At 56.8% G+C, this 56,536-nt stretch carries 66 protein-coding genes and 1 tRNA gene (1 of these 67 only partly in view); 59 read left to right on the forward strand and 8 right to left on the reverse strand.

Annotated features, from left to right (window positions below):
- Positions 1-550, reverse strand: a 550-nt coding sequence (locus DW088_RS16295; protein WP_243029857.1) for a sulfide/dihydroorotate dehydrogenase-like FAD/NAD-binding protein, incomplete at its 3' end; no start/stop codon positions are given.
- A gap of 160 nt (positions 551-710) precedes the next feature.
- Positions 711-953 carry an SH3 domain-containing protein gene (locus DW088_RS09170; RefSeq protein ID WP_118360472.1) on the reverse strand — a complete coding sequence of 81 codons (243 nt, stop codon included), beginning with the start codon at positions 951-953 and terminating at the stop codon, positions 711-713.
- 394 nt (positions 954-1,347) lie between these two features.
- On the opposite strand from DW088_RS09170, the gene DW088_RS09175 reads away from it, so the two are divergent.
- The 19 genes from DW088_RS09175 to DW088_RS09265 all read left to right on the forward strand — a co-directional run bounded on the left by DW088_RS09175 (position 1,348) and on the right by DW088_RS09265 (position 26,612).
- Positions 1,348-2,151, forward strand: a complete 804-nt coding sequence (locus tag DW088_RS09175) for a basic amino acid ABC transporter substrate-binding protein (protein ID WP_118360473.1) — start codon at positions 1,348-1,350, stop codon at positions 2,149-2,151.
- Between the two features lie 84 nt (positions 2,152-2,235).
- A complete protein-coding gene (locus tag DW088_RS09180; RefSeq protein WP_442861183.1) occupies positions 2,236-3,018 on the forward strand; it encodes an amino acid ABC transporter permease in 783 nt (260 codons plus the stop codon).
- Positions 3,005-3,727, forward strand: a complete 723-nt coding sequence (locus DW088_RS09185) for an amino acid ABC transporter ATP-binding protein (RefSeq protein ID WP_118360474.1) — start codon at positions 3,005-3,007, stop codon at positions 3,725-3,727. Before DW088_RS09180 ends, DW088_RS09185 begins: the two co-directional genes overlap by 14 nt.
- Before the next feature lie 633 nt (positions 3,728-4,360).
- Positions 4,361-8,101, forward strand: coding sequence for a DNA-directed RNA polymerase subunit beta (rpoB, locus tag DW088_RS09190; RefSeq protein WP_118360475.1), 3,741 nt, complete (start codon positions 4,361-4,363; stop codon positions 8,099-8,101).
- A gap of 53 nt (positions 8,102-8,154) precedes the next feature.
- Positions 8,155-11,688, forward strand: a complete 3,534-nt coding sequence (gene rpoC, locus DW088_RS09195) for a DNA-directed RNA polymerase subunit beta' (protein ID WP_118360476.1) — start codon at positions 8,155-8,157, stop codon at positions 11,686-11,688.
- Between the two features lie 586 nt (positions 11,689-12,274).
- Positions 12,275-12,517, forward strand: coding sequence for a ribosomal L7Ae/L30e/S12e/Gadd45 family protein (locus DW088_RS09200; RefSeq protein WP_110436537.1), 243 nt, complete (start codon positions 12,275-12,277; stop codon positions 12,515-12,517).
- A 66-nt stretch (positions 12,518-12,583) separates the two neighbouring features.
- A complete protein-coding gene (gene rpsL, locus DW088_RS09205) occupies positions 12,584-13,003 on the forward strand; it encodes a 30S ribosomal protein S12 (RefSeq protein ID WP_110436538.1) in 420 nt (139 codons plus the stop codon).
- Between the two features lie 319 nt (positions 13,004-13,322).
- On the forward strand, positions 13,323-13,793 hold the full coding sequence (gene rpsG, locus DW088_RS09210) for a 30S ribosomal protein S7 (protein WP_181967828.1): 471 nt from the start codon (positions 13,323-13,325) through the stop codon (positions 13,791-13,793).
- Between the two features lie 39 nt (positions 13,794-13,832).
- On the forward strand, positions 13,833-15,938 hold the full coding sequence (fusA, locus tag DW088_RS09215; RefSeq protein WP_118360477.1) for an elongation factor G: 2,106 nt from the start codon (positions 13,833-13,835) through the stop codon (positions 15,936-15,938).
- A 91-nt stretch (positions 15,939-16,029) separates the two neighbouring features.
- A complete protein-coding gene (tuf, locus tag DW088_RS09220) occupies positions 16,030-17,232 on the forward strand; it encodes an elongation factor Tu (RefSeq protein ID WP_118360478.1) in 1,203 nt (400 codons plus the stop codon).
- A gap of 115 nt (positions 17,233-17,347) precedes the next feature.
- On the forward strand, positions 17,348-17,566 hold the full coding sequence (locus tag DW088_RS09225) for a hypothetical protein (RefSeq protein ID WP_118360479.1): 219 nt from the start codon (positions 17,348-17,350) through the stop codon (positions 17,564-17,566).
- Between the two features lie 465 nt (positions 17,567-18,031).
- Positions 18,032-18,331, forward strand: coding sequence for a hypothetical protein (locus tag DW088_RS09230; RefSeq protein ID WP_116705137.1), 300 nt, complete (start codon positions 18,032-18,034; stop codon positions 18,329-18,331).
- Between the two features lie 20 nt (positions 18,332-18,351).
- Positions 18,352-20,583, forward strand: a complete 2,232-nt coding sequence (gene recD2 / locus DW088_RS09235; protein WP_243029859.1) for an SF1B family DNA helicase RecD2 — start codon at positions 18,352-18,354, stop codon at positions 20,581-20,583.
- A 14-nt stretch (positions 20,584-20,597) separates the two neighbouring features.
- Positions 20,598-21,515, forward strand: a complete 918-nt coding sequence (locus DW088_RS09240) for a type II secretion system protein (RefSeq protein ID WP_118360481.1) — start codon at positions 20,598-20,600, stop codon at positions 21,513-21,515.
- Positions 21,516-21,668: 153 nt separating this feature from the next.
- Positions 21,669-22,700, forward strand: coding sequence for a rod shape-determining protein (locus DW088_RS09245; protein ID WP_118360532.1), 1,032 nt, complete (start codon positions 21,669-21,671; stop codon positions 22,698-22,700).
- Between the two features lie 25 nt (positions 22,701-22,725).
- Positions 22,726-23,685, forward strand: coding sequence for an SHOCT domain-containing protein (locus DW088_RS09250; protein WP_118360482.1), 960 nt, complete (start codon positions 22,726-22,728; stop codon positions 23,683-23,685).
- Between the two features lie 7 nt (positions 23,686-23,692).
- Complete coding sequence (tadA, locus tag DW088_RS09255) at positions 23,693-24,193, forward strand: tRNA adenosine(34) deaminase TadA (RefSeq protein ID WP_118360483.1); 501 nt, start codon at positions 23,693-23,695, stop codon at positions 24,191-24,193.
- A 92-nt stretch (positions 24,194-24,285) separates the two neighbouring features.
- On the forward strand, positions 24,286-25,653 hold the full coding sequence (locus tag DW088_RS09260) for a sodium-dependent transporter (RefSeq protein WP_118360484.1): 1,368 nt from the start codon (positions 24,286-24,288) through the stop codon (positions 25,651-25,653).
- Between the two features lie 407 nt (positions 25,654-26,060).
- Positions 26,061-26,612 carry a hypothetical protein gene (locus DW088_RS09265; protein WP_118360485.1) on the forward strand — a complete coding sequence of 184 codons (552 nt, stop codon included), beginning with the start codon at positions 26,061-26,063 and terminating at the stop codon, positions 26,610-26,612.
- Positions 26,613-26,675: 63 nt separating this feature from the next.
- Here the strand turns inward: DW088_RS09265 and DW088_RS09270 are convergent, their stop codons facing one another.
- Both DW088_RS09270 and DW088_RS09275 read right to left on the reverse strand, forming a co-directional pair.
- Positions 26,676-28,034, reverse strand: a complete 1,359-nt coding sequence (locus tag DW088_RS09270) for a C40 family peptidase (protein ID WP_118360486.1) — start codon at positions 28,032-28,034, stop codon at positions 26,676-26,678.
- Between the two features lie 71 nt (positions 28,035-28,105).
- A complete protein-coding gene (locus tag DW088_RS09275; RefSeq protein ID WP_117492581.1) occupies positions 28,106-28,402 on the reverse strand; it encodes a hypothetical protein in 297 nt (98 codons plus the stop codon).
- Between the two features lie 486 nt (positions 28,403-28,888).
- Between DW088_RS09275 and mtaB the strand changes: the two genes are divergently transcribed.
- The 4 genes from mtaB to DW088_RS09290 all read left to right on the forward strand — a co-directional run bounded on the left by mtaB (position 28,889) and on the right by DW088_RS09290 (position 32,348).
- A complete protein-coding gene (mtaB, locus tag DW088_RS09280) occupies positions 28,889-30,166 on the forward strand; it encodes a tRNA (N(6)-L-threonylcarbamoyladenosine(37)-C(2))-methylthiotransferase MtaB (protein WP_118360487.1) in 1,278 nt (425 codons plus the stop codon).
- Between the two features lie 83 nt (positions 30,167-30,249).
- The gene (locus tag DW088_RS16070; protein ID WP_199667396.1) at positions 30,250-30,420 is read left to right on the forward strand and encodes a hypothetical protein; all 171 of its coding nucleotides are present in this window, start codon (positions 30,250-30,252) and stop codon (positions 30,418-30,420) included.
- 1,243 nt (positions 30,421-31,663) lie between these two features.
- Positions 31,664-32,230: an elongation factor P gene (gene efp / locus DW088_RS09285; protein ID WP_110437112.1), complete on the forward strand. Its 567-nt coding sequence runs from the start codon at positions 31,664-31,666 to the stop codon at positions 32,228-32,230.
- Positions 32,231-32,272: 42 nt separating this feature from the next.
- Positions 32,273-32,348, forward strand: a tRNA-Val gene (locus DW088_RS09290).
- A 166-nt stretch (positions 32,349-32,514) separates the two neighbouring features.
- On the opposite strand, the gene DW088_RS09295 is transcribed toward DW088_RS09290, so the two are convergent.
- The 4 genes from DW088_RS09295 to DW088_RS09310 form a co-directional block, all read right to left on the reverse strand.
- Positions 32,515-33,591 (reverse strand): tyrosine-type recombinase/integrase, encoded by a 1,077-nt coding sequence (locus DW088_RS09295; protein ID WP_158574650.1) that lies wholly within the window; start codon positions 33,589-33,591, stop codon positions 32,515-32,517.
- Between the two features lie 84 nt (positions 33,592-33,675).
- Positions 33,676-34,662, reverse strand: a complete 987-nt coding sequence (locus DW088_RS16075) for a DUF4236 domain-containing protein (protein WP_199720426.1) — start codon at positions 34,660-34,662, stop codon at positions 33,676-33,678.
- 47 nt (positions 34,663-34,709) lie between these two features.
- Positions 34,710-35,132, reverse strand: a complete 423-nt coding sequence (locus DW088_RS09305) for an ImmA/IrrE family metallo-endopeptidase (protein ID WP_118360489.1) — start codon at positions 35,130-35,132, stop codon at positions 34,710-34,712.
- 4 nt (positions 35,133-35,136) lie between these two features.
- The gene (locus DW088_RS09310) at positions 35,137-35,463 is read right to left on the reverse strand and encodes a helix-turn-helix domain-containing protein (RefSeq protein ID WP_158574651.1); all 327 of its coding nucleotides are present in this window, start codon (positions 35,461-35,463) and stop codon (positions 35,137-35,139) included.
- Between the two features lie 146 nt (positions 35,464-35,609).
- Here DW088_RS09310 and DW088_RS09315 point away from each other — a divergent pair, with 146 nt between their 5' ends.
- The 36 genes from DW088_RS09315 to DW088_RS09490 form a co-directional block, all read left to right on the forward strand.
- Positions 35,610-35,807: a helix-turn-helix transcriptional regulator gene (locus tag DW088_RS09315; RefSeq protein ID WP_158574652.1), complete on the forward strand. Its 198-nt coding sequence runs from the start codon at positions 35,610-35,612 to the stop codon at positions 35,805-35,807.
- The gene (locus DW088_RS09320) at positions 35,808-36,023 is read left to right on the forward strand and encodes a helix-turn-helix domain-containing protein (protein WP_118360492.1); all 216 of its coding nucleotides are present in this window, start codon (positions 35,808-35,810) and stop codon (positions 36,021-36,023) included.
- A 34-nt stretch (positions 36,024-36,057) separates the two neighbouring features.
- Positions 36,058-36,519 carry a helix-turn-helix domain-containing protein gene (locus DW088_RS09325; RefSeq protein ID WP_158574653.1) on the forward strand — a complete coding sequence of 154 codons (462 nt, stop codon included), beginning with the start codon at positions 36,058-36,060 and terminating at the stop codon, positions 36,517-36,519.
- The gene (locus DW088_RS09330) at positions 36,516-36,809 is read left to right on the forward strand and encodes a hypothetical protein (RefSeq protein WP_118360494.1); all 294 of its coding nucleotides are present in this window, start codon (positions 36,516-36,518) and stop codon (positions 36,807-36,809) included. The genes DW088_RS09325 and DW088_RS09330 overlap by 4 nt, the downstream gene beginning before the upstream one ends.
- Positions 36,802-37,011, forward strand: coding sequence for a hypothetical protein (locus tag DW088_RS09335; RefSeq protein WP_118360495.1), 210 nt, complete (start codon positions 36,802-36,804; stop codon positions 37,009-37,011). Before DW088_RS09330 ends, DW088_RS09335 begins: the two co-directional genes overlap by 8 nt.
- Entirely contained in the window at positions 37,008-37,769 is a 762-nt protein-coding gene (locus tag DW088_RS09340) for a hypothetical protein (RefSeq protein WP_117490877.1), read from the forward strand. The genes DW088_RS09335 and DW088_RS09340 overlap by 4 nt, the downstream gene beginning before the upstream one ends.
- Entirely contained in the window at positions 37,763-39,052 is a 1,290-nt protein-coding gene (locus DW088_RS09345) for a replicative DNA helicase (RefSeq protein WP_118360496.1), read from the forward strand. The genes DW088_RS09340 and DW088_RS09345 overlap by 7 nt, the downstream gene beginning before the upstream one ends.
- Before the next feature lie 125 nt (positions 39,053-39,177).
- Positions 39,178-39,411, forward strand: coding sequence for a hypothetical protein (locus DW088_RS09350; protein WP_117490881.1), 234 nt, complete (start codon positions 39,178-39,180; stop codon positions 39,409-39,411).
- Positions 39,401-39,775 carry a hypothetical protein gene (locus DW088_RS09355; RefSeq protein WP_118360497.1) on the forward strand — a complete coding sequence of 125 codons (375 nt, stop codon included), beginning with the start codon at positions 39,401-39,403 and terminating at the stop codon, positions 39,773-39,775. The genes DW088_RS09350 and DW088_RS09355 overlap by 11 nt, the downstream gene beginning before the upstream one ends.
- Positions 39,776-39,800: 25 nt before the next feature.
- On the forward strand, positions 39,801-40,565 hold the full coding sequence (locus DW088_RS09360; protein WP_118360498.1) for a ParA family protein: 765 nt from the start codon (positions 39,801-39,803) through the stop codon (positions 40,563-40,565).
- Position 40,566: 1 nt separating this feature from the next.
- The gene (locus DW088_RS09365; RefSeq protein WP_118360499.1) at positions 40,567-41,922 is read left to right on the forward strand and encodes a ParB/RepB/Spo0J family partition protein; all 1,356 of its coding nucleotides are present in this window, start codon (positions 40,567-40,569) and stop codon (positions 41,920-41,922) included.
- The gene (locus tag DW088_RS09370) at positions 41,922-42,185 is read left to right on the forward strand and encodes a hypothetical protein (protein WP_118360500.1); all 264 of its coding nucleotides are present in this window, start codon (positions 41,922-41,924) and stop codon (positions 42,183-42,185) included. Before DW088_RS09365 ends, DW088_RS09370 begins: the two co-directional genes overlap by 1 nt.
- A 717-nt stretch (positions 42,186-42,902) precedes the next feature.
- The gene (locus DW088_RS09385) at positions 42,903-43,733 is read left to right on the forward strand and encodes a rolling circle replication-associated protein (RefSeq protein ID WP_147356560.1); all 831 of its coding nucleotides are present in this window, start codon (positions 42,903-42,905) and stop codon (positions 43,731-43,733) included.
- Positions 43,734-43,743: 10 nt separating this feature from the next.
- Positions 43,744-43,911: a cysteine-rich KTR domain-containing protein gene (locus tag DW088_RS09390; RefSeq protein ID WP_117491015.1), complete on the forward strand. Its 168-nt coding sequence runs from the start codon at positions 43,744-43,746 to the stop codon at positions 43,909-43,911.
- A 64-nt stretch (positions 43,912-43,975) separates the two neighbouring features.
- Positions 43,976-44,179: a hypothetical protein gene (locus DW088_RS09395; protein WP_117490897.1), complete on the forward strand. Its 204-nt coding sequence runs from the start codon at positions 43,976-43,978 to the stop codon at positions 44,177-44,179.
- On the forward strand, positions 44,169-44,543 hold the full coding sequence (locus tag DW088_RS09400) for an HNH endonuclease (RefSeq protein WP_117490899.1): 375 nt from the start codon (positions 44,169-44,171) through the stop codon (positions 44,541-44,543). The genes DW088_RS09395 and DW088_RS09400 overlap by 11 nt, the downstream gene beginning before the upstream one ends.
- Positions 44,544-44,721: 178 nt before the next feature.
- Complete coding sequence (locus DW088_RS09405; RefSeq protein WP_118360504.1) at positions 44,722-45,348, forward strand: ParB/Srx family N-terminal domain-containing protein; 627 nt, start codon at positions 44,722-44,724, stop codon at positions 45,346-45,348.
- A 17-nt stretch (positions 45,349-45,365) separates the two neighbouring features.
- Positions 45,366-45,998: a DNA-methyltransferase gene (locus DW088_RS09410; RefSeq protein WP_199720427.1), complete on the forward strand. Its 633-nt coding sequence runs from the start codon at positions 45,366-45,368 to the stop codon at positions 45,996-45,998.
- 11 nt (positions 45,999-46,009) lie between these two features.
- Complete coding sequence (locus DW088_RS09415; protein WP_118360505.1) at positions 46,010-46,528, forward strand: phage terminase small subunit P27 family; 519 nt, start codon at positions 46,010-46,012, stop codon at positions 46,526-46,528.
- A gap of 241 nt (positions 46,529-46,769) precedes the next feature.
- Entirely contained in the window at positions 46,770-46,925 is a 156-nt protein-coding gene (locus tag DW088_RS15880) for a hypothetical protein (protein WP_158574654.1), read from the forward strand.
- 132 nt (positions 46,926-47,057) lie between these two features.
- A complete protein-coding gene (locus DW088_RS16300; RefSeq protein ID WP_243029861.1) occupies positions 47,058-47,582 on the forward strand; it encodes a DUF6378 domain-containing protein in 525 nt (174 codons plus the stop codon).
- Positions 47,575-47,907: a hypothetical protein gene (locus tag DW088_RS09425; protein ID WP_118360506.1), complete on the forward strand. Its 333-nt coding sequence runs from the start codon at positions 47,575-47,577 to the stop codon at positions 47,905-47,907. The genes DW088_RS16300 and DW088_RS09425 overlap by 8 nt, the downstream gene beginning before the upstream one ends.
- 234 nt (positions 47,908-48,141) lie before the next feature.
- On the forward strand, positions 48,142-48,405 hold the full coding sequence (locus tag DW088_RS09430) for a hypothetical protein (RefSeq protein WP_117490909.1): 264 nt from the start codon (positions 48,142-48,144) through the stop codon (positions 48,403-48,405).
- Positions 48,405-48,557, forward strand: a complete 153-nt coding sequence (locus tag DW088_RS15885) for a hypothetical protein (RefSeq protein ID WP_158574655.1) — start codon at positions 48,405-48,407, stop codon at positions 48,555-48,557. Before DW088_RS09430 ends, DW088_RS15885 begins: the two co-directional genes overlap by 1 nt.
- A 12-nt stretch (positions 48,558-48,569) precedes the next feature.
- Complete coding sequence (locus DW088_RS09435) at positions 48,570-49,838, forward strand: phage portal protein (RefSeq protein ID WP_118360507.1); 1,269 nt, start codon at positions 48,570-48,572, stop codon at positions 49,836-49,838.
- Positions 49,838-50,938 (forward strand): phage tail sheath C-terminal domain-containing protein, encoded by a 1,101-nt coding sequence (locus DW088_RS09440; RefSeq protein WP_117490913.1) that lies wholly within the window; start codon positions 49,838-49,840, stop codon positions 50,936-50,938. Before DW088_RS09435 ends, DW088_RS09440 begins: the two co-directional genes overlap by 1 nt.
- 38 nt (positions 50,939-50,976) lie before the next feature.
- Positions 50,977-52,176: a phage major capsid protein gene (locus DW088_RS09445; protein WP_118360508.1), complete on the forward strand. Its 1,200-nt coding sequence runs from the start codon at positions 50,977-50,979 to the stop codon at positions 52,174-52,176.
- A 60-nt stretch (positions 52,177-52,236) separates the two neighbouring features.
- On the forward strand, positions 52,237-52,665 hold the full coding sequence (locus DW088_RS09450) for a phage tail tube protein (RefSeq protein ID WP_118360509.1): 429 nt from the start codon (positions 52,237-52,239) through the stop codon (positions 52,663-52,665).
- Between the two features lie 11 nt (positions 52,666-52,676).
- A complete protein-coding gene (locus DW088_RS09455) occupies positions 52,677-53,417 on the forward strand; it encodes a Clp protease ClpP (RefSeq protein ID WP_118360510.1) in 741 nt (246 codons plus the stop codon).
- Positions 53,414-53,728, forward strand: a complete 315-nt coding sequence (locus tag DW088_RS09460; RefSeq protein WP_118360511.1) for a head-tail connector protein — start codon at positions 53,414-53,416, stop codon at positions 53,726-53,728. The genes DW088_RS09455 and DW088_RS09460 overlap by 4 nt, the downstream gene beginning before the upstream one ends.
- Positions 53,709-54,065: a head-tail adaptor protein gene (locus DW088_RS09465; protein WP_117490923.1), complete on the forward strand. Its 357-nt coding sequence runs from the start codon at positions 53,709-53,711 to the stop codon at positions 54,063-54,065. Before DW088_RS09460 ends, DW088_RS09465 begins: the two co-directional genes overlap by 20 nt.
- Entirely contained in the window at positions 54,055-54,501 is a 447-nt protein-coding gene (locus tag DW088_RS09470) for an HK97 gp10 family phage protein (RefSeq protein WP_118360512.1), read from the forward strand. The genes DW088_RS09465 and DW088_RS09470 overlap by 11 nt, the downstream gene beginning before the upstream one ends.
- On the forward strand, positions 54,498-54,926 hold the full coding sequence (locus tag DW088_RS09475; protein ID WP_118360513.1) for a hypothetical protein: 429 nt from the start codon (positions 54,498-54,500) through the stop codon (positions 54,924-54,926). Before DW088_RS09470 ends, DW088_RS09475 begins: the two co-directional genes overlap by 4 nt.
- Positions 54,919-55,302 (forward strand): hypothetical protein, encoded by a 384-nt coding sequence (locus tag DW088_RS09480; protein WP_118360514.1) that lies wholly within the window; start codon positions 54,919-54,921, stop codon positions 55,300-55,302. The genes DW088_RS09475 and DW088_RS09480 overlap by 8 nt, the downstream gene beginning before the upstream one ends.
- 14 nt (positions 55,303-55,316) lie before the next feature.
- On the forward strand, positions 55,317-55,502 hold the full coding sequence (locus DW088_RS09485) for a hypothetical protein (protein WP_118360515.1): 186 nt from the start codon (positions 55,317-55,319) through the stop codon (positions 55,500-55,502).
- Positions 55,495-56,536 carry the 5' portion of a hypothetical protein gene (locus tag DW088_RS09490; protein WP_118360516.1) on the forward strand. It continues 905 nt past the right edge of the window, so only the first 1,042 of its 1,947 coding nucleotides appear in the window; its start codon is at positions 55,495-55,497; the stop codon falls past the right edge of the window. Before DW088_RS09485 ends, DW088_RS09490 begins: the two co-directional genes overlap by 8 nt.

The raw sequence follows: 56,536 nt of genomic DNA on the forward strand, positions 1-56,536 counted from the left end.
CGGCATCGTACTGGTTGCCCGCGTCGATCAGCTCCTTGAGCACCTGCGTAACCAGAGCCTTGCGGCCGTTCGAGCCGTCGTCGGTCACGATGTGCAGGTTGGTGCAGGCGTTCTTCATCTCGTCCTCGAGAATGATGATGTCCTTGCTGCGGAAACCGGCGATCAGGTCAACCTCAGCGCCCATTTCATGCAGCTTCTTGGCCTGCGGATATGCGATCGCACAGCCCAGACCGCCGCCGACAACAGCGACCTTCTTGAGACCCTCGAGCTCGCTCTCCTTGCCGAGCGGACCGACAAAATCATGCAGGCAGTCGCCCTCGTTCAGCGCGCCGAGCGCCATCGTCGTTGCGCCGACCTCCTGGAAAATGATCGTGACGGAACCCTTTTCGCGGTCAAAATCTGCGATCGTGAGCGGAATACGCTCGCCTTCTGCGCTGACACGCAGGATGATGAACTGACCCGGCTCTGCCTTGCGGGCAACGTGCGGTGCCTCGATCACCATCAGCTTGGTGTTTGCGTTCAGCGTTTGCTTTTTCAAAATCTGATACACTCTTTTTCGTACCTCCTTGCGATTGTCGCATCGAACATTTTACATTATACTGTATCACTTTAAGCAACGCAAGTGAAAATGAAAAATCAGCAGTAAAAATGGGCAGAATCGATGAAAACACACCTTGTTTGTCAAAAAATTAACTGGTTTGACGAAAGCTTCACAAAGCCGGACGGCAGTAAAACAGCACAATGTCGCTTTTCGAAACCCAGCCGCAGGCCGTGCGCGTGCGTACATGACACCAGCCGTTCTGTTCGCACAGGATGAGCAGGCGCGCACCGCTTGCCGCACTGCCGACAATCGGCGCGGAGCGAACCGGATCGGAGTGCAGCAGGAGAAGCGCGCCGCGCGGCTCGGCGCAGGCCGTGCGAAACGCAGGCGATACATATATAACAGGGGACATAGGGCACCTCCTTGTGGTTAATGCAGACTATGCTGCGAAAATGCAGAGCGTTAATTGGCAATTAAGGCAACACCGCACAATTAAGACTGCGGTGCTTTGCGGAAATTTTGTGTCCTGACTTTGTTGAAGTTTCACGGTAATACATCAAGTATTACCGCAAAACTGTGCCTCGTCAGTACGCAAAATTTACTCGCAAATCACTCTTGTTCAATTATGCGGTATTGCCTTAACGAATTACCGATTGCTTGTGTCATGATTGCTGAAAAAATAAATGCTTTTCCATAGTTTTTTCGCTGAAATTTAGGTTGCATTATTATAGAACGCGCTGTATAATAATCAATATTAGAAAGAGATGCCCGTTTTGCACGGGTCAAATCGGAAGGAGTTAACACAAATGAAGAAGTTTTCCATTGCTATGCTGAGCATGGTACTGGCAGGTTCTATGCTGCTGACCGGCTGCGGCGGCTCCAAGACCGCTGATTCCAGCAGCGACGCACAGGATTCCACCACCTCTGCGGACGGCGGCACGCTGCGCATGGGTACTAACGCTACTTTCCCGCCGTACGAGTTCGTTGGCGACGACGGTAACGTACAGGGCATCGATGTGGACATTGCTGCTGCTATCGCTGACAAGCTGGGCATGAAGCTCGAGGTCACCGATATGGAGTTCGATTCCCTGATTCCGGCGCTGCAGAGCGACACCGTCGACGTGGCGCTGGCTGGCATGACCGTTACCCCGGATCGTCAGGAGAACGTAGATTTCTCGGATTCCTACGCAAAGGGCGTTCAGGTCATCATCGTTAAGGACGGTTCCGATATCGCTTCTCCGGAGGATCTGGAGGGCAAGAACATCGGCGTTCAGACCGGCACCACCGGCGACATCTACTGCACCGGTGACTACGGTCAGGAGCATGTAAAGCAGTTCAACAACGGTCCGCTCGCAGTTGCTGCACTGGTAAATGATCAGATCGACTGCGTTGTTATCGACCAGGAGCCGGCTAAGAACTATGTTGCTGCAAACAGCGGCCTCAAGATCCTCGACACCGCTTACGCTGACGAGGATTACGCGATCGCTATCAAGAAGGGCAACACCGAGCTGCTCGACAAGGTAAACGGCGCTCTGAAGGAGCTCGAGGGTGACGGCACCCTGCAGTCCATCGTCGACAAGTATATCAGCGCTGACTCCGCAGCACAGTAAATCAACAAACGCGTACAAAGGAAGAGGGACGGTTCAGCGCCGCCCCTCTTTTGCAGTAAAATGAAAAGAAAGAGGGGATGACCTGTGAACGGTATTACAATGGACCAGTGGCTGAAAATTGTACCGGATTCGGTTGTCAATCTGCCGGAGGGTCTGCGGAACCTGCTGTTCCAGCTGTACCAGACCTTTATCGCAGCGGACCGCTGGAAATGGTTCCTGAACGGTCTGAAAATCACATTTGCGGTCACGATCGGTGCACTGATCCTCGGTGTTATCATCGGTCTGCTGATCGCTATAGTCCGTACGGCGCATGATTCCCGCCGCATGGGCAAAAGCAACATCATTCTGAGCATTCTCAACGCAATCTGCAAGCTGTATCTGACCGTCATCCGCGGTACGCCTATGATGGTTCAGCTGCTGATCATGGGCTTTGTTATCATGGTGCCTAAGGATGATACAGCGCGTCTGGTGTGCGGTATCGTTACACTGGGCATCAACTCGGGCGCATATGTTGCCGAGATCGTGCGCGGCGGTCTGATGTCGGTCAATCCGGGTCAGATGGAGGCCGGCCGTTCGCTCGGCCTGAACTACGCACAGACCATGCGCCTGATCGTTATTCCGCAGGCAATCAAGAACATTCTTCCGGCACTCGGCAATGAGATGATCACCCTGCTGAAGGATACCTCGCTCGTGTCGGTCATCGCGCTGCGCGACGTGACCAAGCAGGCACAGAATATTGTGTCCAATACCTATCAGGCCTATGTGCCGTATGTCAGCCTTGCGATCATCTATCTGGTGCTCGTTATCATCCTGACCAAGCTGCTCGGCATTTTTGAGAGGAGGCTGCGCGAAAGTGATCGACGTTAAAAACCTGCACAAATCCTTTGGCAACCATGAGGTGCTCAAGGGTGTCAACGAGCATATCGAGAAGGGCGAGAAGGTCGTAGTCATCGGCCCGTCCGGCTCGGGCAAGTCCACCTTTCTGCGCTGTCTGAACCTGCTTGAGGAGCCGACCGGCGGCGAAATTATCTTCGAGGGACAGAACATCACCGCCAAGGACACGGATATCAATCTGGTGCGCCGCCGTATGGGCATGGTGTTCCAGCAGTTCAACCTGTTCCCGCACCTGACCGTGCGCGAGAATATCAAGCTGGCACCGGTCAAGCTCAAGGTCATGACCGATGAAGAGGCGGACAAGCGTGCGCTCGAGCTGCTTGCGCGTGTCGGTCTGCCGGACAAGGCAGACAGCTATCCGGCGCAGCTTTCCGGCGGTCAGCAGCAGCGTATCGCCATCGCGCGTGCGCTGGCAATGAATCCGGACGTGATGCTGTTCGACGAGCCGACCTCGGCGCTTGACCCGGAAATGGTCGGCGAGGTTCTGGAAATCATGAAGGAGCTGGCTGATGACGGCATGACCATGGTTGTTGTTACCCACGAGATGGGCTTTGCCCGCGAGGTTGCAACGCGCGTGCTGTTCATGGACGGCGGCAATATCGTAGAGCAGAATGGGCCGAATGAGTTCTTCGCAAATCCGCAGCATCCGAGACTGAAGGATTTTCTGTCGAAAGTCCTCTAAGGGGGACGCTGTCCCCCTTAGATACCGGGACAGTTCCCGAGGAAACTGTCCCGGATATCCCCCTCTCGTCCGCACGGCGGACGAGGCTCGGGACACGCGTCCCGAGGCAGTGGTATAAAAGTCAGGTACACGCCCTGACTTTTATGGGGAATTTTATGCGGTCTGCTGCGGCAGACCTGTCCCTGCCTGTTTCGGCGTTGCCGAAAGGCGTCAGGGAATGCGAAAAGGCACGCCTTTGGCGTGCCTTTTCTGTTCGGTTTGATGGACGGCTTTGTTCGGAGCACTCCCGCAGGGCGGGCTGCCCTCCGCCCGCCGTATAACGACGGAAAACGGGGAAACGGGGGGATGCTGCTGCGGTTTGGCGCTCTGGTGGGGGATTTTTTGCGAGAACAACAAAGGGAGAGGACAAAACCTCTCCCTTTTTGTGCAATTATTGTTCGCCATATGCTTGACGGATCTGTTCAAAGCATGGTATAATGGTTTGCTGCTGAAAGTTGCAGGCTTTTCTCTATGCCTGTCATTATGTTAGCACTGTCTGATGAAAAAAGCAAGACGAAAGAATGAAGTTTTTACAACGCCGCCGGGCGTATCAACCAACACCAACAGCCGAAAGAAACGGAGTGATCAAAGCACATGAAGGTGAAAGACGTACAGCACGGCAAAACCACACGAAAGAGCTTTGCACGAATCGAAGAGATTCTCGAAATGCCGAATCTCATCGAGGTGCAGAAGAAGTCTTACGAATGGTTCCTGGATCAGGGCCTGCGTGAGGTTTTTGACGATACCGCGTCCATCACGGACTACACCGGAAATCTGGAGCTTTCCTTCCTCGATTTTTCGATGGACGAGGAGCCGAAGTACAGCATTGAGGAGTGCAAGGCACGAGATGCAACGTATGCAACTCCGCTGAAGGTCCGCATGCGTCTGCGCAACAAGGAGACCGGCGAGATCAAGGAGCAGGAGATCTTCATGGGTGACTTCCCGAAGATGACCCACGCTGCTACCTTCATCATCAACGGTGCAGAACGCGCGATCGTATCTCAGCTCGTTCGTTCCCCGGGCGTATACTACGGCAAGGAGCTTGACAAGACCGACAAGGTTCTGCTCTCCGCTACCGTAATCCCGTACCGCGGCGCATGGCTCGAGTATGAGACTGATGCAAACGACGTTTTCTACGTTCGCATTGATAAAAACCGCAAGATTCCGATCACCAGCTTTATCCGTGCCATCGGTGTTAAGACCGATGCCGAGATCAAGGAGCTGTTCGGTGAGGACCCGCTGATCGTTGCAACTCTCGACAAGGACCCGGCGCACACCGCCGAGGAAGCCCTCATCGAGATCTACAAGAAGATGCGTCCGGGCGAGCCGCCCTCTGTGGAGTCGGCTACCTCTCTGATGGACGCCATGTTCTTCGATATGCGCCGCTACGACATTTCCGCAGTCGGCCGCTACAAGTACAACAAGAAGCTGAACATCGCACGCCGCATCACCGGCCACAAGCTGGTAAATGCAGTCGCTGACCCGATGACCGGCGAGGTTCTGGCGGAGGACGGCGAGGTTCTCTCCCGCGAGAAGGCAACCATGATGGCTGCCCGCGGCGTAAACAGCGTTGTGATCGAGTCTGCCGAGGGCACTGCCGTTAAGGTATTCGGCAACGGCATGGTAGACGTAAACGATTTCTCCGAGTACCTCGGCGGCGCAACCGCAGAGGATCTGGGCCTCAAGGAGAAGGTTCGCTTCACCGTCCTCAAGGAGATCATCGACTCCGGCGTACAGGGCGACGAGCTGAAGAAGACCGTTAAGGAGCGTCACTTCGATCTGGTTCCGAAGACCATCATCGTTGATGATATGCTCGCTTCCATCTGCTATCTGCTCAACCTCGGTCACGGCATCGGCACGGTTGACGATATCGACCATCTGGGCAACCGCCGTCTGCGCTGCGTAGGCGAGCTGCTGCAGAACCAGTTCCGCATCGGCTTCTCCCGCATGGAGCGCGTTATCCGCGAGCGCATGACCATTCAGGATCTCGACGTTGTTACGCCGCAGTCCCTGATCAACATCCGTCCGGTAACCGCAGCCATCAAGGAGTTCTTCGGTTCCTCTCCGCTGTCCCAGTTCATGGATCAGAACAACCCGCTGGCTGAGCTGACCCACAAGCGCCGTATGTCCGCCCTCGGTCCCGGCGGTCTGTCCCGTGACCGTGCATCCTTCGAGGTTCGAGACGTACACTACTCCCATTACGGCCGTCTGTGCCCGATCGAGACCCCTGAAGGTCCTAACATCGGCCTGATCTCCTATCTGGCAACCTATGCACGCATCAACGACTTCGGCTTTATCGAGGCGCCGTACCGCGTTATCGAAAAGACCAAGGACGAGGAAACCGGCGAGGTCCGCTGCCACGTTACCGACGAGGTTCGCTACATGACCGCAGACGTCGAGGATGAGTACATCGTCTGCCAGGCTACCGAGCCGCTCGACGAGAACAACAACCTCGTAAACGACCGTGTAACCTGCCGTATGCGCGATGAGTTCGTCGAGGTAGACCGCAAGGACGTTGACCTGATGGACGTTTCTCCGCGCATGATGATCTCGGTTGCTACCGCATTCATCCCGTTCCTCGACCATGACGACGCAAACCGCGCACTGATGGGCGCGAACATGCAGCGTCAGGCCGTACCGCTGCTCCGCACCGAGGCTCCGGTCGTTGCAACCGGCATGGAGTACAAGGCAGCTGTTGACTCCGGTACGATTCCGCTGGCAGAGGGTGACGGCGTTGTTACCCGCGTAACCGCCCGCGAGGTTTGCGTACACTACGACAACGGCACCGACAAGACCTATCCGCTGACCAAGTTCATGCGTTCCAACCAGTCCACCTGTATCAACATGCGTCCGATCGTTGATCTGGGCGAGCGTGTCAAGGCAGGCGACGTTCTGTCTGACGGTCCGTCTACCGATCAGGGCGAGGTTGCACTGGGCAAGAATGCCCTCATCGGCTTCATGACCTGGGAAGGCTACAACTACGAGGACGCCGTACTGCTGAACGAGCGTCTGGTACGCGACGATGTTTACACCTCCATCCATATCGAGGAGTACGAGTCCGAATCCCGTGATACCAAGCTCGGACCTGAGGAGATCACCCGTGATATCCCGAACGTCGGCGAGGACGCACTCCGCAACCTCGACGAGCGCGGCATCATCCGTGTCGGCGCTGAGGTTCATGCCGGCGACATTCTGGTCGGCAAGGTTACCCCGAAGGGCGAGACCGAGCTGACCGCAGAGGAGCGCCTGCTCCGCGCGATCTTCGGTGAGAAGGCCCGCGAGGTTCGTGATACCTCTCTGCGTGCGCCGCATGGCGAATCCGGTATCGTTGTAGACGTTAAGGTATTTACCCGCGAGAACGGCGACGAGCTGTCTCCCGGTGTCAACATGGTCGTCCGCGTTTATATCGCGCAGAAGCGCAAGATCTCTGTCGGCGATAAGATGGCAGGCCGTCATGGCAACAAGGGTGTCGTTTCCCGCATTCTGCCGCAGGAGGATATGCCGTTCCTGGAGGATGGCCGTCCGCTCGACATCGTACTGAACCCGTTGGGCGTACCGTCCCGAATGAACATCGGTCAGGTGCTCGAGGTTCACCTTGGCTTCGCAGCCAAGAAGCTCGGCTGGAAGGTCGAGACCCCGGTATTCGACGGCGCAACGCTCGAGGATATCAAGGAGACGCTGGTTGCAGCAGGCGTTAACGAGGACGGCAAGAGCGTCGTATACGACGGCCGTACCGGTGAGAAGTTCGATAACCGCGTAACCGTTGGTTATATGTACTACCTCAAGCTGCATCATCTGGTAGACGATAAGATCCATGCCCGTTCGACCGGCCCGTACTCGCTCGTAACCCAGCAGCCTCTGGGCGGCAAGGCGCAGTTCGGCGGCCAGCGCTTCGGCGAGATGGAAGTTTGGGCGCTGGAAGCATACGGCGCCGCATATACCCTGCAGGAGATCCTGACCGTCAAGTCCGACGATATCACCGGCCGTGTCAAGACCTACGAGGCGATCGTCAAGGGTCACAACGTACCGCAGCCGGGCGTTCCGGAATCCTTCAAGGTACTCACCAAGGAGCTGCAGGCTCTGTGTCTGGATATTCAGGTTCTGGACGAGAACATGGAAGTGATCGAGCTGTCTGAGGACGACGACGAGGAGACCGCTGAGTACACCCGTCCGATGGAGCAGGCTGTCTCCGGCGCGGATGACGAGTTCACCGCAGCAGGCTTCGGCATCAACGATGCCGAGGAAGGCGACACCGATCTCTTTGCACTGGATAACCCCGCCGAGGATGGCGGTGACGATGCCGAAGGTGATTTCGACGACGGTCTGGGCGAATAAGGCTGAGCGTAAGTGAAATCATCTGTGAATAGGGAAGGAGCATCTTAAAATATATGGGATATCATACGTTTAACGCCATTAAGATCGGTCTGGCTTCGCCCGAGCTGATCCGCCAGTGGTCTTACGGCGAGGTAAAGAAGCCCGAAACCATTAACTACCGTACGCTCAAGCCGGAACGCGATGGCCTGTTCTGCGAGCGTATCTTTGGACCGACCAAGGACTGGGAGTGCCACTGCGGCAAGTACAAGAAGGTTCGCTTCAAGGGCAAGATCTGCGACAAGTGCGGCGTTGAGGTCACCAAGGCCAAGGTCCGCCGCGAGCGCATGGGCCACATTGAGCTGGCAGCGCCGGTATCGCACATCTGGTACTTCAAGGGCATCCCGTCCCGCATGGGCCTGATTCTTGACATCAGCCCGCGTGTACTGGAGAAGGTCCTGTACTTTGCAAACTATATCGTAATCGATCCGGGCGACACGCCGCTGATGAAGAAGCAGATCCTGACCGAGGCTGAGTACCGCGACATGCGTGAAAAGTACGACGAGGACTTCCGTGCCGGCATGGGCGCGGAGTCCATCAAGGAGCTGCTCGCGGAGCTGGATCTCGACCAGCTCTCCAAGGAGCTGACCGCAGAGCTGCGTGAGGCTTCCGGCCAGAAGCGCCTGCGCATCATCAAGCGACTGGAGGTTGTAGAATCCTTCCGTCTGTCGCACAACCGTCCGGAGTGGATGATCATGGACGTTGTTCCGGTCATCCCGCCGGAAATCCGTCCGATGGTACAGCTGGACGGCGGTCGCTTCGCAACGAGCGACCTGAACGACCTGTACCGCCGCGTGATCAACCGCAACAACCGTCTCAAGCGTCTGCTCGAGCTGGGCGCGCCGGACATCATCGTGCGCAACGAGAAGCGCATGCTGCAGGAGGCTGTTGACGCCCTGATCGATAACGGCCGCCGCGGCCGTCCGGTCACCGGCCCGAACAACCGTGCACTCAAGTCCCTGTCCGACATGCTGAAGGGCAAGCAGGGCCGCTTCCGTCAGAACCTGCTCGGCAAGCGAGTTGACTACTCCGGCCGTTCGGTTATCGTCGTAGGCCCGGATCTGAAGATCTATCAGTGCGGTCTGCCGAAGGAAATGGCACTCGAGCTGTTCAAGCCGTTCGTTATGAAGAAGCTGGTTGAGGACGGCACCGCACAGAACATCAAGTCTGCCAAGAAGATGGTAGAGCGCGCAAAGCCCGAGGTATGGGACGTGCTCGAGGGCATCATCAAGGGTCATCCGGTTATGCTGAACCGTGCACCGACCCTGCACCGTCTGGGCATTCAGGCGTTCGAGCCGGTCCTCGTAGAAGGCCGTGCGATCCGCCTGCATCCGCTGGTATGTACCGCATTCAACGCCGACTTCGACGGCGACCAGATGGCAGTTCACGTTCCGCTGTCCGCAGAGGCACAGGCTGAGGCCCGTCTGCTGATGCTGTCCGCGAACAACCTGCTCAAGCCGCAGGACGGCAAGCCGGTTACCATTCCGTCTCAGGATATGGTCCTCGGCTCCTACTACCTGACCATCGACCGCGATACCGAGCCGGGCGCAGGCAAGGTATTCCGCAACGTGGACGAGGCTCTGATGGCGTACAACGAGGGTATCGTTGGCATTCACGCGCCGATCAAGGTTCGTCTGTCCAAGGAAGTAAACGGCAAGACCGAGTCCGCTATCGTAGACGCGACTCCGGGCCGCCTGATCTTCAACGAGCGCATCCCGCAGGACCTCGGCTTTGTTGACCGCTCGGATCCGTCCAAGAAGTTTGATCTTGAGATCATGTTCACCTGCGGCAAGAAGGAGCTTGGCAAGATCATTGACAAGTGTATCCGCGTACACGGCTTCCACATTACCGCTGAGGTGCTCGACTCCATCAAGGCGATGGGCTACAAGTACTCCACCAAGGGTGCGCTGACCGTAGCCGTAGCCGACATGCTCGTGCCGGAAGGCAAGGATGAGATGATCCGCGAGTCCGAGAAGAAGGTTGCCAAGATCGACCGCAAGTACAAGCGCGGCTTTATCACCGATCAGGAGCGCTACCGTCTGACCGTAGCTGAGTGGGAAGAGACCACCAAGAAGGTTACCGCAAAGCTGCAGGCCAACATGAAGGAGCAGCGCTACAACCCGATTCACATGATGGCTGATTCCGGTGCCCGTGGTTCTATCAACCAGATCCGTCAGCTGGCCGGTATGCGAGGCCTGATGGCATCTGCCTCCGGTAAGACCATCGAAATCCCGATCAAGTCCAACTTCCGTGAAGGCCTGACCGTACTCGAATACTTCATCGCTGCCCGCGGTGCTCGAAAGGGCATGGCCGATACCGCACTGCGTACCGCTGACTCGGGTTACCTGACCCGCCGTCTGGTAGACGTTTCTCAGGACGTTATCATCCGTGAGGACGACTGCGGCGCAACCAAGGGTATCTGGGTAGAGGATATCAAGGAAGGCAACCAGATCATCGAGCCGCTGCGCGAGCGTCTGCTCGGCCGCTTCCCGGTTGACGATATCGTAAATCCGGAGACCGGCGAGGTCATCGTACCGAAGAGCAAGATGATGACCGAGGCTGACGCCGATGCGGTTGTCGGCGCAGGCATCACCCGCGTTCAGATCCGCTCCGTGCTCGAGTGCCGTGCCCGCAAGGGTGTCTGCGCGCACTGCTACGGCATCAATCTGGCAATGGGCACGCCGGTCGGCAAGGGCGAGGCTGTCGGTATCATCGCAGCACAGTCCATCGGCGAGCCGGGTACCCAGCTTACCATGCGTACCTTCCATACCGGCGGTGTCGCAGGTTCGGATATTACGCAGGGTCTTCCGCGAGTTGAGGAGCTGTTCGAGGCCCGCAAGCCGAAGAAGGCTGCAACGCTGGCCGAGATCGGCGGCGTGGTCTCCATCGAGGAGTCTAAGCGCACCACCGTCAAGACCGTTAACATCGTCAACCCGCAGACCGGCGATATGCGTTCCTACCAGCTGGCTTCGTCCTCCGGTATCCGCGTAACCGACGGTCAGGAGATCCCGCAGGGCTTCCAGTTGAACGAAGGCTCGCTCAACCCGCATGACATTCTGCGTATCCTCGATCCTCGCGCCGTTCACGACTACGAGATCAAGGAAGTTCAGAAGGTTTACCGTCAGCAGGGCGTAGATATCAACGATAAGCATATCGAGGTTATCGTTCGTCAGATGATGCGCAAGGTTCGCGTTGAGGACGCGGGCGACGCTGAGGTTCTGCCGGGTTCTGTTATGGACTGGCTCGAGTTCGAGGATTACAACAACAAGGTGCAGGCACGCATCGACGCCGGCGAGGAAGGTCTCCGTCTGGCTGTTGCGGAGCCGACCCTCATGGGTATCACCAAGGCATCCCTCGCAACCGATTCCTGGATGTCCGCTGCATCCTTCCAGGAGACCACCCGCGTGCTGACCGATGCCGCAATCAAGGGCAAGGTCGATCCGCTGATGGGCCTGAAGGAGAACGTAATCATCGGCAAGCTGATTCCGGCCGGCTCGGGTGTGTCCGATTACTGCACCGGTCACTACGAGCAGACTGTAAATCTCGACTGATTTGCAGAAAGCCGAAAACGCTGTATAGATTAAACAAAACAGGGGAACACTGTAAGGTGTTCTCCTGTTTTTGCTTGTGCCGAATGGAAAATTGAGAATGGAGAATTACCGTGACGGTTTACGATGTTTCTCCGTTTCAATTTTATGCTGAATGGATACCGTAGGGTGCGACGACCACGGCGCACCGTATCTATCCGGTCTGTACAATCTGCTCCGTAGGGGCGAACATTGTTCGCCCGCAAACCGATAACGACAGGCACATATTTATTGGTAAACCGTTTGCATAATGTTACCCCCGTAGGGGAGGCCATTGGCCTCCTGCGCTATGGTTAAACGGATGCGTGGGCGAGCACTGCTCGCCCCTACGGGGTAACGTGTACCAATCGTTAGAAACGGTGCGCCGAGGTCGTCGCACCCTACGGTATAGCGTAATCATTGAATGTATCCTGCGGAAACTCCTTTTGCCAGGGGTCAAATTTGTCTGGAAAAGAAAAATCTCGTAAAAAATAAAAAAATTCGAGAAAACACTTGACAACAGGGGGACAAACCCGTATACTATGGGAGTATGCCGTATAGGAGGAATATTATGCTTTCAGAACTTCACACGGCGCACAAGGTGATCGGTGTAAAGCAGTCGAAAAAAGCGATTCGGGACGGCGCAGCCGCACAGGTCTTTGTTGCGCTGGACGCAGAAAAACGAGTCGTTGGTCCGATTTATGAGCTTTGCAGTGAACACGGTATGGAAGTTACCGAGGTCACCACGATGACGGAGCTCGGCGATGCGGTCGGCATTGATGTCGGCGCGGCAGTAGTCGTAGTTCTGCACTGATTTTTCTTTGTTGAATTGCGCAAAACGCGCTTTTCATAAATATCTTTGAAAGAAGGAGGAAATAAAATGCCAACTTTTAACCAACTCGTCCGTAAGGGTCGTGAGGCAGTCGTTACCAAGTCTACGGCACCGGCTCTTCAGGTAGGCTACAACTCTCAGAAGAAGAAGGCTACCGATCAGTCCGCTCCGCAGAAGCGCGGCGTTTGCACCACGGTTAAGACCATGACCCCGAAGAAGCCGAACTCTGCTCTTCGTAAGGTAGCTCGTGTAAAGCTGACCAACCAGATGGAAGTTTCCGCTTACATCCCCGGTGAAGGCCACAACCTGCAGGAGCACTCTGTAGTTATGGTTCGCGGCGGTCGTGTAAAGGACCTTCCTGGTGTTCGTTACCACATCATCCGTGGTACTCTGGATACCCAGGGTGTTGCTAACCGTCGTCAGGCTCGTTCCAAGTACGGTGCTAAGCGCCCGAAGGCAGGCAAGTAATCTGCGCCTGACCGCGCATATCGTCGTTGCACCCACACTTGCGTACCTTTGTACGCGGCGTGCGGGATGCGCCTAGATCTGCACGATCATGCTTGATTACTCCTGTACAGTTACAATATGTGCTGTGCAGCCTGTAATGAGCCAACCCACAAGGTTTTGCGAGAAAGTTATTTTTCAGCAAAGCAGCTATGCTTTGTCTGAGGCATTTTAGTTCCGATTGCATAAATCGGGCCTTTACCTCGGACAGGCATGAACAACGGCGGTCAAAGATCCGCCGAAGTACCTATGAAATCAAATATTTTTGAAGGAGGGAAGTAAAGTGCCAAGAAGAGGTAATGTCCCCAAGAGAGACGTTCTGCCCGATCCGCTTTATAATTCCAAGCTCGTCACCAAGCTGGTAAACTCTATCATGCTCGACGGCAAGAAGGGCGTTTCGCAGAAGGTTGTTTATGGTGCTTTCGATATCGTTCGTGAAAAGACCGGTCGTGAACCGCTGGAGGTTTTCACCGAGGCTATGGAAAACATCATGCCGACCCTGGAAGTTAAGGCTCGCCGTGTAGGCGGCGCTACCTACCAGGTGCCGATGGAAGTTCGCCCGGAGCGTCGTCAGACCCTGGGCCTGCGTTGGATCACCAAGTACTCCCGCGCTCGTTCTGAAAAGACCATGCGTGAGCGTCTGGCAGGCGAGATCCTGGACGCTTGCAACAATCTGGGCGGTGCTGTTAAGAAGCGCGAGGATACCCACAAGATGGCAGAGGCGAACAAGGCGTTCGCACACTACCGCTATTAATCTGTCGGTTTCCGCATAACGCTTTGAAAGGAGAGCAATATGCCTAGAGAATATTCCCTGGAAAGAACCAGAAATATCGGCATCATGGCGCACATCGACGCCGGTAAGACCACTACCACCGAGCGTATTCTGTATTACACCGGTGTAAACCATAAGATTGGCGATACCCATGACGGTACCGCTACCATGGACTGGATGGAGCAGGAGCAGGAGCGTGGTATCACCATCACCTCCGCAGCTACCACCTGCCACTGGTCCGGCTCTACTCATCAGTTCCCGGAGCATCGTATCAACATCATCGACACCCCGGGCCACGTTGACTTTACCGTAGAGGTAGAGCGCTCCCTGCGTGTACTGGACGGTTCCGTAACCGTATTCTGTGCAAAGGGCGGCGTAGAGCCGCAGTCTGAGACCGTTTGGCATCAGGCTGACAAGTACAAGGTTCCGCGTATGGCGTTCGTAAACAAGATGGATATCATGGGTGCTGACTTCTACAACGTAGTCGGCATGATGAAGGACCGTCTGAAGTGCAACGCTGTTCCGGTTCAGCTGCCGATCGGCTCTGAGGATACCTTCAAGGGTATCATCGACCTGATCACCATGCGCGCTGAGGTTTACTACGATGACCTCGGCAAGGATATCCGCGATGAGGATATTCCGGCTGACATGATGGAGAAGGCTCAGCAGTACCACGACGAACTGTGGGAGCACGTTGCTGAGCTGGACGAGGACCTCATGATGAAGTACCTCGAGGGCGAAGAGCTGACCATTCCGGAAGTTAAGGCTGCAATCCGCAAGGGCTGTATCGCCAACGAGATCGTTCCGGTACTCTGCGGCACCGCATACCGCAACAAGGGCGTACAGCCGCTGCTGGACGCTGTTATCGAATACATGCCGGCTCCGACCGACATCCCGGACATCAAGGGTGTAAACCCGCAGACCGACGAGGAGGATTCCCGTCCGTCTTCTGATGACGCGCCGTTCTCCGCGCTGGCGTTCAAGATCGCTACCGACCCGTTCGTTGGCCGTCTGACGTTCTTCCGCGTATACTCCGGCACCATCACCGCTGGTTCCTCCGTACTGAATGCTACCAAGGATCAGCGCGAGCGTCTGGGCCGTATTCTGCAGATGCACGCTAACCATCGTCAGGATATCGACTGCGTATATTCCGGCGATATCGCTGCGGGCATCGGCTTTAAGAACACCACCACCGGCGATACGCTGTGTGATGAGAAGCACCCGATCATCCTCGAGTCTATGGAGTTCCCGGACCCGGTTATCCGTGTTGCGATCGAGCCGAAGACCAAGGCTGGTCAGGAGAAGATGGGTATCGCGCTGGCTAAGCTGGCAGAAGAGGACCCGACCTTCAAGACCTACACCGATGAGGAAACCGGCCAGACCATTATCGCTGGTATGGGCGAGCTTCATCTGGAGATCATCGTTGACCGTCTGCTGCGCGAGTTCAAGGTAGAGGCTAACGTAGGTTCTCCTCAGGTTGCTTACAAGGAGACCATCCGCCGCTCCGCTGACGTTGATCAGAAGTACGCTCGTCAGTCCGGTGGTAAGGGCCAGTACGGCCATGTTAAGATCATCGTTGAGCCGAACGAGTCCGGCAAGGGCTACGAGTTCATCAACAAGATCGTTGGCGGTGCTATCCCGAAGGAATATATCGAGCCTGTTAATCAGGGTATCCAGGGCGCTATGCAGGCTGGTATCCTCGCAGGCTACCCGGTTGTTGACGTTAAGGTAACCCTGTATGATGGCTCTTACCACGAAGTCGACTCCTCTGAGATGGCGTTCAAGATCGCTGGTTCTATGGCGTTCAAGGAAGCTATGAAGAAGGCTGATCCGGTTCTGATGGAGCCGATCATGCAGGTTGACGTAATGGTACCGGAGGAGTACATGGGCGACGTTATCGGCGACCTGAACTCCCGTCGTGGTCAGATCCAGGGCATGGAGCCGCGCGGCGGCGTACAGGCTATCTCTGCCGGCGTTCCGCTGAGCGAGATGTTCGGTTACGCAACTGCTCTGCGTTCCCGCACCCAGGGCCGTGGCCAGTACACCATGCAGCCGAGCCACTACACTGAAGTGCCGAAGAGCATTCAGGAGAAGATCATCGACAACCGTAACAAAAACAACGACTAAAATCTGCTGCACCCTATTGCATTTTTTCTCGAAATGCAGTAAAATAAATGCAACATGACTTTTAATTCATTTTACGAGGAGGATATCCACAATGGCAAAGGAAAAATTTGACCGTTCTCTGCCGCACGTTAACATTGGCACCATCGGCCACGTTGACCACGGCAAGACCACTCTGACCGCTGCAATCACCAAGGTTCTGGCTCTCGAGGGCGATGCTGAGTATCAGGCATACGACGCAATCGACAAGGCTCCGGAGGAGAAGGAGCGCGGCATTACTATCAACACCGCACACGTTGAGTATCACACCGCTAACCGTCACTACGCTCACGTTGACTGCCCGGGCCATGCCGACTACGTTAAGAACATGATCACCGGCGCTGCTCAGATGGACGGTGCTATCCTGGTTGTATCCGCTGCTGACGGCCCGATGCCGCAGACCCGCGAGCACATCCTGCTGTCCCGTCAGGTAGGCGTTCCGTATATCGTTGTCTTCATGAACAAGGCTGATCAGGTAGACGACGAGGAGCTGCTCGACCTGGTTGAGATGGAGATCCGTGAGCTGCTGTCCTCTTACGATTTCCCGGGCGACGACGTTCCGGTAATCCGTGGCTCCGCTCTGAACGTTCTGACCTCTGACTCCACCGATCCGAACGCTCCGGAGTACAAGTGCATCCGCGACCTGATGGAAGCTGTTGACACCTATATCCCGACCCCGGACCGTGCTGCTGACAAGCCGTTCATCATGCCGGTCGAGGACGTATTCTCCATCACCGGTCGTGGTACCGTAGCTACCGGCCGTGTAGAGCGTGGCCAGCTGAAGATGGGCGAGGAAGTTGAGATCGTTGGTCTGATGGACGCTCCGCGCAAGACCGTTGTAACCGGTATCGAGATGTTCCGCAAGCTGCTCGACTACGCTGAAGCAGGCGACAACATCGGTGCTCTGCTCCGTGGTATTCAGAAGACCGAGATCGAGCGCGGCCAGGTTCTGGCTAAGCCGGGCTCCATTCACCCGCACACCAAGTTCCACGGTCAGGTATACGTTCTGAAGAAGGAAGAGGGCGGCCGTCATACTCCGTTCTTCAACAACTACCGTCCGCAGTTCTACTTCCGTACCACCGACGTAACTGGCGTTATCACTCTGCCGGAAGGCACTGAGATGTGCATGCCGGGCGATAACGTTGAGATGGACGTTGAGCTGATCACCCCGATCGCTATCGAGGAAGGCCTGCGTTTCGCTATCCGTGAGGGTGGCCGCACCGTAGGTTCCGGCGTCGTAACCGCTATCAACGCTTAATTTCAGTTAAGCAATAGCATAACGCAATTTACAAGCTCCCATGCTTCGGCATGGGAGCTTTTTTGTGCGTAAAATTCTCTTTCCTGCGCATACTATGCGAGGGAGGGATGCAATTATGTCGGAAAATCACGAAAACCGCTATCAGCTCCGTGCCGCCGAGAAGGCGTTCGAGTGGCTGCGCCGCAGCAAACCGGCAGTGGCCGCGAGGGAACAGGAAAAGATGAGCGAGGGTATCGCGCTGCCGCCCAATGAACGGGATTGCGGAACCGCCTGTTCCATGCAGGGCACTGATCGGGAAACGCTGAATGAGTGGTGCAAAGAGCACGAAACCTGAAAAAGAGACGCGAAAGCGTCTCTTTTGAGGCTGTCGAAAAACTATCGTTTTCCGAGCAGCCTCTCGCTCGAAACCACGCTTTCGAGCGAATACTGAAGAAAAACCGCGCCCTACGGGCACATTTTTTCTTCCCTTGTATAAATTCCGAGATACATGCTCCCGGAATTTATGAATTTGCTTCGCAAATTCTATTTTATGCGTGCTGCCGCACGAAGCGTGAAAACTAAAATAATACTTTTTTGACAGACTGAAAAGAGACGCGAAAGCGTCTCTTTTTCAGAAATGGAGAGTTGAGAATGGAAAATGAAATTTGGTTATCGTTCTATCATCACGTTCATTCTCCATTCTCAATTTTCAATTATTCCCTGATTTTCTGCTCGGTTTACTTATCCGAACAATTGTGCTATACTATATACTAACAAAGTATTCCCTCCGTGCATAGGCTGATAGCAGGAGGGAACGCTCATGTCTGTTTTTCTGCAATCGGTTCTGGCGGTATTTGCCGCGGTGGGATTTTACACCGTGCTGCACACGGTGTACGAGATCGTCTCCGCACGGCTGCTGCGGCTGCACGGCTCGGCGGAGCTGACGCTGTACGGCGATGGCTGCGATGCCGTCAGCGAACATCTGATCCGCGCAGCACTGCGCGTGCGGCGGCAGTATTTTCCCGGTCTGCTGATCACATTTGTCGAAATCGGCAGCGGACAGGGACAGAACATCGCCAAGTACATGGCGGCACGGCAGGACATAACCTATCTGGAATGACAAGTTGGGACGGTGGGACGTTGGACGAAAGAGAATATTTGATCGTGCGCGGCACGGTGCAGCAGATCGTTTACTACAACGATGAAAACGGCTACGCCGTGCTGCGTCTTGCTGCGGAAAACGGAGCCGAGGTCACGGCGACCGGCACGTTTCCCAACATTGGACTGGGTGAGGAGGTCATTCTGACCGGCTGCTGGGTGACGCACCCGACCTACGGCGAGCAGTTTGCGACCGAGGCGTTTGAGCGCCGGCTGCCGACCTCGGTGCGCGGCATCGCAGAGTACCTCGGTTCGGGGCTGATTCGCGGAATCGGTCCGCGGCTGGCGGCAAAAATTGCGGAAAAGTTCGGTGAGGACACGTTTGACATTCTTATGCACGAGCCGGAGCGTCTGTCGGAGCTGCGCGGCATTACCGACCGCAAGGCGAAGGAGATCGGCCGTCAGTTCACCGAACAGAGCGAAATGCGTCTGCTGATGGACTTCCTGAGCGAACACGGCCTGCCGGTCGCGCTCACGCCGCTGCTGTATAAGCGCCTGCACGAAAGCGCCATCGACGCGCTGTGCGAGAACCCGTATCTGCTGTGTGACCCATACTATGATGTGGATTTCAAGCTGGCGGACGGTCTGGCGATGGAGCTTGGGCTGTCGTTGCTGAGCGATGAGCGCGTGGACGCGGGCATTCTGTATACGCTGACCTTCAACCTGAACAACGGCCACACGTTCATCCCGGTGGAGAAGCTGCTGTACGCGGTGTGCATGCTGCTGAGCGACGATGACGTGGTCGTGGACGAGGACCGGGCGCTGCACGGCATTGCCCGTCTGGAGGAGAAGGGGCGGCTGGTGCGTGAGCACATCGCAGGCCGCGACGCGGTCTATCTGCGCGATATGCACGACGCGGAGGCCTACCTTGCCGAAATGCTCGGCTACATGGCAGAGCGCAATTATGAGTACGATTTTGATGTGGATGAACTGCTTTCCGCGCTTTTGGAGAGCAGTGAGTTCACTTTTTCCGAGAAACAGCAGCTTGCGATTTCAACGGCTGCACGCAATGGTCTGGTTATCCTGACCGGCGGCCCGGGCACCGGCAAAACGACCACGGTGCGCGGCATCCTGCAGGTGTTTGAGGCGCTGGGACTGGACACGCTGCTCGCTGCGCCGACCGGCCGCGCGGCAAAACGTCTTTCTGACCTGACCAGCATGGAGGCGAAAACCATCCACCGGCTGCTCGAGGCAGGCTTTGCGGGCGGCGGACGCACGGTGTTTGCCCGCAGTGTGACCAATCCGCTCGAGTGCGATGCGGTCATTCTGGACGAGGTGTCCATGGTGGACATCACGCTCATGCAGGCGCTCATCAATGCGCTGCCGCACGGTGCGCGGCTCGTGCTCGTCGGTGATGCCGATCAGCTGCCGCCGGTCGGTCCGGGCAACTTTCTGCGCGACCTGATCACCTCACATCGGGTGCCGACCATTCAGCTGACCGAGATTTTCCGCCAGGCGCAGCAGTCGGATATTGTCATGAACGCGCACGCGGTCAACGCGGGTGAAATGCCCAGGCCATCCGGCGCGGACGGCGACTTTTTCATCATGAAACGGGCGGATCCGGCGTCTGTTATCGAAACGGTGGCACAGCTTTGCGCTCAGAGACTGCCCAAGCATTACGGCTTCATTCCTGCACAGATACAGGTGCTTTCGCCTGCCAAGCGGCACGGCAGCGGAACCATTCCGCTCAACCGCCGTCTGCAGGAGGCGCTCAATCCGCCGAGTGAAAGCAAGCTGGAAAAGCGCTTCGGAGACACCATTTTCCGCGAGGGCGACCGCGTGATGCAGGTGCGAAACAACTACGACATCGTGTGGGAAAAGCAGGGGGAGGACGAGCAGGGAACCGGCGTGTTCAACGGCGACGTCGGCGAGATCATCCGCATTTTTCCGCAGCAGGAGTGCATGGTGATTCGCTTTGACGACCGCATTGCGACCTACACCTTCGATATGCTGAACGAGCTGGAGCTGGCGTATGCCGTTACCGTACATAAATCGCAGGGCAGCGAGTTTGACGCGGTGGTGCTCGCTCTGTCGGACGGTCTGCCGCGCAAGCTGCTCACGCGCAACATTCTCTACACCGCGATCACACGCGCGAAGCGCCTGCTCGTTATCGTCGGCAGTCAGGATGTGGTAGCGTATATGGTAAATAACAACCAGAAGGGCAGACGGTACAGCGCGCTGAAAGCCCGTCTTAGGTTAGCCGATACTCAGTAAAAGGTGCTGATAAAATGCAGAAGAAAGAGAAAAATACCCGCAAGGGATTTACGCTGGTGGAATTGATCGTTGTGCTGGTCATTCTGGCGATCCTTGCGGCATTTATGATACCGGCGCTGATACAGTATATCGAGAGAAGTCTGGAGGCATCCGACCTCATCGAGGTGCGGGCGGCGTATATCGATGTGCTGACTGCGGTTACGGAGCAGGACAGCAAAAACATGAGCAAGACGGTCAGGCTGAAGCAGAAGCAGGATGACTGGCAGTCGAGAGATCCCATTACAATTGCAGGCGTTACCCATTCTAAGGCGCAAGGAGATACCGCGAACTGGAAAGGAATCCCTACCGCGGGCGGAGAATGCGAGGTGTACTACGACAGAGCAGCGGCTGTGATCGTGTTTGACTGGAAAGGCAAGAGCACAGCGGGCAGCACGATCAAATGGAACGAGAATCTGCACGGCATACTCGATCGGACCGGCATTTTGCCGAAACTGAACTATAATCAGTATTTTGAGATCGACTCGAAGTGCACCAATTCCACTATGGTGCCCCAGGTGAAGAAAGAGATCGGAAGCGACAGCCTGCTGAACAGGGGCACATGGGCGTTTCTCGGCAGTTCCACGAACGAGAGCAACCGCTATTTGTTCTGGACATCGGTCGATACAGATACCGTCGGTGCGGGCAAGCAGATACCGGTCATTGTCAGCCGGGCGAGCGGCGGCTTTTACATCTCCGAAACGATTACCGCGGCCCGGAGCAACAAGGACAAAAGCTATGTTGCGATTGCGGACCATATCAACAGTTTCAACACCTTTAAGGATTATACCACAGGAACGAAATATGACACGATGGCGGAGGCGTATGCAGCCTATAAAGAACAGGTGGAAAACGATGTAAGATTCCAGCAGTATAAGAACACGCTGCCGGAGTGATGCTGTTTTCTCTGTCGAATTTTCGGTATTTGCCCCGGAGTCTTGCAAATGGCGCACAAAATCTGTATAATGGTAATACTGTCAATCCACGCGAACAGAGCGCGGAGAAAGGAATGAAATATGGCTTCTTTTCTGCAAAGAATCGCGAAAAAGATGTCGCTTTTTTCAAGCGATATCGGCATCGACCTCGGCACGGCAACCGTGCTGGTCTATGTCAAGGGCAAGGGCGTTGTACTTAACGAGCCGTCCGTTGTGGCGGTGGACAAGGTTTCCGGCAAAATCCTTGCCGTGGGCGAGGAAGCGCAGAGCATGCTTGGCCGTACACCGGGCAACATTGTCGCCATCCGTCCGCTGCGCGAGGGCGTTATTTCGGATTACGAGATGACCGAGCGCATGATCAAGGAATTCATCGCAAAGGTGCAGGGTATCCACCTGTTCAAGCCGAATGTGGTCATTTGCGTGCCGTCCATCATCACCGAGGTGGAGGAGCGTGCCGTCATTGATGCGGGCACGCAGGCGGGCGCAAAGCGCGTTTTTCTGGTCGAGGAGCCGGTCGCGGCGGCCATCGGCGCGGGCATCGATATCAACCGAGCCAACGGCAATCTGGTGGTCGATATTGGCGGCGGCACGACCGATGTGGCGGTTATTTCGCTCGGCGGCATTGTCGAATCCACGTCCATCAAGGTCGCGGGCGATAAGTTCGACGAGGCCATTGTCAAGTACGTCCGCCGCAAGCACAATGCGCTGATCGGCGACCGCACGGCAGAGGAGATCAAGCGCACGGTCGGCTGTGTGTATCCGCGCAGCGAGGAAGCAATCATGGAGGTCAGAGGACGCTGCCTGATGACCGGTCTGCCGCGCACGTTTACCGTAAGCTCGAGTGAGATTCTCGATGCACTCGAGGAGGTCTCCTCAGCGATCGTCGAGGCGGTGCACTGGGTGCTCGAGCGCACACCTCCCGAGCTGACCGGCGATATTTCCGCCAACGGCATCACCATGACAGGCGGCGGTTCGCTGATCTGGGGCTTCGATAAGCTGATCGCCTCCAAGACCGGCATTCCGACGCGCGTCGCGGACGAAGCGGTTTCGTGCGTGGCATACGGTACCGGCAACTGTCTGGAAAACCTGTCGAAAATGCAGGACGGCACGATGAATCTGTCGCGCCAGCGGCAGATGAAGCGATAAGGATACATAGAGGGAGGTTTCCACTATGAGCAGTGCAGCAAACGTGACCGTAACCATCCGAAATGACGCACCGTTCGTATCGGCAGGCAGGTATTATCTGTTTTCCGACCCGGCGGCGTGGACGCTGATGCCGACCGACGAGGGCAGCGAACAGCTGCCGCTCACGTTGGACAAGCACAGCTATGCACTCGGCGCTGAGCCGGTGTCAAGCGAGCCGGACGAAATACAGGGTCTGCTCCGCGTGTACAAGGTGCGTCCGATCGCGCTGACGCTGACCGATGTGCGCGGCACAAAGGCGGCGCTTTCCGTGTCGTACCGTGCGGAAAACCTTGCGGTGCTGCAGGAATGGGGACTGGACTGCCGCAGTGCCGGAGAGCCGAAGAACCCGCCTGAAAAGTCCTTTCTGGTGAGGGTGACGGATGGCGGTGAACTGCTGTCAAAGGGCAAGCTGGAGGTCTGGCGCGAAGGCGATACGCTGTGCTTTTTCCGGCGCGACAGAAACCTTTACACGGGCAAGGACAACCTGTACAGCGGCGAACTGCCGGTGCAGGCAATCCGGTTTTACCGTCTGTGCGGCGGCATGCGCACGGAAACGCGCGTATCCGGCGGCGGCGTGACCGTTGACCGCTCGGCGGCATACTGGGCAGGCTGGGAACATCCGTTTTCGTTCAATCCGCATGGACGCGCCATCGAGGCGGCGGTGCAGTCCGAACCGGTCCGCACCGAGCAGGTGCAGCACGATGAACGCTATGTGCAGCTTCGGGTGCAGTGGGAAAACCGGCGCGTGGACCTGCGGTTTTCGCCGGACAGCCTTGCGGCGTTTGACGCGCTCATTCCGGAAAAGGAATTTGACGAGGTGGCGCTGAGCGACCGCACACCGACACCGGTCGAGCAGCTTTCCGTTCTGGCAGGGCTGTGCGAGCGCGGCTTTGTCACGCGCGAAGAATTTGAGCAGGCGAAAGCGCGTCTGCTCGGGAAAATCTGAGGAATTTATGACCGAACAGGAAAAATACATGAAGGCCGCGCTCAAGCTGGCGCAAAAGGCGGCGGACGAGGGCGAAGTGCCGGTCGGCGCGGTGGTTGTCTGCGACGGCAAAATTGTCGGACGCGGACGAAACCGCCGGGAAACCAAAAAAAACGCACTGCACCATGCAGAAATCGAGGCCATCGAGAAGGCGTGTAAAAAGCTGGGCGGCTGGCGGCTGCACCGCTGTGACCTGTACGTTACGCTCGAGCCGTGCCCGATGTGCGCAGGTGCGCTCATCAACTCGCGCATGAAAACCGTGTACTACGGTGCACCCGACCCGAAGGCCGGCTCGTGCGGCTCGCTGATAAACCTGTTCGCACTGCCGTACAATCATCAGCCTGCGTTGGTGAGCGGCGTGCTGGAGCAGGAATGCGCGGACATTCTGCGGAATTTCTTCCGCGAGCTGCGTAAAAAACGGAAGGAAATCCGCAAAATCGAAAAATCCGCAGTCTCGGACGCGGAATGATAGCAATAATTGTCTAAATTGCTATACGAGAGTAAGTCATGCGTCTCGGACGCTTGATATAGTATGTAAATTAAAAGGGGTAAAAACAAGCAATGCAAAGAGAAAGACTCGGCTCGCGCCTCGGCTTCATCCTGCTTTCCGCAGGCTGCGCCATCGGCGTGGGCAACGTATGGAAGTTCCCGTGGATGGTCGGTCAGTACGGCGGCGGCGCGTTCGTCGTGTGCTATGTGCTGTTCCTGCTCATCCTCGGTCTGCCGATCATGACGATGGAATTTGCCATCGGCCGTGCGAGCCAGAAAAGTCCGGTGCGGGCGTATCAGGCGCTCGAGAAGCCGGGCAGCAAGTGGCACATCCACGGCTATCTGGCGATGATCGGCAACTATCTGCTGATGATGTTCTACACCACCGTGTGCGGTTGGATGCTGTACTACTTCTACCTGACGGTCAGCGGCCGATTTGTCGGCGCGACCGGTGAGCAGGTGCAGGCAGCCTTCCCGGAAATGCTCGGCAAGCCGGTGGTTATGACGGTCTGCATGGTTGCGGTTGTTGTCATTGGCTTTATGATTAACTCGTTCGGTCTGCAGGGCGGTCTGGAGCGCGTTACCAAGGTGATGATGATCATTCTGCTGGCCATCATGGTCGTTCTGGCGATCAACAGCATCATGACCGAAGGCTCGGGCGAGGGCCTGCGCTTCTATCTGATTCCGGATCTCGGCCGTATGCAGGAGTGCGGTATCGCCAATGTTATCGTTGCCGCGATGAATCAGGCGTTCTTCACGCTGTCGCTCGGCATCGGCGCGATGGCTATCTTCGGCAGCTATATCGGCAAGGGCCGTGCGCTGCTCGGCGAGGCTGTCAATGTTGCGATTCTGGATACGTTCGTAGCATTTACTGCCGGTCTGATCATCTTCCCGGCGTGCTTTGCCTTCGGCGTGGCCCCGGACAGCGGTCCGAACCTGATCTTCGTTACGCTGCCGAATATCTTTAACCACATGGCGTTCGGCCGCCTGTGGGGCAGTCTGTTCTTCGTATTCATGGCGTTTGCGGCCTTCTCGACCGTCCTCGCCGTGTTCGAGAATATCATGTCCTGCTGCATGGATCTGACCGGCTGGAGCCGTAAAAAGACTGCAGCCATCAACATCGTGCTGATGATCCTGCTGTCGCTGCCGTGCGTGCTCGGCTTTAATGTCTGGTCCGGCTTCCAGCCGTTCGGCGCAGGCTCGAATGTGCTCGACCTCGAGGACTTCCTCGTGTCCAACATCTGGCTGCCGCTCGGCTCGCTGTTTTATCTGTTGTTCTGCACCTCCCGCTACGGTTGGGGCTGGAAGAACTTCAAGGAGGAGGCCAACGAAGGCGGCGGATTCAAGGTCAAGGATAATATCCGCTTCTATGTAAGCTATATCCTGCCGATTATCGTGCTCATCATCTTTGCACTCGGCATTAAGGATAAGTTCTTCTAAAGAAATGCGAAAAGCACCGCGAAAGCGGTGCTTTGAGGCTGTCGAAAAACTATCGTTTTTCGAGCAGCCTCTCGATCGAAACCACGCTTTCGATCGAATGCTGAAGAAAAACCGCTTCCTCCGGACACATTTTTTCTTCCCTTGTATAAAAACCGAGGTACACGCCCCCGGGTTTTATGAATTTGCTGCGCAAATTCTATTTTATGCGTGCTGTCGCACGAAGCACAAAATAGAAATCTGACTTTTTCGACAAGCTGAAAGCACCGCGAAAGCGGTGCTTTTTTCGTATCCGGAGCAGTGATTGAGAATTGAAAATAAGGTTGGCTCCAATTCCGTATCCGATAGCACGCATATAAACCCCAATCCCGCATAAGCTGTTGCAAGAAGCAAAAAAGGAGGCACCCGCCATGCAGGAGGAAAAAAGCGCAGTCTATACCGTAATCTTAGGCGTATGCCTGCTCCTGTGCCTGCTGATGCTGGGAAATATGCTGATGGGCAGGGCGGATACCGGAACGGCGCCTGCCGCACCTGAGGAGGGCAATGCAATGGAATTTCACATCACGGAGGACGATATCGCGTCTGTGCTGACCGAAGCGCTGCCGTTTCCGGTCGAGGGCACGGCGGTCAAAATCAGCCGTGACGGCACGATTGCCGTGACGGCAGCTGTAACCCGTCAAGCACTGACGGAAAGCAATCTGGTACCCGGAAAGCTGCGCACGGCGCTGCTGTTTCTGCCGGAGCGCTGCAAGCTGTACGGCGCGTGGAGCGCAGATGTTTCAAACGGCAAACTCAGCCTTACCTGCCGGACCATCAAGCTGGAAGGCTTCACCTTGCCCGAGCAGACTGCTCAGGCACTCTCCGATGCGTTCGCCGCACAGTGGAATATCCGCATAGAACAGCGGGACTTCACGCCGCAGACCATACAGTGGCAGGATGGGGAAGCGGTGCTGCTGGGATAACCGCTCTCAATAGGCAAAAGAAAAATCCCTTCGGAAAACCGAAGGGATTTCTGGTATGTAACCTTACTCAAAAATTACGCGGCCTGCGCCCTGATAGCGGGTCGCATAGCTGCCGGTCAGCGACGAGTACTTAACCACATCGCCCGTGCTGGGTGCGTGAATAAACTGGTTACTGCCGACATAAATGCCTACATGGCTGATGGACGAGGTGCTGCTGCCGAAGAATACCAGATCGCCCGGCAGAAGATCGTCGCGGGAAACACGGGTGGTTGCATCATACTGAGCCTGAGCGACACGCGGGATGGAGCCGACCGTGTTCTTGAATACATAAGAGGTGAAGCCGGAGCAGTCAAAGCCGCTCGGCGTGCTGCCGCCGTATACATACGGAACACCGAGGAACTGTGCAGCATAGTTCAGCACGCTCTGGCGCTTTGCGCTGATCGAGACAGAAGCTGCGGTGTTCGACGGGGTGATCGCCGTACCGGACGAAGCAGTTACGAGGTAATCCGCACTGATGTAACCGGTCGTGCCTGCGTAGGATACCTTGCTCCAGCCGTTCGAGGTGCTCAGCACGGTAACAGCGGTGCCGTTCTTCAGCTCACCGAGAACGGTGGACGAGGTGCTTGCCGCCGAGCGGAAGTTTACGGTAGAGGAGCACTTAACTACTGCTGCCGTACCGGTGGACGCGGACGTGTTATTGGATGCCGAACCGGTGGTGGACACGTAATCCTGCTTGATGTAGCCGGTCTTGCCGGAGCAGTTTACCTTGCACCAGCCGTTTGCGGTGCTGACAACAGTAACTGCAGTGCCGTTCTTCAGCTCTGCCAGAATGGAAGAGGAAGTATTGGCCTCGGAACGCAGGTTTACACTCGAGGAACACTTCACCGTACCGGCGGTGCCGGTCGTAGAGGTAACGGTGTTCGACGGAGCGATGGCAGTGCCGGCGGAGCTGCTTGCGAGCGTGATATAATCCGGGTGGATATAGCCGGTCTTGCCATTGTATGTAACCTTGTACCAGCCGCTGCTTACGCCGACTACATTTACCTTGGTGCCGTTCTTCAGCTCACCGTAAGAGGTGGACGAGGTATTCGGCGCCGAACGGAAATTTACACTGCTCGAGCACTTTACAGTGCCGGTGCCGAGTGCAACGTCGGTTGCGGTGGTGCCGGTCAGGTACTCGCCGCTGACGTAGCCTTCCTTGCCGTTTACGGATACCTTGTACCAGCTGGAGCTGTTATTCAGTACCGCAACCGTGGTACCCTTGGAGAGGGTCGTGATCACTGCACCGCCGGGGGACTGACGCAGGTAAAGCGAATCTGCGTTTACCTTGGCCTGAAATACTGCCAGCGAGTTCGGCAGGACCATCGACATCGCAAGTGCACCGGAAAGTGCGAAGCGAGCGAGTTTTTTAGAAAAAGACATGAAATTGAAGCCTCCGTTTCAAAATGGGAGAAAACAGCCTTTACACTGCCGCAGCAAGCTGCGGGGAAGTCTTACTTCGTGTGCAGTGCTCTGCCGAGCCAGATGGATGCAATATCCATCGCTGCCCACATGCTGTTCTTCTCGGTTTTCTTGACGATACGCTCTTTCATACGTACGTTGGGATCGGTCTGCTGAAGCTGTACGGATACGCGCTTTGCAACCGGCAGACCCTTGTAATCACCAGATTCGAGGATCTGCATCATAATGATGTGAGAGTCACTCATCGAGCCGTAATAGATGATGTTTTCCTTACGCATCAGCGGGTGACCCTTGTATTCCAGAAGGTTATTCTTCTTGGTGGTAGGCATTATCTGCACTCCTTATAGTTACAAAATGGTTACATTCCAAAGTTACATTACGGTTACAGTATAGCATGCTTGAACAGGTTTGTCAAACATTGTTTTGAAATTTCGCATTTTTGTGATAAAATAGAGCCTGTCAAACGCGAAAAAAACGCAGGAAGCGACAGCGAAAATCCACAGCGGCCGCACGCGCACGAGAATAAGGTTACAAACGCTGTAACCCAATCAAACACCATAGGCAACACCCCACAATTAAAGCTGCGGCTTCTTGTGCAGGCTCCGGTCGCACTGCCGCGGCGCTTTGCGGTAATTTTGTGTCCTAACTTCGTTGTAATTTCACGGTAATACATCAAGTATTACCGCAAAACTACGCCTCGTTAGTACGCAAAATTCCTCGCAAATCGCTCTTGTTCAATTATGCGGTGTTACCTATTATATATAGGCGTTCACAGAGCGCGTGTCGGGCCGCTGAGAGCAAAGGAATGTACATTTGTGAAATTTGCTTTTTTCACCTTGGGCTGCAAGGTTAATTTATTTGAGACGCAGGCGCTCAGTCAGCTGGCGCAGGCGCGCGGACACGAGATTGTTGATAAGGACGCGGACGCCGTGATCGTCAACACCTGTACGGTAACATCGGTGTCCGACCATAAGAATATCCGCGCGTTCCACAAGCTGCGGAGAGACAATCCGAACGCGGTTATCGCGGCGTGCGGCTGCTTTGCACAGACCGACCCGGAGCGTGTCCGCGCCACCGGCGAGATCGACCTCATCTGCGGTACCAGGGACAGGGCGCAGGTGATCGACCTGTGCGAGCAGGCCGTCAGCGGACAGGCCGTACAGGTGCATGAGAGCGAGGACAGCGGCTTTGAGACTCTGCCTGCCGGTATCCCGCACGGCCGCACGCGCGCGCTGCTCAAGATCGAGGACGGCTGCAACAACTTCTGCACCTACTGCATCATTCCGTATGCGAGAGGGCGGGTGCGCTCTCTGCCGGTCGAGCAGGCGCTCGAGCAGACGGCGCGGCTGGCTGACGCAGGCGTGCACGAGATCGTGCTGACCGGCATCGAGATCGCGTCCTACGGCAAGGACTTCAAGCCGCAGGTGCCGCTCACCGAGCTGCTGGAGAAGCTGCTGACCGCGCAGCCGAACGTGCAGTTCCGGCTCGGTTCCCTTGACCCGCGGGCGGTGGACGATGCGTTTTGTGAACGGCTTGCCGGCTTTGCCAATCTCGCACGGCATTTTCATTTGTCTATGCAGAGCGGCTGCGATACCGTTCTCCGACGCATGAACCGCCACTACACGAGCGAGGAATTTTACCGGTGTGTCGAGCGGCTGAGACGTGCGTTTCCGGACTGCTCGGTTACGACCGATTTGATTGTCGGCTTTCCGGGCGAGACCGAGGGCGAGTTTACGCAGACACTGGCCTTTCTGGAGAGATGCGCGTTCGCGTCCGTCCATGTATTTCCGTATTCCGTGCGCGAGGGCACAAAGGCGGCTGCCATGCCGGGTCAGCTCGATCAGCAGACCAAAACCGCCCGCGCCGAGCGGGCAAAGCAGGTGGCGGAGACACTCAGCGCTGCCTATCGAAAGCAGTTTGTCGGCCGCACGCTGTACGCGCTGCCCGAGCACCCGACCGGCGGCCTGTGGGCGGCGCACGGACGCTACGGCTTTCCTGTATATATAGAGGATAAGGCGGAGAAAAATCATCCGGTCACCGTAAAGGTTATCGGTCTGCACAAGGACGGCGTATTGGCGAAATTTGAGAATTGAAAATTGAGAATGGAGAATGTGTAACCACTTACTGCCTCTTACCATAGAATGTAATGAAATCTTTGATAGGAGGAAATGACAGTATGTGTTCTTCTAACGGCTTCTGGGGCGAAAATTCCTGGTGGTGGATCATCATCCTGATCATCCTGATCTGGGTATGCTGCGGTCAGGGCAGCGGTGGCTGCGGTTCCTGCGGTACCTGTGGTGATAATACCTGCGGCGGCTGCGGTAATTGCGGCAACTGCTGCTGCTGAGCGGCCGACATATCCACAGAAGGGAGAGGCACCGCGTGAGCGGTGCCTTTTTCGTTTTCGCGGTATAGGGGGATCGGGGGGAATGCGAACCGCGCAGGCGGTTTTTTCGGCACCGACTGACCGGGGGACGCGAACTGCGTAAGCGTGTTCGCCCCTAACGGGCGGGAAGTTTTTCGCTGAACCTCAGCGGGGAGTTGCGCTCTGCGGAGCGCGGGGATTCGCCGCGCCCCGCGGCAGGGAGTGCGCTGACGCCGCGCGGGCGCACAAGAGGGTAGACACCTGCGGTTTCCACCCTCTGATTTTCTCCCCTTTCCCTTGGATAGTCTGGCGCAGATTGCTGACATGTGACCGCTGCGAAATGGGGGAACGGCAGAGGAGTTTTTCTACCGTAGGGGAGCACAGTGTGCTCCCATGCCGAGACATATTCGCAGTGTCAGATAGTGTTCTGCTACACAGGTCGGCTACTTCCAGTAGGCGCGGCATGACAGTGCCGCGCAATTCTTTAGCGCGTTGCTACAGACAGGGTCTACGAGGATAAATGCTGCCGAACGCCTACATTCGCAGGTGCCGTGCGTTACAACGTGTTAAAGAGTTGCGCAACACGGGTATGTTGCGCCTGCGGAAACTTAACCGCCTGTGTAGCAGAATGGCATCTGACACTGCGAACAGGTTGCGAAAGATACGGAAGAAAAAATCCTCTGCCGTACCCCTTTTCGGAGCGGTCACATATAGGTAATCTGCGCCAGATTAGGAAGTAAGGGAAAGGTAGGAGTTCAAAGAGGAAGGAAAACCGCAGGTTGTCCTTCCTTTTTGCTCCCGCCGCGGGGCGCGGCACGCTCCCGCCGCAGCGGCGGCGAATCTCCTCGCTGAGGTTCAGCGAAAAACACCCCGCCCGGAAAGGGCGAACCCGCCTGCGGCAGTTCGAGTACCCCGGTCAACCGGTGCAGGAAAAGGAGCCGCCCCGTTAGGGCGAACACGCTAACGCAGTTCGCGTCCCCCGCTCAGCCGGTGCAGGAAAAGGAGCCGCCCCGTTAGGGTCGAACCCGCCTGCGGCAGTTCGTATGCCCCGGTCAACCAGTGCAGGAAAGCGCCGAGTTCCACCGCAATAAAAATTTTCGAGAAAATATGCGTTACCCTCTTGCAAAATACGCGAAAATAGGGTATTATATACAAGCACTGTTTTGTATGAACAGTCGAATAATGCTTAATGATGTAAAAAATACTATTATTTGGAGGCATAGCGATTATGACCGCAGGTGAATTTCGTAACGGCGTAACTTTTGAAATGGACGGTCAGGTACAGCAGGTTATTGAGTTCCAGCATGTAAAGCCGGGCAAGGGCGCTGCTTTTGTTCGTGTCAAGATGAAGAACGTCGTAACCGGTGCGGTTACTGAGACCTCCTTCAACCCGACTGCTAAGTTCGAGGAGGCTTTCGTAGAGCGCCGCGAGATGCAGTATCTGTACAATGAAGGTGACCTGTACTACTTCATGGACAACGAGACCTACGAGCAGATTCCGATCAGCAAGGATACTCTGGGCGACGATTTCCGTTTCGTGAAGGAGAACGAGAACGTTAAGGTTCTTTCCTACAAGGGCAGCGTTTTCGCAGTTGAGCCGCCGCTGTTCGTTGAGCTCGAGATCACTGAGACCGAGCCGGGCGTTAAGGGCAACACTGCTACTAACGTACTCAAGCCCGCTACCGTTGAGACCGGTGCTGTTGTTAAGGTTCCGATCTTCATCGAGCAGGGTGAGCGCATCCAGATCGACACCCGTACCGGTGAGTATCTGGGCCGCAGCAAGACCAAGTAAAAACTTGCAGCCAGCAGGGATGGCAGCCGCCGTCCCTGATTCGGACATTTAGCTCAGCTGGAAGAGCATCCGCTTGACGTGCGGAAGGTCAGCGGTTCGAACCCGTTAATGTCCACCAATTCAAATCCCGTCAGAAATGACGGGATTTTTTCTATATTTAAGACTTTTAGGTATTTGCGGTGGAAAATGTTCTGGAAAACGGGAAAAGCAGAATGTGCATTTCACAGCATATGCAGCACAGAAAACCAACAAAAACAAAAGTGATGTAGGAACCGTGTTGGAAATCAAACCTTCAATCCCCGCACATCTTCCTCGGTGACGTGGCTGTAAATGTTGGCGGTGGTGCTTAGCTCCGCGTGGCCCATGAGATACTGGGCGGTTTTCAGATCCACGCCCTGACGGCGCAGGTTGGTGCAGTAAGTGTGCCGGAGGTAGTGCGGCGTGATCGCCGGATCAAAAGCGTGCTTGACAACGGCGTTGCGGTACAGCTCGGCACCGGCCGCAATGTCGCAAGCCCGGTAGAAGCTGTGCCACATGCGGCGCATTTTGGTCATGGATAGCATGCGGCCGTTTTCGACATGAAAGAAATACCGCGATTTCATGTCCAACTGTTTTTGCAGCTCGACAGGAATGGGAACATAGCGTGCTCCGGCTGCGGTTTTCGTAGACTTCAAAGTCGGCTGGTTCGACTTTGTTTTATATTCGACCGCCTGCGAGATACACAGCAGGCCGTCTTTGACATCGCGGGCACCGATCGGCACGGTTTCGCCGCGGCGCAGGCCGCAGTCAAGCATGAGCAGCACCCACGGTCCTGCATAGTGACGCTTTGCGACTTCGCGCACGATCTGCTCCTCGGCGCGGGTCAGTGCACGGCGGCTTTTTTCATCCTCGCCCACGGTTTCGATACGGCGGAACGGAGAGGAGGCAATCAGGCCGTTGATCTCCGCCTGCTCAAAGATCGCGTGCGTGATGTAATGCAGTTTAGCGGCGGTACTTGCGCCGAGCGGCTTGCCTTTACTGGTCCTGGCGTTGTTCATCATTTCCTGCAGCTGGAACGGCTTCACACTGTCCAGCGCCAGAAAACCAATCGCCGGACAGATGCGCAGCCGCAAGTGCTCCTCGTAATTGTTGCGCTGGCTCTCGCCAACGTGCGGCTCCTTGTAGGTGTGATACCACTGCCACGCCCACTGCTCGACAGTAACCTTGCCGGGCGTGCCGCCGCGTGCGACCAGCATTTGCACGGCGCGTACCTTGGCCTCAAATCTTGCCTTGTTGTTGTCTTGGATGTACTTGCGGATCGGTGTGCCATCGTCCTTGTGACCGATGACAATGGTGCGCGAGTATTTGTATTTGTTAGCCATAAAAACCTCCAAAAACGTACATTTGTTCGATTGCATGATTGAAAATATAGCAGACCCCAAGGGGAGAGGGTCTGCTGTTTGTTTTTATGCGCACTTTTGGCAGGGCGTGCGGCTGCCGACCTGATCCATCGTGACTGCGCGGGCATTCTTGCCGGCACAGCTTGCGGAACGGTGCCAACGCTTGCCGCTGGGCGTGATGTAAACAGTCTCACTCTGCTGAGCGGCGGCCTGCTCCTGCGCTGCTTGCTGAGCCGCTGCAGCTTCGGCGGCTGCCTGTTCTTGCGCAGCCTTCTCAGCGGCTGCCTTTTCGGCTGCCTCCTGTTCGGCCTTAGCCTCAGCTTCTGCCTGCTCGGCTGCTCGATCATGGACAGTAACTTGTCCGGTCTGTTGCACATCACTGTCGGCGGCGCGAACGGTGTAGTCTGCGGTGCCTGCGGATTTGCCAGTAAGCGTCACCTCTACGCGTGCCGGATCGCTGAGACATTCCGCCGATACGGCAAGCACATCGCTGTCTGAGGTGGTGGCATATACTGCGTCAGCGGTCATCGCAAAGTCAGACGGATCAACGGTATAGGTCAGGGTCTGACTGCTGCCGAGGTCAATCTCGGTAACAGCATCGCTTGTCTGCGTCAGCTGTGTAATGACTGCGGCCTGTGTGCCATCGTTAGCCGTATCGGTCTGCTTGTCTTTATCATCCGTGCCACCGATGCAGCTGCCAAGCGCACCGATAATCAGTAATGCAATAAAAGCATATACGGCACAGCCACAGCAGCCGTTTTTCTTCTTTTCTTCCTGCGGCTGTGCGGGCGGCAGATCGGGACGGGTAATGGTATCCAGCGGTTCATCGGATGCCGACGTGCTGGCGGCTTTAGTCTTGCTGCCGCCGATCTTCTCGGTTTTGCTGTACGACAGACCGGTGCCAGGCAGACCGACGGTCGTAGTTTTGCGGCCGCTACTATTGACCGACACGCGGGCACCCTTGACGCCGGCAGAAATGCCGACTGATTTTTTACCAACGTTTACACGCACGCCCGGTGCGATTTTAAACGATTTACGAAATCTGAATCCCATAGCCTAAACCCCTTTATCGAGGTGTTCAATTTGAACACCTTTATTTTTTACTCAAATTTATAGTTTTTGCGCTCTGTGTAGTAGGAGAGCGCCCAACGCATGAAATCCTCGGTCACGTCAAAATACTCGGCCAAGTCCCACACTTCGGTGATGCCACTCTTCACAGCCTGCTTGAGCTTGCCCCAAGGGATAAGCCGATACACCGCCCAGGCATTTGCCTTGTTCTCGTGCTGGGCGCGGACATCAAACGGCGTGTATTTGTTGTAAAAACCACCGTAGACACAGTGGCCGAGTTCGTGCGACAGCTTGACTGCCTCGTCCGCTTCGGAGCGGATCTTGGTCGGGTCCAGAGCGATGGCGCAAGTGCCACCGATTGGAACCGAGAAAGCCTCGGCTGTCTGCATGGGGAAGTAGTCCACGTCAATGTGGTTCCGCCATGCGTATAGATATAAGCTCGTTCTGCGATCCATAAAGTTACCTTTTGTTATATTGCTCACGCTTGAAACGCGCGTAAGCCTTGATGTCCTCTAATGTTGCATCGTCTATATCAGTCGTCCCAAAAAGTGCAAATTTGATGTCATCATCGTAAATTGATGGTCGTTTATTGCTCGATCGTCCCATCAGGTACTCAATCGAAACGCCGAAAAAGTCTGACAGACGGGAGAGCGTGTCAAAATTCGGTTCGCTGTCTCCGGTTTCGTATTTAGCGTATGTGGAGCGATCAGCCCCCAAAAAATCAGCCACATCCTTCTGCGTTAGCTTGCGTGGGTCTGATTTCCGTACAGTTTTGAGGTTGTTCATAATCATCACCTGATTCAATTATATGTGAAAGAAATTCACATTGCAATGATAAGAGAAAAAACTCCACAAAATACTTGACAATGTGGAGATACTCCACTATAATAGAATCATCAAATGTGAAGAATGTTCACAAAAGAGGTGAGAACGTGGAAAAGATTAGAATTTTACGAGAATCAAAAGGCATCACACAGCAGGCAATGGCGGCAGAACTCAATGTCGATCGCAGTACAGTTGCAAAGTGGGAATTAGCAGGAACGTATCCTCGTCCGAAATTCCTGCCGATGATTGCACGCTTGCTCGGCTGCACGATTGATGCGCTGTATGACGAAAAGGAGGTAGTCTAAATGGCATCGAACAAGTACATGACGGTCGATCAGCTTGCCGAGCGCTGGATGTGCTCGCCGTCATACGTTCGCACCTTGCTCCGGAGCGGTCAGTTGTCAGCAGTAAAAATTGCAGGCTGGAAGGTCCGCCAGGATGAAGTCCTGCGTTTTGAAAAAGCAAAGGAGCAGGCCGACACAGAAGCGCTGCGGCAACAGCGTATCGGTTACATTCTGTGATAATTTTATCACAAACGGAAAGGCGAGGACAACGATGGAAAGATACCAGAATATCTACCAAAGTGCCCGCGAAGGTGCGGGTTTGACGCAGGAAAAGGCAGCCGAGATGCTTGGCTGGTCGGTGCGGAATCTGCAGGCCATCGAGCAGGAGGACCGGACACCTACGCCGGTGCGCGTGGCTGAGATGGCAGAGGCGTATCGTGCGCCGTGGCTGCGCGGATATTACTGCAACCGGTGTCCGTTGGGTACACTGTGGCGGCGGCCGGAAAGCAATGTGGAGCTGCAGCAGCTGGCCTTGGAGGTCGGCTTGGAGAGCGAGGACTACGAGCAGGAGCGTGCCGACGCGCACGATCTGGCGATGATCGCCCTCGACCGCAAAATTGACGATGATGAATCACCGCGATATAACGCCATTGTGCAGCGTATGCTGCGGCGGGCTTATCTGGCAGAGATGGCCTTGATCAGCGGCGAGACAGCAAAGGAGCGAGAAAATTGAAAAACGGACAAAGAAAAAACGCCCAGACGGCGGCAACCGTACTGAGCGTCAATGCAAAAACATCTTGTATTTATAATTATACCACCACAGCCATCGACCGTCAAGTACCGGATTTTGAGGTGCTCGATGGCGGCTGTCAGGGCGTGCGCCCTCACATGGTCGGCATTGGCTTTACGCTGCTGCTGCTCACGGCCGGGCTGACGGACAACGGCACGCTGCCGCTGTCCGTCACGGTGCTGGCCGGTATGGTCGGCTTGGCTCTGTTGATGGGAGGGGTACGCAATGCATGAGGTAAACGTGCGGCTGCCAATCCCTGACGAGCTGTGGACAGAAATCGCGGAGCTGGCAGAGAAGAAGAGCAGCCGACCGGGAGAACTGGCTGAATTTCTGGTGATGGTCGGTCTGTATCATCATCTGCGCCAGAACATCGACATGTACAAGGCAAGCATTATGCTGAGCGAGAGGCGAAAGGAGGGGAAGGTTGACACATGACCTATCACTTTGACGGTGATGTTGCGGAGAAATTCGGGACGGATTGCGCGACCTTTATCTCTCATATGCAATACTGGATTGCGAAAAATGCCGCCAACGAGCGGCACTTCTACGAGGGCCGCTATTGGACATACAACAGCCTGTCCGCACTGGAACGACTGTTCCCGTTCTGGACTCGTCGGCAGATTGAGCGCATCATCCGCGACCTCAAAAAAGCCGGCGTTCTGCTGACCGGTCATTACTCTAAAAATTCCTATGACCGGACGACTTTTTACGCCATTGACGAGAGCCGTTTACCCATTCACCAAACCGTGAAATCCATTTCACCAAACGGTGAAATGGATTTACCCGATAACGGAAATGACATTTCACCGAACGGTGAAATCATTAAGGAACAAAATAATACACAAATAGAAGAAGAGTCAAATAAGACGAAAATAAGCAAAGCCCAGCAGGTCGTTGACCGGTACAACGCCATCTGCACCAACCTGCCGAGAGTCGTCCGGCTGACGGACAAGCGCCGCCGAGCGGTGCGCCTGATCCACGACAAGGGCTACACGCCGGAGCAGCTCGATGAGGCGTTTCGCAGGGCACAGGCGAGCAGCTTTTGCGCCGGCCAGAACGACCGCCATTGGAAGGCCGATTTTGACTGGCTGCTGAACGAGAATAATCTGGTCAAGGTGCTTGAGGGCAAGTACGATAATCCGTCGTCATCAAAGCCGCCGCGGAAGAAAGCAGAGGAGGTGGAAGAATGGTAGCACCGCTTGATGCGGAATACAGCGTGATTGGCTCACTGCTGCTCGAGCCACAGATTGCTGGTGAGCTGTTCGCAGCAACGAGCGAGCAGGACTTCACTCGCGAGGAACTGCGCAACGTATATCTGGCAGCCCGGCAGATTTTCAACGCGGGCAAGCCGCTTGATGCAGTCACGCTTCGCGCGGCTGTCGGCAAAGAATACGAGCCGCTGTTCTTCGACTGCATGGAAGTCACCCTGACCGGCCGACGTTGGAAAGCCTATGTTGCTGCGATGCAGGAGCAGACCCGAGTGACCCGCCTGCACGAGCTGGCGGACCGGCTGGCTCAGATTCAGACCAGCGAGGAAGGCCGCGAGCTGATCGCACAGGCCAGCGCCGCAGCAGGGGAGCGGTCGGGCGTTCAGATCGTGACGATGCAGGACGCGCTGGTCAACTTCGTGGAGGAGCAATCCACTAAGCGCAAGTTTATCAGCTACGGATTCAGCCGCCTTGACGGCCGCCTGTACAGCGATTACGGTGATTTCGTCGTGCTGGCCGGCAGACCGTCGGCGGGCAAGACAGCAATGGCTCTGCAGATGGCGGTACACATGGGACGGCACGACAAGGTTGGCTTTTACAGTCTGGAAACATCACCGGCCAAGCTGACCAACCGCATCATTGCCAATCGTGCAATCGTGGACTTCGGCCGTATCAACCGCCGAGAGATGACGCAGGAAGAATGGGAGCGCGTGGTGCGACTGAAAGGCGAGATTATGGAGAGCGATGTTGAACTCATTCCGGCCAGCGGCTGGAGTGTGCAGGATATTCTCTCGACCGCCTTACAGCGCCGGCACAAGATCATCTTTATCGACTATCTCCAGCAGCTGACCTGCCGCGGCAAGGATCGCTTTGAGCAGGTAACGCGCATTTCTCTGGATTTGCACGCAATGGCGCAGACACACGGTATTCTGGTTGTGGCGCTCAGTCAGCTCAACCGTGCATCAACCGCAAGACCTGACGCAGCACCGACGCTCACCGATCTGCGTGAGTCCGGTCAGATTGAGCAGGACGCCGATGCCGTGCTGGCGCTGTACATCAACGAGGAAGAAAACGCACCACCGAACGAGCGCTGCCTGCAGGTGCTGAAAAACAAAGAAGGTCGGCTCGGCAAGGTTCGGCTCGACTTTGACGGCAACCTGCAGCAGTTTGCCGAGTACATGGACGGCCAGAGGGAAGTGATCCTGCAGACCGCCAGAATGGAGAAAAAGCATGAAGCTAAGAAAAGCAATCCCAAGGCTGCGGTTTGAGCGCCGCCGACTGTACGCACAGAGTAAGGTTTGTTCACCTGAAATGCGGCGGGAGTACCGTGAGCGGGCAGAGGCCATCGGTGCGGTGCTGAGATATATCAAACGGAACCGGAAGGAGCGACAGCATGATTGAGATTAAAATTGACGGGACAACGGTTGAAATTATGGCAAATCCTCGTGATGATGACGATTTGCTTTGTGATTCCGCGCGAGTGCTGTGTGCCTTGCAGTATGTTGCGCGTAAATACATCATCCGCGAGATTGCAGACAGCATGATCAAGCAACTGTGCGAGATGCTGATGAATGGCGATTTTGATAGCGCCGAGTTTAAGCCACACGAGGTGCAGCATGGCAGCTGAGACACGCCGCGTCATTTGGCGGCACCCGAAGGGAATCTATGAAACAGTTGAGGTTTCCGGCACCGGAGTCTTTGGCGTGCCGTATAGCTACCGGGAAACCGTCTACACAGCGAACCGCGACGCACGCGGCGTGGCCCACAAGGAAATCCAGCCTGCACCGCCGAACGGCGGCAGACCGGCCGGAGGTCCGCGCATACCGTTAACGGATAAGGAAGAAAAGGAAATCTGCGAAATGTACGAGACAATGCCGCTTGCAATCGTGGCGGCAAGTATGCACCGCTCAAGCAAAACGGTGCGAGCGGTGCTCGAAAAGCATGGTGTTACGATGCGGAAATACGGTCCGCGCACAAAGAAAAAACACTGAAACAAGAAAAAGGAGCGAAAACATCTTGAAAACGATTAGCATAGTCAATTTGAAGGGCGGCGTCGGCAAGACCGTCACCGCGGTAAATCTGGCGGCAATCCTCGCCACCGACTACGAAAAGCGCGTGCTGCTGGTGGACGTAGATCATCAGGGCAACGCAAGCCGCTACTGCGGCGTGAATACCGAGGAGCGCGGCGGTCTGGCCGCTCTGCTCACCGGCGGCGCTGTCTGCTACGACGAGGTGGTCGAGATGGCGACGATGTCCGGCGTGGACGTGATCCCGGCCGACATGTCGCTCGCAACGCTCGGCGTGGATGGCGGGTGCACGTCACAGATGGCGGTCCGCGCGATGCGTGACCTGCGCGACGCAGTGATCGAGGACGACAGCTACGACTTCATCATTTTCGACTGTCCGCCGGCATTCTCACAGGCGAGCATCGGCGCGATTGCGGCCAGCAGCGATGTGATTATCCCGCTCAGGATTGGCCGCTTCGAGATCGAGGGCATGGACGAACTGATCGAGCAGATCGAGAGCGTCCGCAAGATCAACCCGGCGACGCGCATCGCCGGTGCGCTGCTGACGATGTGGCACAATTCGCCCGTCCAGCGCGACGGCGAGGAGTACATCCGGGAGACCTGCCCGGTGCGCGTATTCCGGACGATGATCCGGCGCACGGACAAGGTCGACGAGGCGGTTTTCGCACGCAAGGCCGTCGCGGAGTGGTCGCCGACCTCGGCGGCCGCCCGAGATTACCGGGCGTGGGTTGAAGAACTCATGGAGGTGCTTTGAGATGGCAAAGAAATTTAATCTTGCGGAGCTGATGGGCGAGGCGGTGTCCAAATCGGACACCGGAGAAATGCGGGTGGAGCAGATCCCACTCGCCGAAATTGAGGAGAACGAGAACAACAGCTACGCGCAGAATGACATTGACGAGTTGGCGGAGTCCATCAAGGTTATCGGCTTGCAGCAGCCGCTTGTGGTACGCCGCAAGACCGAGGGCGGGTACTTACTCCTTGCAGGACACCGCCGGAGGAATGCACTGGCGCTGCTCGACCGCAAGACCGCGCCCTGTATTGTGCTCGATGCCGACCTTGACCCGTCCATCCAGACGCTGATCCTGCACTGGACAAACACCATGGCGCGCGGTGGCGGCGGTCTGACTGCCGAGTACACCGGTCAGGCCGCCAAGGAGATTGAGGCCGCGCTCAAGGACCTGCAGGCCCGCGGCGTGGTCGAGCTGCCGGGCAAGCTGCGCAGTTATGTTGCCGAGGTGCTCAAAACGTCCGAGAGCCAGATCGCCAGGGCAAAGGCAATCGACAACGGCCTGACCGACGAGTGGAAAGAGCTGTTTCGGGAGCACCGCATTAACGACAGCGCCGCCTACGAGCTGAGCCAGTGCGATGCGGACCTGCAAAGGGAGCTGCACGGCGCGTACAAGGACCGCTATTGGAATTTAGACGCCAAGAAAATTAAAGCGCATCGCAAGGCGGCGGAATTTGACTTTACACCGCTGACCTGCCCGGAGGCATCGCCCTGCATAGAGCCTTGCACCGGCGCAGACAAGCGTGCCGCATGGGTGAAAGATGGCTATTGTGACGGCTGCTGCCATGAGTGCTCGCTTGCCGCCAACTGTGACCGCGTGTGCGGCAAGGTTAAGCAGCGCCTCAAAAACGAACAGGAAAAGGCTGAGCGCGAGGAAAACCACGAGCAGCAGATTGCAGCGTTTAACGCCTCACCGTTAGCAAAGGCGCGGCGCAACATCCGGTTTGCGCTGGCGTGCAAGGATATCCGCAACGTGGACGATCTGCCCGAAGCTCGCCACCAGTGGTATATGAGTTGGCTGTGGTCAGCAGATCCGCTTGCTTATCATGCACCCGACCTCAGCGACCTTTTCGAGGTGGCGCAGGCGCTTGAAATTGACCCATTTGAGATGATTTGCGGACGGGAGAGCGGCAGCGTTTGGCATGAGTACACCGATGAGCGGCCGCCGGAGGGCGCTCGGGTGCTGTGCAAGCTGTGCGGCTGCACTAATCGCTACGGTGAGTATGTTTACCGCGGCGGCAAGTGGTTCTTCCCGGATCTGGACGATGAAGCATGCGAGGCAAATATTCTCGTCAGCTCGTGGACGGAGGTGTTCCCGGAATAATGGCGAAGTGTAAATTTTGCGGGGAGCCGGTTAAGGCGGCACCCGTGTTTCATGCCGTGTGCATAGAAAAGCAGCTCAATGACATGGAGCAGGATATGCGGCTGCTGGTGTCCGGTGATGCAGACCCGTGCGAGATGTGCGCGCACTGCTGCGCTGACGGTAAGCCGGTGTACCGGCCTAACGAGGAGTACATGGCGTTCTGCGATAAGTGCGATGAGGATTACAGTGAATTTGTCTGGAGGGGTCGCAATGAGGACAGCTGAACAGGCGATGTCGGACAAGCTCAAAGAGCTGAGGAAGGAGATGATTAGGAGTGGGAACGCCTGAGTGCTACTACTGCAAAGCAAAAGAACACTGCATCGCCGCTGCTCAGCCGGGTTCTGTGGTGTGCATGATGAACCGCATGAGATACGGCGGAACACACGCGGATGACGCTCCGCCGAGAACGGAAGCGGTGTATTGCCAGTTTTGCGGACAGCCGTTAAAGGTAATTGGTCAGAAACGGTTTTGCAATAATACTCGTTGCCTGAACCGCTATAACGATGTCTGATAGGAGGATAAGCATGAATACAAAAGGAAATGAGGGAAACGAATGAACAAAAACGTTAAAAAGCGAGAGACACGGCAGGATGTGTTTCTCCGTAATCATCCGAGAATAAGCTATGAAGATGAAAACGGTGTGCTTAAATTTTGCCCGTCAATGATCGACAGCCTATACCACTGTGAACAGTATTTTATCGGGAAAGAGTATATTAGTTGCGATGCTTGCAGACACCGCTACTGGACGAAGGAGGTGAGTGAAAATGGCAGAATATATTGACCGTGAAGCTTGCCGCATAGCGGTCGAAATCATGTGTCAGCATCTAAAGGACTAAAAAATATTTGACAAACCGAAATTTTGCGGATATTCTATAAAACTACACGCGGACGGGGAAACTCGTCCGCTGTGGTGTTCAAATTGGACACCGATGGAGGCAGAGATGAAGAGGAGAAAGACAACCAGGGCCGGGCGGCTGGTGTGGGATATCACCTACACGGTGCCGCGACCAAATGCCAGCAAGCAGGAGCGCAAGCGCATCCGCGAAGTGACGGAGGAACAGATCCAACGCACCAACGCCAACACGGCGCAGCGCAAACTGGAAATGCTGATGGCGACCAACTTTGACGAGGGCGATTTAGTGCTCACCGTCACCTACCGAGATGCAGATCTGCCGGACAGCGCCGACATGACGCGCAAGCACCTCGGCAAAGTGTTCTCGCAGATGAGGGCCTACCGCAAAGCACGAGACTTGCCAGAGCTGAAATACATCTATATTTTGGAGGGCAGGCACGGTGACCACCGGCCGCACGCGCATATTATTATCAATGCCACAGGTGGTGACTTGGAGCTGATGCGGTCACTCTGGATCTGGGGCGACGACATACAGCTTAATTATATTAGAGAGCGCGGCTACGACGGCTGGGCAGGCTATCTCACCAAGGAGCGACGCGAGGCATCGCTCAACGGTAAAAAGCAGTTTGTCGGCAGCCGCAACCTTGACCGACCGGTCACAACCTATGCATGGGTGGATGACGGCACGACCGTTGATGCACCGCCCGGAGCACAGGTGCTCGATGAGGGCGGCGGCAGAAATGAGATTGCATCCTGCCGATTTGTTAAATATTTAATGCCGAAAAATACCTATTATAATACACACGCAACGCGCACACGCACGCGCGTTGTTGCTGGCTTGGAATGCTCTATAACATTTGACACGGTTGCGGAGAAACGAAAGCGAACAGGTAGACAAAGGAGGATGAAAGGTGTATAATCAAAAAAGAATGAAGATCAGGTGTCCGCGATGCGGAAAGCCCACAAAGGTTTGGGTAACGCCTGATTCGACCGTGCTACAGCGGTTCCCGTTGTGGTGCGAAAAGTGCAAACACGAGTCCATCGTTGATTTCGACGGTGCAAGCCAACGTCTTAGCAGACAGGAGCTGACTTCGTAACACCAAGCAAAGGTGTTGCAAGTTAGCTCCTGTTTTTTATTTTGCCGGAAAGGCGGTGAGTGTCGTGCAAACGGTGCGCGAGATGATACCTGAGTACAAGCGCAACCTCGACCGGCTGCGTCAGCGGCGGCTTGATCTGCTGAGGGAACGCGAGTTTGAACCGAGCTTTGAGAAGCGCTACAAGCTGACCGAGCGGATCGTCCGGATTAACAAGATTATCGCCAGCAGCGCAGCTGCTCTGCACGACATGCTCGAGTATGACAAGTAAGCCGCTGAGGCCGTGCCTGCATCCCGGCTGCCGGGAACTGGTGCGGTGCGGGTACTGTGACAAGCACAGACCCAAGGACAGCGCACGGCGCAGCACAGAGAGCCGCCGGTGGCGTGGCTGGTACAGCCTGCCGATCTGGACGGACAACCTGCGGCCGGCACAGCTGCTGCGTGAGCCGTGGTGCCGCGAGTGCGCACGGCAAGGCCGCCGAGTCCGAGCGACAGACGTTGACCACATCGAGCCGCATAACGGAGACTGGCAGCGCTTTACCGACCCAAGCAACCTGCAAAGCCTGTGCCACGGTTGCCACAGCGCAAAGACCATGGCCGAAAGCAGGGCTAAAGGCAAGACGAAACGGCGCTGAAAGGCAGAAGGCTTGGACGGGCGCAGGCAGGTGGGTGTGCGCGAACTTGGCGAGAAATCTCAAGATTTCTCGGAGTCCCCCCGCCCTCGGAAAGTTTTGCGGCGGGGCGCTCTTGACCGCAGCCCCCCATTCGTGCGAGATTTTTTCCCAATGGAGCGGGAATTTTGGAGGTTTTGGAATGGCAAACAAGAAAAGCGTCGGTCCGGCAGGGCCGGGCGAGGTAAAAGCGGCGTGGTTTATGCCGGAACAGATGGTGCGCGTGCCGATCGGGGAGCTGGTGCCCTATGCGCGAAATGCGAGGACACACAGCGAGAGCCAGATCGCGCAGATCAGAGCGAGCCTGCGGGAGTTTGGCTTTGTCAATCCGGTAATCATCGACAGCGACCGGAATATCATCGCCGGACACGGGCGCGTGCTGGCGGCCAAGGCCGAGGGCATGACCGAGGTGCCGTGCGTGCTGGTCGAGCACCTGACGGACGCACAGCGCCGCGCGTATATTCTGGCGGACAACCGGCTTGCGGAGCAGTCCGGCTGGGACACCGAGATGCTGGCGCTGGAGCTGGGCGAGATTCAGGCCGCGGGCATGGACCTGACAATCACCGGATTCTCGGCAGCTGATTTGGAAATGGAAGACCCGAACGAAGAACCACCTGCCGCCGAAGATGACGGCGACAGCGGCGAACCGGATGCCGATACACCCAGCCGCGCCCAGGACGGCGATGTGTGGAAACTCGGAGACCACGTTCTTTTGTGTGGAAATTGTACCGAAAAACCGCATTTAGACAAAATTTTCGGGGGGGGGTAACACAAAAAGTTGATTTATTGCTTACTGACCCGCCGTATGGCGTCGATTACGTCGGCAAGACCGGCGATGCAATGACCATCGAGAATGATGGCGTTGACCGTGACGCGCTGCTGAAACTGCTGACCGGCTCGTTTGATGCTGTCAGCGAGTGGCTGCGAGAGGGCGCAGCGTATTACATCTGGTGTGCGAGCAAAACGTGGGATGTGTTCGCTCAGGCGGTTGAACAGCTTGGATGGCCGGTGCGCGAGCAGCTGATCTGGAACAAGGACTGCTTTGTGATGGGCCGCCAGGACTACCAGTGGAAACACGAGCCGTGTCTGTACGGCTGGAAGCCGGGAGCCGCGCACAAGTGGTGCAGCGACCGCAGCCAAACGACCGTGATCGACTGTCCTCGACCCAAGGCGAACCGCGACCACCCGACCATGAAACCGATTCCGCTGTTTGACTACCTGATCCGCAACAGCACGGACGTTGGTGACACGGTGTATGACCCGTTCTGCGGCAGCGGCACGACGCTGTTGGCTTGCGAGCAGGCAAACCGTAAATGCGTGGCGGTAGAGCTGTCGCCGCGGTACTGCGATGTAATTTTACGCCGATGGGAGACACTGACCGGCCGCAAGGCCGAGCGGCTTCGGAATTTGAGAGAGTGAGGTGACGAGATATGCCAGCAAGCAAGCCAATTCCGCGGGAGGCGGACGGGACGGTGGACATCAAGCAGGCGCGAAAGCGCATGGCAGGACACCGTACAAACGCCGAGATCGAGGCAAAAGCCAAAAGCGAGGTGCGGGCGAAGGAGCCGAAACGCATCACGGTGCCCAAGTATCTGCCGCAGGTGATGGAGGCAGAATACCGGCTGACTGCGAAAAAGCTGGTTGCCCTGCATATCTTTTCCGACCTTGACTATGACATGCTTGCGCGGTATTTTATCGCTCGCGCCGCATGGCAGAACGCCCAGAACTGGGCGAACCGTGCGATCATGCAGGGCGACGCCAAGGAGGCGGGCAGCTGGACCAAGACGGCGAACGTTTACTTTGGTCAGTGCCAGAGCTGTGCGTCGGCGCTCGGTCTGAGCGTGTCGGCGCGGTGCCGCCTCGTGATGCCGGAGCCGCCCAAGGATGAGGCCGACGAGGACCCGCTCAGCAAAATGCTGCGCGAGCGGGCAGAGCGCCGGAAGGCGTGAGACATACGTCCGAGGTTGTGACGGGCAGTGTAATGCCTGCTCGAGCTTCGACCTTTGGCGGTAGGTGAGTTTTGTGATATTTCCTCGCCTGTCCGTCAGAGCCTCGGACAGCTTCCTGCGCTGCGGCGGACGGTGGTCAGCCATTACGCCGTCCCCCACATCAAAGTGGCAAGGATACAAGCGGGTGCACCCGGAATGCAGACGAGTGGGTGCGTCCGCCGGAGCGCAGGAGGAGCAAACAATGCAAGATCGAACAATCTGTCCGGCTATGTGCCCGATGCTCAACGTCCAGGGCTTTTGCGAGAGCGCATGGAGACGGGCAGGCCAGGTGCGGGAGTGCCCGCATAAGAAAATGCGCAAGGCGGTGTCCAACTTGAACACCGCAGACAAAAAGTAAAATCCGGTGCTGTGACGGGCGACCCACCCGAAACACCTTACCTATTTCTTTTGGCGGCGGCGAGGGTTTGTCCTCTTGTACCTCGCCCGTCCGTCAGAGCACCGGATGGTGCAAATTATGGAGGTTTTGACAATGACAATCAACAAAGCAACTCGGTCTGTGGATTTATTCAACACAATTCGCGGTGCTGCCGTCGCAATGATGGCGCAGACGCCGGAAAGTCCCGACTTGCAGGAACGTCTGCGTAAGCTGCAGACGACGCTTGCTGAATATCTCGGCTCGGCGGCGAGCGAGGGCATCCTCGTGGAACCGGACCCGATTGCGACTGAGGACAACTGCACCTATGGTGGCGGTGAGATGCCGCGTCTGACCCGCGCCGAGGTGCTGCACCGTGCCGAGCAGTGTGTCTGCGGCGAGCGTGAGCAGGACTACGGCACGCCGGAGGACAATTTTGAGACGATCGCGGAATTTTGGGAAACATACCTCAGTCGCGCGTGCGTGGATGAGGCGGGCTGTGTGTATATCGACGCAACCGATGTCGCCATGATGATGGCGCTGCTCAAGATTGCGCGTATTGCAGGCGGTTCGGGCACGCGAGACAGCTTTATCGACCTTGCAGGCTATGCGGCGTGCGGCGGAGAGTGCGCCGATGTATGACCGCGAGGAGTATGAGTGGTATAAGACGCACGGCATCTGCGTCCGCTGCCGCAAGGCTAAAGCACGCCGCGGCCGCACGACCTGCGCCGCGTGTGCGGCTCAAAACACGGAGCGCACCTTGCGGTATTTTAACGAGCTGACCGCCGAGAAGCGCAAGGAATACTCTCAGCGAGCCACCGAGAAACAGCGTGAGCGGCGTGACGCTCGCTACGCTGCCGGCCTGTGCGTTATTTGTGGCAAGCGACCGCCGAGAGACAACCGCCGGACCTGTGCGCTGTGCAGCAGCAAGCGCACAGCCGCACAGCAGAAACAGGCGGAAAAGTGACAACAGCATTCCGGTGCTGTGACGGGCGGCAGCAGCTGCCCGAGAAACAACCTCCAAAATAATTTTGCGCAGGGCACGGCGGTAACGGAACGCCGCCGCGTCCGTCAGAGCACCGGAAATCAATTTAACAGAGCCGACGCGGGAAAGCGGTAGAGAGCCAGAGCCTGAGAGCCAGAGCCAACGAGCAATTTGTCTCGTCGGCTCTTAATTTTTGCTCGGAAAGGGGTGAGAGAGATGGCAAAGAAAGAAAAACGCATCGACTACATCAGCAAAGCGGAGGATATCCGCCTGATTGCGAGCGGTGTGAACGCTGAGCACCGCACTATGACCTGGCGCGAGGCGACCGAATATTGGGAGCGCGACAACGGCACCGACGATTACGGCCGTGCGGCGCTGATGGCGTACCTCGGCATTGCGACGGCAGGCGAGTGTGCACTGCTGGATAATCTGGTTGACGCGCCGGAGGATGACGCACCGACAGAGGAGGAAAGTGAATGATGAAGAAAATCGTAGTCGCGCTGCTGTCTGACGCTCTGCTGTTGGGCGGCGTGGTTGTTATTATGGTTGGACTCTACACGATTTGGCCGCCGCTGGCCGCAATCGCGGGCGGTGTGCTCGCTATCTTGCTGTCGATTTTGATGGTCGTGTAAGGCGGTGCAGCAATGATCGCAGATAAGATTTTACACCGCATTCGTGGTCAGACCACGCTGACGCTGGACGACCCGACCGGATGGAGCACGGGCGGCAGCACCCTGTTCGGCGGCAAGGAAATGCAGGCGATGAAGCTGCCTGCCGTCAACGCCTGCATCGAGATCATCTCGGACAGCGTGGCGAAAATGCCGATCTACCTGATGGACGGCGAGACCCGCGAGCGGGTGCCCGACCATCCGGCGGTGCGGCTGCTGACCGGCAGACCGACCGAGGCCCTGACCGCCTTTGACTATCACAAGCTGATGGAGTCGAGGCGTATTGCGTACGGCAACGCTTACGCGCTCATCCTGCGCGACAAGTGGGGACAGCCGGTGGAGCTGCTGCCAATCGCACCGGGCTATATGCTGCCGATCCTCGACACCAACGCCAAGCTGTGGTATGTCGGCATCAATCCCAAGACGCACGAGTACCGCAAGTTCTGGCCGACCGATGTGCTGCATTACAAGGCATTCAGCACAGACGGCCTTGAGGGCATCAGCTATCTGCGCCGTGGCGCCGAGACCATTGAGGCGGCCTTGCAGGCGCAGCGGTATGAGAGCAATTACTACCGCAACGGCGGTCAGGTGAGCGGCATTCTGACCACCGACACCGACCTCTCGCCAAGGTCGACCACCATCGGCGGCGAGAAGGTGGACATCAAGAGCAAAATCCGTGCCGAGTGGGAAAGCATCCACTCCGGAGCGGACAACGCTTACCGCATTGCGGTGCTGGATAACGGCCTCAAGTACACGCCGCTGACCGCAACAAACCGTGACGCGCAGTTTATCGAGAGCAAGGCTGCCAGCGTCGAGGACATTGCCCGGCTGTTTAACATCCCGTTTTACAAGCTCGGCGCGGGCAAGGAGAGCTATGCCGCCAACACGCAGGCGGCCATTGAGTATATCCAGCGCACGCTCAGCCCAATCGTCAGCGAGCACGAGCAGGAGGACACGCACAAGCTGCTGCTTGAGAGCGAGTGCAGCCGCGGCCTGCAGTTGCGCCGCAACATGATGGGCGAGCTGCGCGGAGACTGGACAGCTCGGGCTGCATGGTACAAGTCCATGCGCGAGATCGGCGCGTACAGTGTGGACGATATCCGCGCACTCGAGGACCTGCCGGACGTACCCGGCGGCGATGACCGTCTGGCAAGCCTTAACTACGTCCCGCTGGAGGACTGGCGGGACCTGAGCCGCCGCCGCAACGGAGCGGACGGCGAGGAACAGAAAGGAGTGACCCCATAATGGCAGTAACAATGCCTAAAATCGAAATCGACTTTGAGCAGCGAGCGGGAGACCTTGCCGAGCGCAGTGAGCGTGGTATTGCGATCCTGATCGTGCGCGACGAAACCAGCAAGGACTTTACCCACAAGCAGTACAGTGATCTGAGCGCCGCGCAGGCCGACGAAAGCCTGTACACGGCGGACAATTACGCCGCTATCTGTGACATGATGGGCTTTGCACCCTATCAGGCGCACATCTTCCGCGCGGATGCGTCCGGTGCGCTGGCGGATACGCTGGCGGCCATCGGCAAGACCGTCAAAACCGGATGGATTGCCGTTGCAGGGCAGAATGCGGCGGACGGTGCGGCTCTGGCTGCCTGGGTTAAGACCCAGGATAATACCCGGAAGAAGACTTACAAGGCGGTCTGCTACAATCTGGCTACTGCGCCGGATGATATGCACGTTGTTAACTATGTCAATGAGTCCGTCACCTATACGGATGATCGCGGTACGCAGGACGGCGTGACCTATCTGCCGAGTCTGCTGGCGATCTTTGCAGTGTGCAACGTTACCCGCGGCTGCACCAATTACGAGTGCAGCAATCTGTCGGAGGTCGTAGAAGTTGACGATAATGACGCGGCACTCGGCACGGGCAAGTTTATCCTCTTCAACGGCGAGGATAACACGGTCCGTATTGCACAGGGTATCAACAGCATGACCACCACGGACGGCAAGACCCGCACGGAAGATATGAAATTTATCGAAACCGTGGAAGCCATGGACATGATGCGTGACGATATCACCGCCGTGTTCCGTGGTACTTATCTCGGCAACTACCGCAACACCAGAGATAATCAGATGCTCCTGCTGTCGTCGCTCAATATGAGCTACTTTAGACAGCTCATGCAGCAGAATATCCTCGACCCGGATTTCGCCAACGCTGCACGCATTGATGTAGACGCACAGAGAGCGGCCTGGATGGCGTCCGGCAAGACGGAGGCGGAAAGCTGGGACGATGACACGGTGAAGGCCAATCCCTTCAAGCGCACCGTGTATCTGACCGCTGACGTTAAGATTCTCAACAGTATGACCGACCTGATTTTCCCGATCACCATGGCGTGACCGGATAACCTACAACAACAATTAAGGAGGCAAGACCTATGAAGAAGAAACTGCTTGACCTGCTCGCTAAGAAGCGCGGCATTGTAGACCGCATGAGACAGGCGGACGCGGCAGGCGATCAGACCGCATTTGACGCGGCGCTGGCAGAGAACACCGCCGTAGATGCGGAGATCGCCCGCGTAAAGGCAATCATGGAAGCCGAGGAGAATGTACCGGCAGAGCCGGAAGGCGTACCGACCAGCGGCACCGATCCTCCGGCGGCAGAGCCGGTCAACAGCCGCGAGTGCGTGCATGCCTTTGCGGAGTGCATCCGCGCCCAGGCACGCGGCCAGCGTGCAGCCTTTGAGTCCAACGCAGACGTTCTGCGCCGTGCCATGGCAGCCGAAAACGCCGGTGCCATGACCGAGGGTGTCGAGGCAGACGGCGGCCTGCTGGTGCCGCAGGACATCCAGACCCGCATTAACGAGCTGCGCCGCTCTCTGGTGCCGCTGTCCGACCTGTTTGCGGTCGAGAATGTATCGTTCCTGTCCGGCTCGCGTGTGGTAGATACCGCGCCGAACAAGGGCTTTACCAAGATTGACGAGATGGATGAGATTCCGCAGGATGACAAGCCGGCGTTCCGCAAGATCGCCTACAAGGTCGAGGACTATGCGCTGATCCTTCCGGTCTCCAACGACCTGCTGCGCGACACCGACGAGGCTCTGCTCGCGTACATCTCGCGCTGGCTGGCGAAGAAGCAGGTCATCACCGAAAATAACCTGCTGGTTGCAAAGCTCGCCGCGCTCGACACCGGCGCCGCAGCCGCGACCGAGACGGACGTTGTAAAGGTGCTGAAGACTGCGCTTAACAAGACGCTCGACCCGGCGATCTCCGCGACGGCACACTTTGTGACCAATCAGGACGGCTTTAACGCCCTCGACCAGCTGGTGGACGGCAATAATCGCCCGCTGCTGCAGCCTGATCCGACCGGCTCGACCGGCAAGCTGCTGTTTGGCCGCGGCATTACCGTTGTGTCTAACGGCATCCTCAAGACCGCGACCAGCAAGGCGCCGATCTACTGCGGTGATTTCACCCAGTACGCTACTTTGTTCCGCCGTCAGCCGCTTGAGATCGCATCGACCGACATCGGCGGCAACGCATGGAAGACCAACAGCACCGAGGTCCGCGCGATCACCCGTCTGGATGCACAGGTGTTCGATTCTGAGGCCGCTGCTGCGGTATCTCTGACCATTGCGTAAGGACTGACCCAAGGGCGGCGCTGCTGCCGCCCTTCCCATTTTTAGAGAGGAGGGCACAGGATGCCTGAATTTAACCCCAATCGCATTATGCACGGCAACGGCGGTCATGCGTGGTTTAACGGCAAAAAGCTGACCACGCTGCAGTCGGTTGAGGCCAAGGTTGCCGGTGATTTTGAGGATATCAACGTGTGCGGTGATCCGGCTACTTACCGTGTATATAACGGCTACTCGGGCGAGGGCACGCTGACCACGCTCAAGATCGACAGTGATGTGCTGAGCCTGATTGCTGCGGCGTATAAGTCTGGAGAGATGCCGACCATCACCATTATCACCAGCCAGACCATGCCTGGCACAAACCGCGCGGAGCGCGTAGCGTACAGCGACATTACGATTGACGAGTTCACGCTCGCAAAGTTTGAAAAGAAGTCCAAGACCGAGGAAGAGATTCCCTTTAAATTCGGTAACTTCGAGGTTCTCGAAACCCTGTAAGGAGGTGCGGCATGAGATTCAGCTTAAACGGTCACATCGTGGCCGACAGTGACGCGCCTATCCTGCGTTGGTGGGGTATCCCGGCGGCCTGTCCGGCGGATATCCGGTCGGCGCTTGCCGAAAATCCCGCAGACGAGGAATTTGTTCTGGAGATCAACTCCGGCGGCGGCTCGGTCTTTGCGGGTTTTGAGATGTACAGCCTGCTGCGCAATGCGTCCCGCCAGGGTGTACATACCCGCGCCGAGGTGCAGAGCCTTGCCGGTTCTGCCGCGTCTGTCGTGATGGCAGGTGCGGATACGGCGGCGTGCTCACCGGTCGGTCAGGTGATGATCCACCTGCCGAGCACGGTCACTGAGGGCAATCAGGGCGTGCACCGCGAGAGCGTGCAGATGCTCGAGAGCATCACCGAGAGCATTATCGCGGCGTACGAGAGCAAGGTCGGCGGCAAGACCAGTCATGACGCACTGCGCCGCATGATGGACCGCGAGACCTTTCTCAGCGCCCGTGCGGCGCTGGACGCCGGTCTGATCGACGAGATCATCGGCGAGGAGCAGCCGGGCGAGCCGCTCAATCTGAACAATATTTACAACGCTTGCGGAGCTGTCCCTGATATGGACAAGCTGCGTGCGGCGTACATCGCTGCACAGAGCCAGAGCCAAGAGCCAGAGCCGCAGCCGGTGTCCAATTTGAACACCGCCCGCAAGCGGGCCATCGCTATCGCTGAGGCAGAACTCCGGGCGGTGGTCGTATGATCACCGCCGAGAGACTGGATGCAATCAAGAAGTACTGTCGTGTCGATTACGATGAGGACGATGCGCAGCTGACCGGCTTTGCGGAGATGAGCGACAGCTATCTCGCGCAGTGCGGTATCACTCGTGACGGCCACGAGGCGATGTATGACCTTATTGTGCAGGCAATGGTGCTGAACCAGTACGAGGGCAAGTGTGCAGACAATGCAGCCGCTGCCCTGGCTACGGTTCCGCCGCTCGTGCGGCAGATGGTAAACCAGCTCAAACTGGTGTGTGCGTTTGGAGGTGCGGGCGATGGCAACACAGGTGCGTGATCTGCGCGACCGCGCCGAGGTATGGCTTGCCGCACCGGTGGAGCAGCCAAACGGCGAGACCGACTACTGCTACACCAAAGCCCGGACAATCTGGGCGGCCGTCAACCCGACAAGCGGGCGCACGGAGACGCTGACCGGTGACGCTGAGCGTGCCGAGATCACGCACCGCGTGGTCTGCCGGAGCGCCAGCCTGCCGGAGCTGTGCCGCGAGATGTACTTTATTATCCGCGGTCAGCGGCTGGATGTGTCGTACTGGCTGCCGATCTATAACCGCCGCGGCTGGGTGGAGATTTACTGCACACTGCGGCAGGGAGAGGTGACACGCGATGGCTCGTGATGGTTTTGACTGCTCGGAGCTGATGGCCTTTGCGGAGGAGCTGGGCGCACAGCCCAAGGAACTGGAGAAGGTGCAGAAAAAGCTGCTCCGAGATCAGGGCAGCAAGCTGCGCCGCAAGACAGCCCAGCAGGCGCGTGCAACGGTCAACCGCACAGCGGTGCACCGCAAAGAGTATGACCGCGCCGCCGGTCAGTACCACAAGAGCATTAAGCGCGGCAAGGTGTACACCAAGGACGGTCAGATGCGTATCCGCGTGTATTCGGGTGACCCAATCGGCCATTTGGTCGAGCAGGAATGGACACCAAAAGCGCGAGACGGCACACGAGGAAAGAAGCAGCTGGGCCGCGAGGTCTTTGACAAGGCCGCGCAGGGCTTTGATGAGCAGTTTCAGCAGGCTGCCGAGGATGCTCTGGACGAGGTGATTAACAAGCTATGATCCGATGGAAAGAGATAGACGACGCGCTCGGCGCGGTGGTAAGCGCGGCGCTTAAGGCCGCCGACCTGCCTGCCGGGCGTATCCGTGACGATGTTAAGGCTCCGCTGGTGCGGCGCAGTTACCGCATTGACGTTGGTCAGACCGACGGCATGGGCACGGACGACTACGCCGAGACCGGCTGCGACATCGAGATATATTTTTATTCCGCCGACGGCAAGCGCCCGCGGGATGAGCTGAACACGGCCGCTGACGCGATCCGCGCGGCTCTGCGGGAAGGCGTGACCGTGCAGGGCGTGGTACTCATCCCGGAGGACGACATCACCTGCGACGCAGACGGCGAGACGCTGGCAGTCATGCTGCGGCTCACCTGGATCGAGACCGCCGAGGAGACCGGCGAATTTATGGAGGAAATGGTATATGGATAAGAAATTACTGGACGCGCTGGCGGCAAAGGCCGAGCAGCGCAAGGCCGACAAGACCAAGGCGAAGCAGTTCGAGGTCGGCGGTCAGAAGCTTGATTTTGTCAAGCTCGGGCACACCGCCCAGCTGGACGCTTATGAGGCGTTTCTGGCGGCACGAGAGCAGCCGTCGCAGATGCTGGATGTCGGTGCACAGCTGATCTATGATTGCTGTCCGGCATTGCAGGACCCGGAGCTGCACACCGCGCTCGGCGTGACCGACCCGTACGACGTTATCTGGGTGCTGATGGATGTCCGCGAGGTCAATGAGCTCGCGGCATCCCTGTTTGCCTGGCTCGGTCTGATTGCCGGTGATGAGGATGAGGACCCGGCAAAAAACTGATTGAGCGCGACCCAGTGCTCGACCTTGCAGCATTTTACGCGGCACGAGGCATCACGCCGGAGCAAATCCGGCAGATGAGCTACGCAGACCGTGCGGTGCTGCGAGTCGGGCGGGCGCGCTGGTACGAGAATATGATAAACATCGTCGCGGAGGGCATCTGCCGCGCGTATGCACCGGAGGAGGGACGGAATAGTGGCTAAAAATAAGGTTATCAACACCGTCCTGACGGTGCGGGATAATATGTCCGGCGGTTTGGTCAAGGCCGCCCAGAACGCGAAGAAGTCCGGCAAGGCAATCGACAGCAGCATGATCTCCGCTACGCGCAGCGTGGTGGCGTTTAAAAATAAGTCGGTCGCAGCCTTGCAGGACTACGCCAAGAAAGCCGGTGCGGCAATCGTTGCCGGTACAACTGCCGTGGCAACCGGTCTGTCGGCGCTGACGCTCAAAAGCGCACTCGCCGCCGATGACCTTAACACTCTGGCAAAGCAGAGCGGCTTTTCGACGGCAGACATCCAGAAATGGCAGTACGCATCGGACCTGATCGACGTGTCGATTGACGATATCGTCAAGTCTGCCGCAAAAATGAAGAAGAACATGATCTCGACCAGCAAGACAACGATTGCGGCATGGGATCAGCTCGGCATTAAGGTCAAGGACAGCAACGGTCATCTGCGTAACAGCACGACGGTCTTTTACGAGACTTTGACCGCGCTGTCCAAAGTGCAGAACGAGACCGAGCGCGACACGCTGGCAATGACCCTGTTTGGCAAAAGTGCGGACAGCCTTGCCGGTATCGTCGATGACGGCGGTGCCGCCCTGCAGGAGCTGGCCGGTAAGGCCGAGAAGGCCGGTGTTATTCTGTCGCAGGACACGCTGGACAGTGCGAATGCCCTCAACGATAAGGTGGACACGCTCAAGGCCACGGTCAAGGGCTTTGCAGGCAAGGTCGGATCGGAGCTGGCCGGTCGTGCGTCCAAGGCACTGGATGTTGTCGGCTCGCATTTTTCCAAGGCGTTCAACACGTCACCAATGGACTGGCTTAACGGCAAGCTGGACACGCTGATGGCAAAGCTCGACAGCTGGATTGCCGAAGGCGGTCTGGAACGGCTGGCGGATCTGCTGGTAAACGGTGTGCAGCTCGGCGCCCAGAAGGCAGGCGATATGCTGCAAAAGGCCGGTGACTCAATGGCATGGTGTAAGGAGCATACTAAAACGCTCAAGACTGGCGTCAAGC

Source organism: Butyricicoccus sp. AM05-1, assembly GCF_003474415.1.
Taxonomy (GTDB): domain Bacteria; phylum Bacillota; class Clostridia; order Oscillospirales; family Butyricicoccaceae; genus Agathobaculum; species Agathobaculum butyriciproducens.

Coding starts and splice junctions, on each gene's coding strand:
- DW088_RS09400 (WP_117490899.1), top strand. CDS start 44,169: ATGACAAGTAAGCCGCTGAGGCCGTGCCTGCATCCCGGCTGCCGGGAA.
- DW088_RS09405 (WP_118360504.1), top strand. CDS start 44,722: ATGGCAAACAAGAAAAGCGTCGGTCCGGCAGGGCCGGGCGAGGTAAAA.
- tuf (WP_118360478.1), top strand. CDS start 16,030: ATGGCAAAGGAAAAATTTGACCGTTCTCTGCCGCACGTTAACATTGGC.
- DW088_RS09415 (WP_118360505.1), top strand. CDS start 46,010: ATGCCAGCAAGCAAGCCAATTCCGCGGGAGGCGGACGGGACGGTGGAC.
- DW088_RS09295 (WP_158574650.1), bottom strand. CDS start 33,591: ATGGCTAACAAATACAAATACTCGCGCACCATTGTCATCGGTCACAAG.
- DW088_RS09370 (WP_118360500.1), top strand. CDS start 41,922: ATGGCGAAGTGTAAATTTTGCGGGGAGCCGGTTAAGGCGGCACCCGTG.
- DW088_RS09260 (WP_118360484.1), top strand. CDS start 24,286: ATGCAAAGAGAAAGACTCGGCTCGCGCCTCGGCTTCATCCTGCTTTCC.
- DW088_RS09365 (WP_118360499.1), top strand. CDS start 40,567: ATGGCAAAGAAATTTAATCTTGCGGAGCTGATGGGCGAGGCGGTGTCC.
- DW088_RS09320 (WP_118360492.1), top strand. CDS start 35,808: ATGGCATCGAACAAGTACATGACGGTCGATCAGCTTGCCGAGCGCTGG.
- DW088_RS09305 (WP_118360489.1), bottom strand. CDS start 35,132: ATGGATCGCAGAACGAGCTTATATCTATACGCATGGCGGAACCACATT.
- DW088_RS09270 (WP_118360486.1), bottom strand. CDS start 28,034: ATGTCTTTTTCTAAAAAACTCGCTCGCTTCGCACTTTCCGGTGCACTT.
- DW088_RS09335 (WP_118360495.1), top strand. CDS start 36,802: ATGCATGAGGTAAACGTGCGGCTGCCAATCCCTGACGAGCTGTGGACA.
- DW088_RS09445 (WP_118360508.1), top strand. CDS start 50,977: ATGAAGAAGAAACTGCTTGACCTGCTCGCTAAGAAGCGCGGCATTGTA.
- rpoB (WP_118360475.1), top strand. CDS start 4,361: ATGAAGGTGAAAGACGTACAGCACGGCAAAACCACACGAAAGAGCTTT.
- DW088_RS09265 (WP_118360485.1), top strand. CDS start 26,061: ATGCAGGAGGAAAAAAGCGCAGTCTATACCGTAATCTTAGGCGTATGC.
- DW088_RS16300 (WP_243029861.1), top strand. CDS start 47,058: ATGACAATCAACAAAGCAACTCGGTCTGTGGATTTATTCAACACAATT.
- fusA (WP_118360477.1), top strand. CDS start 13,833: ATGCCTAGAGAATATTCCCTGGAAAGAACCAGAAATATCGGCATCATG.
- DW088_RS09340 (WP_117490877.1), top strand. CDS start 37,008: ATGACCTATCACTTTGACGGTGATGTTGCGGAGAAATTCGGGACGGAT.
- DW088_RS16070 (WP_199667396.1), top strand. CDS start 30,250: ATGTGTTCTTCTAACGGCTTCTGGGGCGAAAATTCCTGGTGGTGGATC.
- DW088_RS09435 (WP_118360507.1), top strand. CDS start 48,570: ATGATCGCAGATAAGATTTTACACCGCATTCGTGGTCAGACCACGCTG.
- DW088_RS09240 (WP_118360481.1), top strand. CDS start 20,598: ATGCAGAAGAAAGAGAAAAATACCCGCAAGGGATTTACGCTGGTGGAA.
- DW088_RS09460 (WP_118360511.1), top strand. CDS start 53,414: ATGATCACCGCCGAGAGACTGGATGCAATCAAGAAGTACTGTCGTGTC.
- DW088_RS09225 (WP_118360479.1), top strand. CDS start 17,348: ATGTCGGAAAATCACGAAAACCGCTATCAGCTCCGTGCCGCCGAGAAG.
- DW088_RS09455 (WP_118360510.1), top strand. CDS start 52,677: ATGAGATTCAGCTTAAACGGTCACATCGTGGCCGACAGTGACGCGCCT.
- rpoC (WP_118360476.1), top strand. CDS start 8,155: ATGGGATATCATACGTTTAACGCCATTAAGATCGGTCTGGCTTCGCCC.
- DW088_RS09425 (WP_118360506.1), top strand. CDS start 47,575: ATGTATGACCGCGAGGAGTATGAGTGGTATAAGACGCACGGCATCTGC.
- DW088_RS09390 (WP_117491015.1), top strand. CDS start 43,744: ATGAAGATCAGGTGTCCGCGATGCGGAAAGCCCACAAAGGTTTGGGTA.
- DW088_RS09430 (WP_117490909.1), top strand. CDS start 48,142: ATGGCAAAGAAAGAAAAACGCATCGACTACATCAGCAAAGCGGAGGAT.
- DW088_RS09175 (WP_118360473.1), top strand. CDS start 1,348: ATGAAGAAGTTTTCCATTGCTATGCTGAGCATGGTACTGGCAGGTTCT.
- DW088_RS09170 (WP_118360472.1), bottom strand. CDS start 953: ATGTCCCCTGTTATATATGTATCGCCTGCGTTTCGCACGGCCTGCGCC.
- DW088_RS09465 (WP_117490923.1), top strand. CDS start 53,709: ATGGCAACACAGGTGCGTGATCTGCGCGACCGCGCCGAGGTATGGCTT.
- rpsL (WP_110436538.1), top strand. CDS start 12,584: ATGCCAACTTTTAACCAACTCGTCCGTAAGGGTCGTGAGGCAGTCGTT.
- DW088_RS09345 (WP_118360496.1), top strand. CDS start 37,763: ATGGTAGCACCGCTTGATGCGGAATACAGCGTGATTGGCTCACTGCTG.
- DW088_RS09275 (WP_117492581.1), bottom strand. CDS start 28,402: ATGCCTACCACCAAGAAGAATAACCTTCTGGAATACAAGGGTCACCCG.
- DW088_RS15885 (WP_158574655.1), top strand. CDS start 48,405: ATGAAGAAAATCGTAGTCGCGCTGCTGTCTGACGCTCTGCTGTTGGGC.
- DW088_RS16075 (WP_199720426.1), bottom strand. CDS start 34,662: ATGGGATTCAGATTTCGTAAATCGTTTAAAATCGCACCGGGCGTGCGT.
- DW088_RS09385 (WP_147356560.1), top strand. CDS start 42,903: ATGAAGAGGAGAAAGACAACCAGGGCCGGGCGGCTGGTGTGGGATATC.
- DW088_RS09245 (WP_118360532.1), top strand. CDS start 21,669: ATGTCGCTTTTTTCAAGCGATATCGGCATCGACCTCGGCACGGCAACC.
- DW088_RS09475 (WP_118360513.1), top strand. CDS start 54,498: ATGATCCGATGGAAAGAGATAGACGACGCGCTCGGCGCGGTGGTAAGC.
- DW088_RS09440 (WP_117490913.1), top strand. CDS start 49,838: ATGGCAGTAACAATGCCTAAAATCGAAATCGACTTTGAGCAGCGAGCG.
- DW088_RS09480 (WP_118360514.1), top strand. CDS start 54,919: ATGGATAAGAAATTACTGGACGCGCTGGCGGCAAAGGCCGAGCAGCGC.
- tadA (WP_118360483.1), top strand. CDS start 23,693: ATGACCGAACAGGAAAAATACATGAAGGCCGCGCTCAAGCTGGCGCAA.
- DW088_RS09450 (WP_118360509.1), top strand. CDS start 52,237: ATGCCTGAATTTAACCCCAATCGCATTATGCACGGCAACGGCGGTCAT.
- DW088_RS09470 (WP_118360512.1), top strand. CDS start 54,055: ATGGCTCGTGATGGTTTTGACTGCTCGGAGCTGATGGCCTTTGCGGAG.
- DW088_RS09230 (WP_116705137.1), top strand. CDS start 18,032: ATGTCTGTTTTTCTGCAATCGGTTCTGGCGGTATTTGCCGCGGTGGGA.
- DW088_RS09310 (WP_158574651.1), bottom strand. CDS start 35,463: ATGAACAACCTCAAAACTGTACGGAAATCAGACCCACGCAAGCTAACG.
- DW088_RS09350 (WP_117490881.1), top strand. CDS start 39,178: ATGATTGAGATTAAAATTGACGGGACAACGGTTGAAATTATGGCAAAT.
- DW088_RS09250 (WP_118360482.1), top strand. CDS start 22,726: ATGAGCAGTGCAGCAAACGTGACCGTAACCATCCGAAATGACGCACCG.
- DW088_RS09200 (WP_110436537.1), top strand. CDS start 12,275: ATGCTTTCAGAACTTCACACGGCGCACAAGGTGATCGGTGTAAAGCAG.
- DW088_RS15880 (WP_158574654.1), top strand. CDS start 46,770: ATGCAAGATCGAACAATCTGTCCGGCTATGTGCCCGATGCTCAACGTC.
- DW088_RS09325 (WP_158574653.1), top strand. CDS start 36,058: ATGGAAAGATACCAGAATATCTACCAAAGTGCCCGCGAAGGTGCGGGT.
- DW088_RS09355 (WP_118360497.1), top strand. CDS start 39,401: ATGGCAGCTGAGACACGCCGCGTCATTTGGCGGCACCCGAAGGGAATC.